The organism is Pseudomonas sp. M5A4_2d, assembly GCF_053345295.1.
Window position 1 is genome coordinate 343919 of sequence record NZ_JBKEZW010000001.1, and the last position, 55858, is coordinate 399776.

At 60.1% G+C, this 55858-nt stretch carries 54 protein-coding genes and 1 riboswitch (1 of these 55 only partly in view); of the genes, 35 read left to right on the forward strand and 19 right to left on the reverse strand.

The genetic code is table 11. The features are described from left to right. Positions 1-134 precede the first annotated feature (134 nt). Positions 135-1001, forward strand: coding sequence for a carboxylate/amino acid/amine transporter (locus ACLBW8_RS01560; protein WP_447804408.1), 867 nt, complete (start codon positions 135-137; stop codon positions 999-1001). A gap of 47 nt (positions 1002-1048) precedes the next feature. On the opposite strand, the gene ACLBW8_RS01565 is transcribed toward ACLBW8_RS01560, so the two are convergent. Continuing rightward, positions 1049-2347 (reverse strand): mechanosensitive ion channel family protein, encoded by a 1299-nt coding sequence (locus tag ACLBW8_RS01565; protein ID WP_064453536.1) that lies wholly within the window; start codon positions 2345-2347, stop codon positions 1049-1051. A gap of 193 nt (positions 2348-2540) precedes the next feature. Between ACLBW8_RS01565 and ACLBW8_RS01570 the strand changes: the two genes are divergently transcribed. After that, entirely contained in the window at positions 2541-3887 is a 1347-nt protein-coding gene (locus tag ACLBW8_RS01570) for a DEAD/DEAH box helicase (protein ID WP_128590772.1), read from the forward strand. Between the two features lie 49 nt (positions 3888-3936). Here the strand turns inward: ACLBW8_RS01570 and ACLBW8_RS01575 are convergent, their stop codons facing one another. After that, positions 3937-4212 carry a hypothetical protein gene (locus tag ACLBW8_RS01575; RefSeq protein WP_447804409.1) on the reverse strand — a complete coding sequence of 92 codons (276 nt, stop codon included), beginning with the start codon at positions 4210-4212 and terminating at the stop codon, positions 3937-3939. Between the two features lie 155 nt (positions 4213-4367). Between ACLBW8_RS01575 and ACLBW8_RS01580 the strand changes: the two genes are divergently transcribed. After that, positions 4368-4757, forward strand: coding sequence for a transcriptional regulator (locus tag ACLBW8_RS01580; RefSeq protein WP_447804410.1), 390 nt, complete (start codon positions 4368-4370; stop codon positions 4755-4757). 104 nt (positions 4758-4861) lie between these two features. Here the strand turns inward: ACLBW8_RS01580 and ACLBW8_RS01585 are convergent, their stop codons facing one another. The 3 genes from ACLBW8_RS01585 to ACLBW8_RS01595 all read right to left on the reverse strand — a co-directional run bounded on the left by ACLBW8_RS01585 (position 4862) and on the right by ACLBW8_RS01595 (position 6905). Next, positions 4862-5728: a DUF6279 family lipoprotein gene (locus tag ACLBW8_RS01585; RefSeq protein ID WP_064453532.1), complete on the reverse strand. Its 867-nt coding sequence runs from the start codon at positions 5726-5728 to the stop codon at positions 4862-4864. Between the two features lie 66 nt (positions 5729-5794). Further along, a complete protein-coding gene (locus ACLBW8_RS01590; protein ID WP_447804411.1) occupies positions 5795-6517 on the reverse strand; it encodes a TorF family putative porin in 723 nt (240 codons plus the stop codon). A 208-nt stretch (positions 6518-6725) separates the two neighbouring features. Next, on the reverse strand, positions 6726-6905 hold the full coding sequence (locus tag ACLBW8_RS01595) for a hypothetical protein (RefSeq protein ID WP_003193095.1): 180 nt from the start codon (positions 6903-6905) through the stop codon (positions 6726-6728). Between the two features lie 322 nt (positions 6906-7227). Between ACLBW8_RS01595 and ACLBW8_RS01600 the strand changes: the two genes are divergently transcribed. The 3 genes from ACLBW8_RS01600 to ACLBW8_RS01610 all read left to right on the forward strand — a co-directional run bounded on the left by ACLBW8_RS01600 (position 7228) and on the right by ACLBW8_RS01610 (position 10156). Then, entirely contained in the window at positions 7228-8064 is an 837-nt protein-coding gene (locus tag ACLBW8_RS01600) for a CvfB family protein (protein WP_017134857.1), read from the forward strand. Between the two features lie 52 nt (positions 8065-8116). Next, positions 8117-8515 carry a DUF2177 family protein gene (locus ACLBW8_RS01605; RefSeq protein WP_447804412.1) on the forward strand — a complete coding sequence of 133 codons (399 nt, stop codon included), beginning with the start codon at positions 8117-8119 and terminating at the stop codon, positions 8513-8515. Positions 8516-8713: 198 nt separating this feature from the next. Next, positions 8714-10156 (forward strand): NCS1 family nucleobase:cation symporter-1, encoded by a 1443-nt coding sequence (locus tag ACLBW8_RS01610; protein ID WP_447804413.1) that lies wholly within the window; start codon positions 8714-8716, stop codon positions 10154-10156. Here ACLBW8_RS01610 and ACLBW8_RS01615 read toward each other — a convergent pair. Beyond that, complete coding sequence (locus ACLBW8_RS01615; RefSeq protein ID WP_447804414.1) at positions 10068-11285, reverse strand: MFS transporter; 1218 nt, start codon at positions 11283-11285, stop codon at positions 10068-10070. The two genes, ACLBW8_RS01610 and ACLBW8_RS01615, sit on opposite strands and share 89 nt — an antisense overlap. Before the next feature lie 103 nt (positions 11286-11388). Here ACLBW8_RS01615 and ptrR point away from each other — a divergent pair, with 103 nt between their 5' ends. The 3 genes from ptrR to ACLBW8_RS01630 all read left to right on the forward strand — a co-directional run bounded on the left by ptrR (position 11389) and on the right by ACLBW8_RS01630 (position 15164). Further along, on the forward strand, positions 11389-12282 hold the full coding sequence (gene ptrR / locus ACLBW8_RS01620) for a putrescine utilization regulator PtrR (RefSeq protein ID WP_447804415.1): 894 nt from the start codon (positions 11389-11391) through the stop codon (positions 12280-12282). 142 nt (positions 12283-12424) lie between these two features. After that, the gene (locus tag ACLBW8_RS01625; protein ID WP_256347311.1) at positions 12425-12547 is read left to right on the forward strand and encodes a PA1414 family protein; all 123 of its coding nucleotides are present in this window, start codon (positions 12425-12427) and stop codon (positions 12545-12547) included. 535 nt (positions 12548-13082) lie between these two features. Further along, positions 13083-15164, forward strand: coding sequence for an FAD-dependent oxidoreductase (locus ACLBW8_RS01630; RefSeq protein WP_447804416.1), 2082 nt, complete (start codon positions 13083-13085; stop codon positions 15162-15164). A 97-nt stretch (positions 15165-15261) separates the two neighbouring features. On the opposite strand, the gene ACLBW8_RS01635 is transcribed toward ACLBW8_RS01630, so the two are convergent. The 4 genes from ACLBW8_RS01635 to speB are packed head-to-tail and all read right to left on the reverse strand — an operon-like array spanning position 15262 to position 19585. Continuing rightward, positions 15262-16644 carry a sodium:solute symporter gene (locus ACLBW8_RS01635; RefSeq protein ID WP_064453525.1) on the reverse strand — a complete coding sequence of 461 codons (1383 nt, stop codon included), beginning with the start codon at positions 16642-16644 and terminating at the stop codon, positions 15262-15264. A gap of 35 nt (positions 16645-16679) precedes the next feature. Beyond that, complete coding sequence (locus ACLBW8_RS01640) at positions 16680-18191, reverse strand: purine-cytosine permease family protein (protein ID WP_447804417.1); 1512 nt, start codon at positions 18189-18191, stop codon at positions 16680-16682. 21 nt (positions 18192-18212) lie between these two features. Continuing rightward, positions 18213-18635, reverse strand: a complete 423-nt coding sequence (locus tag ACLBW8_RS01645; RefSeq protein ID WP_447804418.1) for a nuclear transport factor 2 family protein — start codon at positions 18633-18635, stop codon at positions 18213-18215. After that, positions 18635-19585, reverse strand: a complete 951-nt coding sequence (speB, locus tag ACLBW8_RS01650; protein ID WP_064453522.1) for an agmatinase — start codon at positions 19583-19585, stop codon at positions 18635-18637. The genes ACLBW8_RS01645 and speB overlap by 1 nt, the downstream gene beginning before the upstream one ends. A 211-nt stretch (positions 19586-19796) precedes the next feature. On the opposite strand from speB, the gene ACLBW8_RS01655 reads away from it, so the two are divergent. The 7 genes from ACLBW8_RS01655 to ACLBW8_RS01685 all read left to right on the forward strand — a co-directional run bounded on the left by ACLBW8_RS01655 (position 19797) and on the right by ACLBW8_RS01685 (position 27726). Continuing rightward, the gene (locus ACLBW8_RS01655; protein WP_017134867.1) at positions 19797-20690 is read left to right on the forward strand and encodes a LysR family transcriptional regulator; all 894 of its coding nucleotides are present in this window, start codon (positions 19797-19799) and stop codon (positions 20688-20690) included. Positions 20691-20695: 5 nt separating this feature from the next. Next, complete coding sequence (locus ACLBW8_RS01660) at positions 20696-21301, forward strand: tRNA-uridine aminocarboxypropyltransferase (protein ID WP_221295359.1); 606 nt, start codon at positions 20696-20698, stop codon at positions 21299-21301. A gap of 217 nt (positions 21302-21518) precedes the next feature. Further along, entirely contained in the window at positions 21519-22421 is a 903-nt protein-coding gene (gene cysM / locus ACLBW8_RS01665) for a cysteine synthase CysM (RefSeq protein ID WP_064453519.1), read from the forward strand. Next, positions 22421-23773 carry a 23S rRNA (uracil(1939)-C(5))-methyltransferase RlmD gene (gene rlmD / locus ACLBW8_RS01670; protein WP_447804419.1) on the forward strand — a complete coding sequence of 451 codons (1353 nt, stop codon included), beginning with the start codon at positions 22421-22423 and terminating at the stop codon, positions 23771-23773. Before cysM ends, rlmD begins: the two co-directional genes overlap by 1 nt. 151 nt (positions 23774-23924) lie before the next feature. After that, positions 23925-26168, forward strand: coding sequence for a GTP diphosphokinase (gene relA, locus ACLBW8_RS01675; protein WP_221295357.1), 2244 nt, complete (start codon positions 23925-23927; stop codon positions 26166-26168). Positions 26169-26321: 153 nt separating this feature from the next. Further along, positions 26322-27155: a nucleoside triphosphate pyrophosphohydrolase gene (gene mazG, locus ACLBW8_RS01680; protein ID WP_447804420.1), complete on the forward strand. Its 834-nt coding sequence runs from the start codon at positions 26322-26324 to the stop codon at positions 27153-27155. A gap of 25 nt (positions 27156-27180) precedes the next feature. Beyond that, the gene (locus ACLBW8_RS01685) at positions 27181-27726 is read left to right on the forward strand and encodes a DUF2058 domain-containing protein (RefSeq protein ID WP_064453515.1); all 546 of its coding nucleotides are present in this window, start codon (positions 27181-27183) and stop codon (positions 27724-27726) included. Between the two features lie 102 nt (positions 27727-27828). On the opposite strand, the gene ACLBW8_RS01690 is transcribed toward ACLBW8_RS01685, so the two are convergent. From ACLBW8_RS01690 to purM, 7 genes are all read right to left on the reverse strand, one after another. Beyond that, positions 27829-29949: a TonB-dependent receptor gene (locus ACLBW8_RS01690; protein WP_447804421.1), complete on the reverse strand. Its 2121-nt coding sequence runs from the start codon at positions 29947-29949 to the stop codon at positions 27829-27831. An 11-nt stretch (positions 29950-29960) separates the two neighbouring features. Then, a complete protein-coding gene (locus ACLBW8_RS01695; protein WP_447804422.1) occupies positions 29961-31172 on the reverse strand; it encodes an MFS transporter in 1212 nt (403 codons plus the stop codon). Next, positions 31162-33087, reverse strand: coding sequence for an IucA/IucC family protein (locus ACLBW8_RS01700; protein ID WP_447804423.1), 1926 nt, complete (start codon positions 33085-33087; stop codon positions 31162-31164). The genes ACLBW8_RS01695 and ACLBW8_RS01700 overlap by 11 nt, the downstream gene beginning before the upstream one ends. Before the next feature lie 382 nt (positions 33088-33469). Continuing rightward, entirely contained in the window at positions 33470-33658 is a 189-nt protein-coding gene (locus tag ACLBW8_RS01705; RefSeq protein ID WP_064453511.1) for a hypothetical protein, read from the reverse strand. Positions 33659-34034: 376 nt separating this feature from the next. Then, positions 34035-34748: a DUF3108 domain-containing protein gene (locus ACLBW8_RS01710; RefSeq protein WP_064453510.1), complete on the reverse strand. Its 714-nt coding sequence runs from the start codon at positions 34746-34748 to the stop codon at positions 34035-34037. An 8-nt stretch (positions 34749-34756) separates the two neighbouring features. Next, positions 34757-35407, reverse strand: coding sequence for a phosphoribosylglycinamide formyltransferase (purN, locus tag ACLBW8_RS01715; RefSeq protein ID WP_447804424.1), 651 nt, complete (start codon positions 35405-35407; stop codon positions 34757-34759). Continuing rightward, entirely contained in the window at positions 35407-36465 is a 1059-nt protein-coding gene (gene purM / locus ACLBW8_RS01720; RefSeq protein WP_128590741.1) for a phosphoribosylformylglycinamidine cyclo-ligase, read from the reverse strand. Before purM ends, purN begins: the two co-directional genes overlap by 1 nt. 343 nt (positions 36466-36808) lie before the next feature. Between purM and ACLBW8_RS01725 the strand changes: the two genes are divergently transcribed. The 5 genes from ACLBW8_RS01725 (at position 36809) to ACLBW8_RS01745 (ending at position 41418) form a co-directional block, all read left to right on the forward strand. Next, entirely contained in the window at positions 36809-37849 is a 1041-nt protein-coding gene (locus ACLBW8_RS01725; RefSeq protein ID WP_447804425.1) for a DUF2066 domain-containing protein, read from the forward strand. 56 nt (positions 37850-37905) lie between these two features. Continuing rightward, positions 37906-38979, forward strand: coding sequence for an AI-2E family transporter (locus ACLBW8_RS01730; protein ID WP_064453506.1), 1074 nt, complete (start codon positions 37906-37908; stop codon positions 38977-38979). 204 nt (positions 38980-39183) lie between these two features. Next, the gene (hda, locus tag ACLBW8_RS01735) at positions 39184-39888 is read left to right on the forward strand and encodes a DnaA regulatory inactivator Hda (protein ID WP_017134884.1); all 705 of its coding nucleotides are present in this window, start codon (positions 39184-39186) and stop codon (positions 39886-39888) included. A 213-nt stretch (positions 39889-40101) separates the two neighbouring features. Further along, complete coding sequence (locus ACLBW8_RS01740) at positions 40102-40731, forward strand: C40 family peptidase (RefSeq protein ID WP_128590734.1); 630 nt, start codon at positions 40102-40104, stop codon at positions 40729-40731. A 144-nt stretch (positions 40732-40875) separates the two neighbouring features. Continuing rightward, on the forward strand, positions 40876-41418 hold the full coding sequence (locus ACLBW8_RS01745; protein WP_053257356.1) for a C40 family peptidase: 543 nt from the start codon (positions 40876-40878) through the stop codon (positions 41416-41418). Between the two features lie 74 nt (positions 41419-41492). On the opposite strand, the gene ACLBW8_RS01750 is transcribed toward ACLBW8_RS01745, so the two are convergent. Beyond that, on the reverse strand, positions 41493-42806 hold the full coding sequence (locus ACLBW8_RS01750) for a PQQ-dependent sugar dehydrogenase (protein WP_407016003.1): 1314 nt from the start codon (positions 42804-42806) through the stop codon (positions 41493-41495). A 99-nt stretch (positions 42807-42905) separates the two neighbouring features. After that, positions 42906-43157, forward strand: a riboswitch (cobalamin riboswitch). A gap of 79 nt (positions 43158-43236) precedes the next feature. On the opposite strand from ACLBW8_RS01750, the gene cobO reads away from it, so the two are divergent. The 14 genes from cobO to ACLBW8_RS01820 all read left to right on the forward strand — a co-directional run bounded on the left by cobO (position 43237) and on the right by ACLBW8_RS01820 (position 54591). Further along, positions 43237-43848 (forward strand): cob(I)yrinic acid a,c-diamide adenosyltransferase, encoded by a 612-nt coding sequence (gene cobO / locus ACLBW8_RS01755; protein WP_064453503.1) that lies wholly within the window; start codon positions 43237-43239, stop codon positions 43846-43848. Beyond that, the gene (locus ACLBW8_RS01760) at positions 43845-45248 is read left to right on the forward strand and encodes a cobyrinate a,c-diamide synthase (protein WP_447804426.1); all 1404 of its coding nucleotides are present in this window, start codon (positions 43845-43847) and stop codon (positions 45246-45248) included. The genes cobO and ACLBW8_RS01760 overlap by 4 nt, the downstream gene beginning before the upstream one ends. Then, the gene (gene bluB, locus ACLBW8_RS01765) at positions 45245-45895 is read left to right on the forward strand and encodes a 5,6-dimethylbenzimidazole synthase (protein WP_447804427.1); all 651 of its coding nucleotides are present in this window, start codon (positions 45245-45247) and stop codon (positions 45893-45895) included. The genes ACLBW8_RS01760 and bluB overlap by 4 nt, the downstream gene beginning before the upstream one ends. Continuing rightward, the gene (gene cbiB / locus ACLBW8_RS01770) at positions 45892-46800 is read left to right on the forward strand and encodes an adenosylcobinamide-phosphate synthase CbiB (RefSeq protein WP_447804428.1); all 909 of its coding nucleotides are present in this window, start codon (positions 45892-45894) and stop codon (positions 46798-46800) included. The genes bluB and cbiB overlap by 4 nt, the downstream gene beginning before the upstream one ends. Then, the gene (gene cobD / locus ACLBW8_RS01775) at positions 46793-47782 is read left to right on the forward strand and encodes a threonine-phosphate decarboxylase CobD (protein WP_447804429.1); all 990 of its coding nucleotides are present in this window, start codon (positions 46793-46795) and stop codon (positions 47780-47782) included. Before cbiB ends, cobD begins: the two co-directional genes overlap by 8 nt. Then, positions 47779-49230 (forward strand): cobyric acid synthase, encoded by a 1452-nt coding sequence (locus ACLBW8_RS01780; protein WP_447804430.1) that lies wholly within the window; start codon positions 47779-47781, stop codon positions 49228-49230. Before cobD ends, ACLBW8_RS01780 begins: the two co-directional genes overlap by 4 nt. 73 nt (positions 49231-49303) lie before the next feature. Further along, positions 49304-49825 carry a bifunctional adenosylcobinamide kinase/adenosylcobinamide-phosphate guanylyltransferase gene (gene cobU / locus ACLBW8_RS01785; protein ID WP_447804431.1) on the forward strand — a complete coding sequence of 174 codons (522 nt, stop codon included), beginning with the start codon at positions 49304-49306 and terminating at the stop codon, positions 49823-49825. After that, positions 49822-50877, forward strand: coding sequence for a nicotinate-nucleotide--dimethylbenzimidazole phosphoribosyltransferase (gene cobT / locus ACLBW8_RS01790; RefSeq protein ID WP_447804432.1), 1056 nt, complete (start codon positions 49822-49824; stop codon positions 50875-50877). Before cobU ends, cobT begins: the two co-directional genes overlap by 4 nt. Then, a complete protein-coding gene (gene cobC / locus ACLBW8_RS01795) occupies positions 50874-51449 on the forward strand; it encodes an alpha-ribazole phosphatase family protein (RefSeq protein ID WP_064453495.1) in 576 nt (191 codons plus the stop codon). The genes cobT and cobC overlap by 4 nt, the downstream gene beginning before the upstream one ends. A gap of 2 nt (positions 51450-51451) precedes the next feature. Beyond that, complete coding sequence (locus ACLBW8_RS01800; protein ID WP_447804433.1) at positions 51452-52180, forward strand: adenosylcobinamide-GDP ribazoletransferase; 729 nt, start codon at positions 51452-51454, stop codon at positions 52178-52180. A 42-nt stretch (positions 52181-52222) separates the two neighbouring features. Next, a complete protein-coding gene (locus ACLBW8_RS01805) occupies positions 52223-52627 on the forward strand; it encodes a MarR family winged helix-turn-helix transcriptional regulator (RefSeq protein WP_447804434.1) in 405 nt (134 codons plus the stop codon). A gap of 54 nt (positions 52628-52681) precedes the next feature. Continuing rightward, positions 52682-53890: an MFS transporter gene (locus ACLBW8_RS01810; RefSeq protein WP_053257343.1), complete on the forward strand. Its 1209-nt coding sequence runs from the start codon at positions 52682-52684 to the stop codon at positions 53888-53890. Next, entirely contained in the window at positions 53887-54009 is a 123-nt protein-coding gene (locus ACLBW8_RS01815; RefSeq protein WP_257784281.1) for a hypothetical protein, read from the forward strand. Before ACLBW8_RS01810 ends, ACLBW8_RS01815 begins: the two co-directional genes overlap by 4 nt. Before the next feature lie 33 nt (positions 54010-54042). Continuing rightward, positions 54043-54591 carry a glutathione peroxidase gene (locus ACLBW8_RS01820; protein ID WP_447804435.1) on the forward strand — a complete coding sequence of 183 codons (549 nt, stop codon included), beginning with the start codon at positions 54043-54045 and terminating at the stop codon, positions 54589-54591. 63 nt (positions 54592-54654) lie between these two features. Here the strand turns inward: ACLBW8_RS01820 and ACLBW8_RS01825 are convergent, their stop codons facing one another. After that, positions 54655-55858, reverse strand: the 3' portion of a protein-coding gene (locus ACLBW8_RS01825) for an OmpP1/FadL family transporter (protein WP_447804436.1). 98 nt of this gene lie beyond the right edge of the window; 1204 of the gene's 1302 nt are visible here — the last part of the coding sequence; its start codon lies off the right edge, out of view; it ends in the stop codon at positions 54655-54657.

Below are 55858 nucleotides of genomic sequence, written 5' to 3' on the forward strand. Positions count from 1 at the left end.
AACCTCCCTTTGCACTTGTTGCTCCTGAGTGCTCCTACCCGACTGCCGCTATAGCGAGGTCGGGTTTTTTTTGCCCCGAGTTCCGTCAAACACCGAAAACCCTTAAAGTCGCGCCCATTCGAAACGAGGCGCGCATGGGCTATCTACTGGTTGTCACCCTGATTCAGGCATTTTCCTTCAGCTTGATCGGCGAATACCTCGCCGGTCATGTCGACAGCTACTTCGCCGTGCTGGTGCGCGTGGTGCTGGCCGGGTTGGTGTTTATCCCGCTGACCCGCTGGCGTTCGGTAGAACCCAGGTTCATGCGCGGCATGCTGGTGATTGGCGCGCTGCAGTTCGGCGTGACCTATGTGTGCCTGTACCTGAGCTTTCGCGTGCTCACGGTGCCGGAGGTGTTGCTGTTCACCATCCTCACGCCATTGCACGTGACGCTGATCGAAGATGCCCTCAATCGACGCTTCAATCCTTGGGCGCTGGTCGCTGCACTGGTGGCGGTGGGCGGCGCGGCCGTGATCCGTTTCGACCAGATCACCCCGCACTTCCTTGGCGGCTTCTTGCTGCTGCAACTGGCCAACTTCACCTACGCGGCCGGGCAGGTGATGTACAAGCATCTGGTGGCGCGTTATCCGAGTGATTTGCCGCATTACCGACGGTTTGGCTACTTCTACCTGGGCGCATTGATCGTGGTGTTGCCGGCATTCCTGCTGTTCGGCAAAGCCGACTTCCTGCCGCAAGCGCCACTGCAATGGGGCGTGCTGGTGTTTCTCGGGTTGGTCAGCACCGCGCTGGGTATGTACTGGTGGAACAAGGGCGCTTGCATGGTCAATGGTGGCACCCTGGCGGTCATGAACAACCTGCATGTGCCGGTGGGGCTGTTGCTGAACCTGCTGATCTGGAACCAGCACGAGCCGCTGGGTCGCTTGGCGCTGGGTGGCTTGGTGATTCTGGGGGCGGTGTGGATCAGTCGGTTGGGTGTACGCAAGCAAGCGATCCAGCGCTGACCGCCTGTGGGAGCGGGCAATCCCGCTCCCACAGGAGAAGGGTGGCGTTATACAGCGCTGCGTTCGAGTGCGGGCAAATGACTGGCCCCCAACACCGCGGGCAAAACACCTGCGCGTAAATCATTGCCGCTCGGCTGCTGATACACGCTCAAGCCGAACTCCGGCAACACCGCCAGCAGATAATCAAAAATATCCCCCTGGATACGCTCGTAATCCGCCCACGCTGTGGTGCGGGTGAAGCAGTAGATTTCCAGCGGCACGCCCTGGGCGGTGGTTTGCATCTGGCGCACCATGCAGGTCATGTTCGGCTGGATGTCCGGGTGGCTTTTCAGATACGCCAGTGCATACGCGCGGAAAGTGCCGAGGTTAGTCATACGGCGGCGGTTGGCCGACAGTTGCGCGCTGTTGCCTTGGGCTTCATTCCAGGCCTTGAGTTCGGCCTGCTTGCGGCTGATGTAGTCAGTGAGCAGGTGCACCTGGGTCATGCGGGCTTCTTCATCGTCGCGCAGGAACCGCACGCCGCTGGCGTCGATATACAGGCTGCGCTTGATGCGGCGCCCGCCGGACGCTTGCATTCCGCGCCAGTTCTTGAACGACTCGGACATCAGGCGCCAGGTCGGGATGGAGACGATGGTCTTGTCGAAGTTCTGCACCTTCACCGTGTGCAGGGTGATGTCCACCACGTCACCGTCGGCGCCGACCTGAGGCATTTCGATCCAGTCGCCGACCCGCAGCATGTCGTTGCTGGTCAGTTGCACGCTGGCGACGAATGACAGCAGGGTGTCTTTGTAGACCAACAATATCACCGCCGACATCGCACCCAAACCGGACAGCAGCAACAACGGCGAGCGGTCGATCAGGGTGGCGACGATGATGATCGCGGCAAACACGAACAGCACCATTTTCGTCAGTTGCACATAGCCCTTGATCGAGCGGGTGCGGGCATGCTCGGTGCGTGCGTAGATATCCAGCAAGGCGTTGAGCAGGGCGCTTACCGCCAGCGTCATGAACAGGATGGTGAACGCCAGCGCCACATTGCCGATAAACAACGTGGCGGTTTTGCTCAGGCCTGGCACCAGGTAAAGGCCGAACTGAATCACCAGGGACGGCGTCATCTGCGCCAGGCGATGAAAGACTTTGTTGTGCCGCAGGTCATTGAGCCAATGCAGCGCCGGTTGTCGGCCAAGCAATTTGACGGTGTGGAGAATGAGGTAACGCGCTACCCGTCCGAGCAGCAGGGCCACCACCAGCAACACCAGCAGGCCCAGGCCGGAATGCAGCAACGGGTGTTGGTCGAGGGCGCCCCAAAGGTCTTGGAGGTTGAGCCAGAACTGTTTGATATCCATGGGTGAAACCGATTCTTCTATAAGACAACACGGGCCGATTAGAGCATTTAAGTGCAACAAAGTTGGTTTTACGGACAAATGTCTTAACAAAAAAGCAGCTGATTCGCGCTGTTCGCGTAAAGAAACTCGGTTTGGACGCCCGAAACCGTTACCCTATGCAGCTGATATTTTGTATTTCTTCGAGGTAGCACCCGTGTTTTCCCAATTCGCCCTGCACGAACGCCTGCTCAAAGCCGTGGCCGAGCTTAAATTTGTCGAGCCTACGCCTGTGCAAGCTGCGGCCATCCCGCTCGCGCTCGAAGGGCGTGACCTGCGGGTGACGGCTCAAACCGGGAGTGGCAAGACTGCCGCTTTCGTCCTGCCGATTCTGAACCGCCTGATTGGCCCGGCCAAAGTCCGTGTCAGCATCAAGACCCTGATCCTGCTGCCGACCCGTGAGCTGGCCCAACAGACCTTGAAGGAAGTGGAGCGCTTCTCGCAGTTCACCTTCATCAAGTCCGGCCTGATCACCGGCGGCGAAGACTTCAAGGTCCAGGCCGCGATGCTGCGCAAAGTGCCAGATATTCTGATCGGCACCCCAGGCCGCATGATCGAGCAACTCAATGCCGGCAACCTCGACCTCAAGGAAGTCGAAGTACTGGTACTCGACGAAGCCGACCGCATGCTCGACATGGGCTTTGCCGACGATGTGCAACGCCTGGTGGCCGAGTGTGTCAATCGCCAGCAGACCATGCTCTTTTCCGCCACCACCGGCGGTTCGACCCTGCGCGACATGGTTGCCAAGGTCCTGAACAATCCTGAGCACTTGCAGGTCAACAACGTCAGCGATCTGAACGCGACCACGCGCCAGCAGATCGTCATGGCCGACCACAATGTGCACAAAGAACAGATCCTCAACTGGCTGCTGGCCAACGAGACCTATCAGAAAGCCATCGTATTCACCAATACCCGCGCCGCTGCCGACCGTATCTACGGTCGCTTGGTCGCGCAGGACTACAAGGCATTCGTGCTGCACGGTGAGAAAGACCAGAAGGATCGCAAGCTGGCCATCGACCGTCTCAAGGCTGGCGGCGTGAAAATCCTGGTGGCCACCGACGTTGCTGCCCGCGGCCTGGACGTGGATGGCCTGGACATGGTCATCAACTTCGATATGCCACGCAGCGGCGACGAATACGTGCACCGTATCGGCCGTACCGGACGTGCCGGCAACGATGGCCTGGCGATCTCGCTGATCTGTCACGGCGACTGGAACCTGATGTCGAGCATCGAACGCTACCTGAAACAGTCGTTCGAGCGCCGCACCATCAAGGAAGTCAAAGGCACTTACACCGGGCCGAAGAAGGTCAAGGCGTCGGGCAAAGCCGTCGGCGTGAAGAAGAAAAAAGTCGATGCCAAGGGCGACAAGAAAAAGGCCGGCGCCAAGTCGCCGACCAAGCGCAAGATCGCCAATCGGCCGAAGACCGACAACCTGTCGCTCGTCAGCAAGGACGGCATGGCGCCGCTCAAGCGTCGCAAGCCAGAAGCGCCTGCTGCCGAGTAAGGTTGCGTTGATATGAAAAAACCGGACGATGTCCGGTTTTTTTATGCCTTCAGTTTTTCGCCTTGGCGGCGGCTTCGTCGAGGTCTTTCAGGCGTTGATCGATCAATTGGCATTTGTCGGGTAAATCGGCAGCGGTCGTGTCCATATCCATTTTCTGCAGCTCTGCATTTATTTCTTTGGCCTTGGTGGGGTTTTGCTTCGTGAGCTTGGTCACTTCCTGTGCCAGTTGCTCGCGTTTCGCCGTAGCTTCTTCCGGTGTGCACGCCCAAACGGGCAGGGCGGTCATCAACGTGGCGGCGATGGCCAGGTTCTTCAGGGTTTTCATGGTTGGACGTCCTTGGCAGTGGAGTTCAGTTGATGGCGCGAACGTCTGGAAAGTTCAGAGAAATGACGCCCGTCCATTCGGCTGAACGGCCAGTCACGGGGCATGTCACACCTTTAGACGGGCTACTTTTCCAACGGCCTGCAGGAGGAATCAGGATGACGACTTACAACTGGGATTTGATCGAACGTCTGCTGCATGAAGTGCAGAATGGCGAGGGCAGCTTTGCACCGCGCAAATATGCCGAGCAGGAGGCTGCCGAGAAGGCGACTGCAGGCGAGTCCACCGGCAATCTGGACACGCTTAAAAAGACCGCTGCCGACTATGAGGCGTTGTTGTTCAAGCGTGAGTTCATTGAATCGCGCCCCGAGGAAGAGGGCGGCAACGGTGAGAACTTCATTTTGACTGCGCGAGGTGCGCAACTGCTGGCGCTGATCGACAGTTCGATTCCGGGCAATGACCACCCGCGTCAGGTGCTGGATGAGCAAGCGGATGCGCTGGAGCCGGCGACGTTTGATGAAGTAGCTTCGAAGGCGCAGATTGCTTAAAGGCACTACGCAGGCCCATGTGGGAGCGGGCTTGCTCGCGAATGCGGTGAATCAGTCACACGATAGATCGACTGAACAACGGCATTCACGAGCAAGCCCACATTTTAAATGGCGGTAGCCTTGAGGCATTTGAGTGCCTTGAAATCGTTGCGTACGCTATCGATCTTCTGTGTCAGCTTAAGCCGTTGCTGCACGGTGCTTTCAGCCATCAAATCCACAATCAGGCTGCGTGCCGCTGCTTCAGTCTGGGCATAGGCAACCCGGTATTCCGGGGGCCACAGGCTCTCTCGATCCACCAGCAATTGCTCAATTTTCTGTGGGAAGTCGGCGCTCTGGCGTTGCTGCACCGCGGCGATAAATTGCGCCTGCCAGCGGGCGCGGTTGCCGATCCACTGCTCATTTTGCTCACCCAGCGCAATCGACCAGGCGGTGACGCGGTTTTGCTGGCTGGCGCTGAGCGGGCCCATCCACGCGTCCAGGCGTTTGCTCATGCGCTGGGCGCGTTCCTTGATCTGCTGTTCCAGCGGTGGCTTGAGGTATTCGTCCTGGCGCTTGCGCAGGTCCTTGGCCAGGGCGTCGTTCATGTCCTTGACCTGTTGATCATCCAGGCCTTTGAGCAATTCGATGGCTGACGGCGTGATTTGCCGCGCCACTTCGGCAATCGCTTCTTTGGCTTCGACGGTACGGGCCTGTAGCGCGGCATCGGTGACCTGGTTGTTGTCGACCATCTGTTGCAAGCGATCAAGCCAGTCCAGGTAGCCTGGTAATTGCGTGGTGCAGTGCCAGGCCAGGTGTTGCTTGAGTGTGTCGTTGAACCAGCTCTTCTGCCCGGCATGCATGTCCAGGTAGTCGCTGAGGGTCCAGGGGATAATCACGTCCAGGTTGCGGTAGGCGAGGCCTACACGATTGCAGCCGGCGAGTACCAGGCTCAAGGTCAGCAGTACCACCAGAAGTTTGAGCCGACGCAGCATGGGCAGGTCCTTGCGCAGATGGGGTTAATGCATGTGAACCTGCGCGGTGCGCGACAGTTCAGCCCATCAATAAAACGACCGCACAGCCTTCAAGGTCAACAGACCATCGCATTGCGAATTGTGTCCCGAGTAGGCTGAGCAGCTTCCGCCGCTGAGGCTGGAGTCGCTGTAGATCAAGTCCAGGTCAACACCCTTCCAGGCGCGGGAGAATTGTACCGACCAGTCGCTGAAGCTGCTGATGGAGCCACCCTCCACCGAGGCCGGGGTGCCCAGTTGATGAGTGGTGTACTTCATGCTGACGCCGATGCCGAAGGGTTGTGTACCGCCGAGGTCGGCAAAGAGCGTGCTGTCCTGGCGGTCGGGGTCGTTGCTGAAGGAGGCGCCGAAGCGATTGCCCAGCAGGTTCAGGCCGCCATAGAACTCCTGGCTGTCCAGAGGGCTGAGCTTGGGGTAGCTGTAGTGGATCATGCCCACTTCGAAGCCCAGGGTTTGGTCGAAGGGGTGTTTGAAGCCCATGTAGGAATCGACTTCGAGGTTGTTGGCTGATGACAGCCCCATGTTCGGTGAGAATTGGCCGAAATACACGCCGCTGTCGTGACTCAGGTCCAACCCGCCGTGGAACGAATCGCTACCGGGCGAGGTGGGTTTGACCAGACCCTGGGCCATGCTGCGGCTTGGTGTGGTGCCCAATTTCAGGTCGAAATCGCCTAACTCGCGCTGAAAAATCTGCGCTTGCGCAAGGGGGCTGGCCGTAAGGGCAGCGATCAGAAAAAAGCAGGGCTTGAGCATGCTTCACTCCATGAAAAGCGAGGAGCAGTGACAGGGGAAATCGGGCAGATGCCCGTACTAGACGTGTGCAAGCATACCGGCGAAAGCTGGGCGGTGAGCCCCGTTCGTCGATTAGCGCAATACGGTGTGATGCAGAAAGGGTGTCTCGGGCTCTAGTCCTAGCGCCTTGAAGACAAGACGCTTAGGGACCAGGTGTAATGCGCGGGTGTTACTTCTTGCCCAGGCTGATCTGCTTGGACGGGCCGAAAGTCTGGCCGCTCACGCCCTTGGCAATTTGCTGGATTTCACCGCCGGACTTGAGGAACGCAGCAATCTGGCTGTTGATCGATTCGCTGGTTTCAACGGCTGGAGCTGGCTTTGCTTTGCTGTTGGATGCTTTTACGCGCATGGCGGCCACTAACCTGTAGAAAATTAACTTGGCCAGGCATCGTACAGGAAATACTTGACAATTGCTTGGTAAATATCCCCCGGGAATAATGGGTGCGCTCATATTCAGCCAAAGTTTGGCGTTGAAATAACCCCCTAACTTGCTGTTTTAACTGGAAACGATAGGGCGGATGGCCGCTCGTCCCCGATGAAATTGAAATGATTGATCAGACGAGCGGGGCGCTGCCATTAAAACGCCACGCCAGCCCTCGATTTTTCAGGGGAACGCGCGTGCCGAGCGCAACTCGGGTAGAATGCTGCCCACGTAACGAGGGTATTTGGAAATGGCTTTAGTCGGGCGCTACAACAGCTTGCAAGTGGTTAAACACACTAACTTTGGTTTGTACCTGGACGGTGCGCAAGATGGCGAAATCCTCTTGCCCAACCGGTATATCCCAAAAGATATTCCCAGTGAAGATGAAGACTGGCTTAACGTTTTCATTTATCTGGACAGCGATGACAAACTTATCGCGACGACTGAGAAGCCGAAAGTTCAAGTTGGCGAATTTGCCAGTTTGAAAGTAGTGGAAGTCAACAGCATTGGCGTATTCCTCGACTGGGGTTTGCCCAAGGATCTGTTGCTGCCGTATTCGGAAGAAAAACGTCAGCTGACTGCCGGGGAATATTGCGTCGTGCATGTCTACCTCGACAAGCACACCAAGCGCATCACCGCCACTGCACGGCTGGACCGCTACCTGGACAAGACGCCTGCCAACTACCAGGTAGGCCAGGAAGTCGATCTGCTGGTGGCTGAAGCCACGGACATGGGCTTCAAGGCGATCATCAACAACAAGCACTGGGGCCTGATCCACAAGAACGAAGTGTTCAAGTTCCTGCGCCCGGGCAAGGAAGAGAAAGGCTTTATCAAAGAGATTCGTGCCGATGGCAACATCAGCCTGAGTCTGCAGCCAGTCGGCCAGGAAGCGGCCTCCAGCCTGAACTCGAAAATCCTCGCCAAATTGCGTGAAAACAACGGCACCTTGCCGGTCAGCGATAAAAGCGACCCGGCAGTGATCAGCAACTTGTTCGGCGTCAGCAAAGGCAACTTCAAGAAGGCCATTGGTGCGCTCTACAAGCAGGGTCAGATTGTGATTCATGCCGACCGCATTGAACTAAGCTGAGTGGGGTTTGCTCTTCTGTAGGAGCAAATGTGCTCCTGCAGAGGTGGTGCGAATGTCCAAAAAATCGTTGTTCGCCTATCTCGGCACCTTGCTGGCTTTCCTGGTGCTTGACGGCCTCTGGCTCGGCGTCCTCATGGGCCCGACCTACAAGTCCCTGCTGGGTTCGCTGATGCTTGATCAGCCGCGCCTGTTGCCCGCCGTGTTGTTCTATCTGCTCTATGTCATCGGTTGCGTGGTGTTTGTAGTCCTGCCAAGCGGCAGTTGGCAGCGTGCTGCGCGCCTCGGTGCCTTGCTCGGGTTGGTCGCCTATGGCACCTACGATTTGAGCAATTGGGCCACGTTGCAAGGCTGGTCCGCGGGCCTGGCGATCATGGACATGGCCTGGGGCATGTTTCTGACGGCCGCATGCTGCACTGTCGGCTACCTGTGTGCACATCAGGTGCACCACTGATTGTGTACAGGATTTAGGTGCACCGTTGCTGAGCGTAGTCCCCGTCTTTAATCCACGCTGAACCCCTTTGGGACGCAGTTTCAGAGGGATTGTGTGCCATTGGCACGCATTCTGCTGAATGCCTCGTATACAAACCATGCCGCCTCCCGTATGCACCGTGTTACGGAAGCGCAAGCCGGTATTTCGAGGAGCCCAGCGATGACCGAACAATTGCCCAACGGCTACAGCCCGCGCCTGTACAACCAGGATTTGGGCCCACTGCCGCAAAAGTGGACCTGGTACAACATTTTCGCCTTTTGGATGAGCGACGTGCACAGCGTCGGCGGCTATGTATTCGCCGCCAGCCTGTTTGCCCTTGGGCTGGCCAGCTGGCAGGTGTTGATCGCCTTGCTTGCGGGTATTTGCATCGTGCAATTGATCGCCAACCTGGTTGCCAGGCCGAGCCAGCAAGCTGCAGTGCCGTATCCGGTCATCTGCCGGCTGGCCTTTGGGGTGTTCGGTGCGAACATTCCGGCGGTGATTCGCGGCTTGATCGCAGTGGCGTGGTACGGGATTCAAACGTACTTGGCGTCGAGTGCCTTGATCATCGTGGTGCTGCGCTTCTTCCCACAAATGGCGGTGTATGCAGAACCGCATTTCGCAGGTCTGTCCTATTTGGGCTGGTTTGGTTTCCTCAGCTTATGGGTGTTGCAGGCCGCTGTGTTCTGGGCCGGCATGGAATCCATCCGCCGCTTTATCGACTGGGCGGGGCCGGTGGTCTATGCGGTGATGTTTGCCCTGGCTGGCTGGATTGTGTGGAAGGCGGGCTGGGCGAATATCAGCTTTACCCTTGCGGAAAAATCCCTGTCGGGCTGGCAGGCTTTTGGCCAAGTCATTGTGGCGACGGCGCTGGTGGTGTCTTACTTCTCGGGGCCTACGCTGAATTTCGGTGATTTCAGCCGCTACTGCCGCAGCATGCAGGACGTGCGACGCGGCAATTTTTGGGGGCTGCCGGTGAATTTCCTGGCATTCTCGCTGGTGACGGTTGTAATCGTTTCGGGCACCTTGCCGGTGTTTGGCGAAATGTTGCACGACCCGATTGCCACCGTTTCGCGCATCGACAACAGCATGGCTGTGCTGCTCGGTGCCTTTGCCTTCGTGACGGCGACCATCGGCATCAATATCGTCGCCAACTTCGTGTCTCCGGCGTTTGACTTCGCCAACGTTGCGCCGAGCAAAATCAGCTGGCGTGCCGGTGGCATGATCGCGGCGGTGGCCTCGATCTTTATCACGCCGTGGAACCTGTTCAATAACCCGCTGATGATCCACTACACCCTGGATATCCTCGCCGCCTTTATCGGGCCGCTGTTTGGAATCCTGTTGGTGGATTTCTATTGGGTCAAAAAACAGAAAATCGATGTGGATGCCCTGTTTGATGACAGCCCGAGCGGGCGCTATTACTTCGATGGCGGTGTGAACTGGACGGCGGTCAAAGCGCTGCTAGCGGCGACGCTGGTGGGCGTTGCGATCACATTCACGCCGGCGTTGCAGGGCATGGCCAACTTTGCCTGGTTTACCGGTTGTTTCCTGGGTGGGCTGTTTTTCCTGATCCTGGCGCGGCGAGAGCAGGTTCGCCTGCCCGCGCCAATGGTTGCTGGCTGACAGCAGCGGCAGGGCGCAGTAACACCGCGCCCGCCACCAACAGGCCTGCACCTGCAATCACCAGCGCCGGTTGCAGGCCGCCGCTCAGATGACTGCTCACCGAGGCCAGCAACGGCCCACTCAATTGACCGATGGCGAAGCTCGCCGTCAGCAAGCCGGTGCTGCGCTGGTAACCGTGGGGCGCGACGTCCCGCAAGCGTTGCATCACCAGCATCATGCACGCCAGGAACGGCGTACCGCACAGCAACACTCCCAGCGCCAGGCCCCAGCCATTGCCCAGCAAGCAGGCGAACACGCCAGCTGCTTGCAGCCACAGGGTGGTCATCAGCCATCGACGGGTGGTGTGTGGGTGATGCCGGCGTAAGCTCACCACCACGACCCCGATTGCGGCAGCGAGGCCGAAGCATGGCCAGAACAGATCGGCTTGCCACGCACCCCGGAATTGCGCGCTGGCCATTTGCGACAGAAAGGTCGCCGGGATGATGTAGCCCAGGCCGTACAGGAAATAAATCCAGCACAAATGCGCGATGCTTTCGTTGCTGCCCGTGCTGGAGGTGGGAGCAACCGTGGTAGTTGTCTGCGGCAAGAACGGCAGAATTGCCAGCAGCATAACCAGTGCCACCACGCCATAGACGAGCCACAGCGTGGCAGAGCTTTGCCCCAGCAAGTTCGAGCCCAGGGCCAGCAAACCAGTCAGTAAAATCCCCAGCCCCGGCCCGGCAAATACCAAGGCACCCAGGCGTGGGCGCCCGGCGGCAATCGCCAGCGGCTGACTCAAACTGGTGATCATCACCAGCGCCCAGGCACTCGCGACCCCCGTCCCGAAGCGCAGCAGCAGATGGGGCCAGAACCCATGCGCCCAATACGACGCCAGCGTCAGCAGTACGCACAACCACAGCCCGCCATAGAGACGCCCGCGGACATGATGATGGCTGCGGGCAAAAATCGAATCCACCGCACCGACGAAGTAGCCCAGGTAGTTGGCAGCGGCAATCAGCCCGGCGCCGGTCAGGTCGATCTGCCCCTCGCTGAGCAAATGCGGCATCTGCGGCGTAAGGGCGAAACGGCCAATGCCCATGGCCATCATCAGGGCGATAAAGCTGGCGAGTAAGCGAATCAGCGGTGACATGTTCAGGTTTCCTGCAAGGAAGCGAAGACCTTCAGGCTAAAGCGGATTGACTTTCTGTAAAAATGAATAATAGTGAGTAACTTGTTCAGTTTTGGAGAAAGGTATGGAGTTCAGTCAATTGCGCATTTTCCAGGCCGTGGCGGAAGAGGGCTCCATCACCCGTGCGGCCGAGCGCCTGCACCGTGTGCCGTCGAACCTGTCGACACGGCTCAAGCAAATGGAAGAGCAGCTCGGCGTGGACCTGTTTGTGCGCGAGCGCCAGCGGTTGCAGCTTTCTCCTGCCGGCAAAGTGTTGTTGGACTACAGCACCCGTCTGATCGCGCTGCATGATGAGGCCCATGGCGCCGTTCAAGGCGGTCAGCCGGCCGGCGATTTTGTGTTGGGCAGCATGTACAGCACCGCCGCGATTCATTTGCCAAAGTTGCTGGCGCGCTATCACAAGGCTTATCCGATGGTGAACCTGCAAGTGCAGTCGGCGCCCAGTGGTGACCTGCTGGAGGGCTTGATTACCGGGCGCTTGGACGCGGCGTTGGTGGATGGCCCGCTGACCATCGCCACGCTGGACGGGGTGCCGCTGTGCGAAGAGCGCCTGGTGATCATTTGCGAAGCCGATCACCCACCCGTGCGCGGGCCGCAGGATGTTGCCGGCCGCTCGGTGTTCACTTTCCGACGCAGTTGCGCCTACCGCACGCGCCTGGAAACCTGGTTTTCCCACGAGCGCGTGGCCATGGGGCGGGCCATCGAGATTGAGTCCTACCAAGGTATGCTCGCCTGTGTGATCGCGGGCTCCGGCGTGGCATTGATGTCCGAATCCATGCTCGACAGCTTGCCGGGCAAGGACAGCGTGTCCGTTCATCCGCTGACAGGGCCTTTTGCTACTGCGACGACCTGGCTGATGTGGCGAAAGGGTATGCTCGGCGCTAACCTCAATGCGTGGATTGACCTGCAACAGGAAGGTAAAGCCGGGTTTTTGCAGGACGCGCGCGCGATTGCTTGAACGATCCGGGATGATTTGGATCAATTCAGTAATAGTTCGTTGTGGTTTCGTTCAAGCATTACGTAGGACTTAGGGCTACTATCACTGTAGGAAAAGGCGACAGAATTCCCGCCGACCCGCATTACCCGCAAAGGGGGCAACCATGAAAGAGAAAATCCAGAACTGGCTCCATGACGTTGGCGTCGCGCTCGGCTTGATAGAGCCTCCGCTGCAACCGGTGCCAATTCGCACGGATGACGAGCAGCGCCGTCCGCGTCGCCGCTAAGCATTCGGCCGACTCAGCTTAAGTGTGGGAGCGGGCTTGCTCGCGAATCCGCTGTATCAGTCGATAAAAAGTTGATTGGTGCGCCGCATTCGCGATTGAGACCGCTCCCACAGTATTTTTGCGCAATGCAAAGAAAACGGCTGCGACATCACGCGTCGCGCCCGCTGTAGAAATCGCTCTAAATCCCGTATCCCCCAAGTCGCCTGCGCCACCGACACTGCTGGCCGGCGCGACAACAAACTCGCCAACTCAATCGCCAGGGTGATCTACACGGTCGTCCAATACTCGCACGTCAGTCAGGCATTGCGTTTGTGTGTGGGAATTGGACTGCGTGGCTATCAGAATCGGCTGGCTTATTTAGTTCTAAACATACGCGTAGGTTGAGCTCCGACAGGGGAATGTTTGTATCGTTTGCGTTTCTACCCTCTCCTGAAAAGTACCCAAGTATGAATAGCAAACTTCAGGGTTTTTGCGATTTTTTACCTGTGAAAATCTAGATGCCCGAGGCGCTAAGTCAGAATTGTTGGAGACAAGCATGGTGCTCTCTTCCGTTGCGCCAGTTACCACGTCGCTCATCGCCACCACCGAGATTATTTTACATATCGCACCGGTGTCGAAAGGTTGGAAGGCTGACGCCCCGCGCAACGTAGTGTTCTTCCCTCCGACATTAACCCGGCAAGCTCTGCTCTTACAGATCGGGCTCCTGCGGCCATCCATGCTCATCGTCGCAGACCAGACTATCGATGCAGAGGTTATTGACCAATGGCGTACATCCCATCCCTTTGGGGAGCTCTATCTGGTCCGCAGAGGGACGAGTTTGGATAAGGTGCGGTTGGATCTATGCCACGCCAATAACATTCGGGTAGTTAATACGCCAGGGGTCAATGCACCGCATGTTGCTGCCTATATCGCACACTGGCTGACAATGTCTGATTGCTCCATACCCCATGAAGTCTGTGTGCTGGGGTACGGCAATGTGGGAAAGGCGCTCGTCAAGTTGTTACTTGATCGAGACCCGAATGTTCGGATTAAGGTGTTGGGGCGATTCGGTCGAACGCCGGACACTGTCGGGAACGCCAGTTCAGAATCCAGAGTGTCGTTTTTCGTAGACTGGCTTGAGGCGCTGCAAGGGGCTTGTGCTGTCGCCGTATGCGTATCCCTGAATGACGAATCCGCTCATCGTATTGATCGGGCGCTGATCCAGTGCATGCACAGACAAGCTCGCCTGGTCTGTGTCGCCAAGCCGGGTGTCTTTAGCGATGATGCTTTGCAGGCGCTGGCAACGGCGCAAGACATCCAGCTCGTATTGGACTACGGGCCTGCAACATTGGATGCGTTTCGGATTCGCACACAAACACTCGGTTGTAGTGTCTCCACGTGGTGCAAGCCGGCGACACTGACTACACAGGCAGCAACCACGCAAGCCTGCAATCGCGACCTTGACTATGCGGTCGCGGTTCAGCTGAGCCAGATCGCCCTGCGTGGCCTGGTCAGCCGCAAGCTTGCACAGTCTCTGATGATCCCCCCTCAGCAGGTGTATGCCGGTGCGCCACGCGTGTCGATCATCGGCAGAGGTATCAACGGCCTTCTCCAAGCCGTGATGCTTCGCCTGGCCAATTATCAGGTCACGGTATTCGGAGGGAATCAGCAGAGCGATGGCGCCAGTCATAAGCAGGTGAACATGCGCCATCTGTCAGCAACGGAGACCACTGCAAAGCCGCTGAATAACGATTATCTAACGCCCGGTAATCAGTATTTGGCCGTCGAGTGCAATCGCGCAGGCATTGAATTGTTTGAAAAGCTCCTGGCCGACAACCCGTCCCTGGCACGATTCGCGCGGTCGCGGATTGTACGAGCCTATAGGGACGACGCCATGGGTATAGAGCCCGCTATCCGCGAGCAACGCGATATTGAAAACAGACCCTGGCCGAGTGGCAAGCCGGGAGGTGAACTTGCAGAGATTAATCAACTGCAATTTCAGGCACGTTACGCAATGCCTGGCATCGGTCGAGCGATTGAGGTATCGGGTTACGATCTGGAATTTGTCCCGCTAAAAGATGAAATAGAGGCGCTTTTGCAGCGCTCGGGGGTTCAGTTCCTGCCCCAGCGCCTGAACCCGATTCAAATTGCTGATCTGAGCCGAGAACACTTCGTCGTCACTGCCATGGGCGTCGAGGAGCCGGAGGCGGTCGCGATCATTGGCTGGTTTTTCAAGCTGCGCGCTGTGGGTGATGAAGGTGCCGGCATGCGCGGGCTCAAGCTGCAGTACGATCTGCCAATCGGCGTCATGAATTGCCGCTTGGACGGGGGTTTCATTCTGGTCTCAGGCGGGCAGGTGCCGGCCGATTCTTCACCGGAGAATAAGGCGTCAATACTGGCGGCCTGCCTGGCCGCTGTTGCTCGGCACTTTCCAAACGCCTACCGCAGGGCAATCGAAAGGGGCGACCTGCAAGTTATCGAATGTGCCAGGCCCGGCACTGTAGATGGGCTCTCAATCGTTTATGGGTCCGCTTACAATCGAATTGTGGCCGGGGCAACGTATGCCGCAGGCACAACACAGGGATTGGTATGGGCCTCTTTGGTCCAGGAACTCATCTGCGCAAGAGCGCCGGCTTAAAGGGTGGGATAGCTAAAAGTCGAGCGTTGAATAAAAAAACGGGTGCGACATCCGACGTCGCACCCGCTGAAGAAACCGCTCTAAATTATTTTATAGCTCAAACCGCCCGAGCCACCGATGCGTCCGGCCGTGGCGACAACATACTCACCACCACAAAACTCACCAGCCCGGCCGCCAGGCTGTAATAGATGGGCGTGTTCGCATCCAGCCCATCCTTGAACATGAACACCAGCGCGGTCACGAAGCCCAAGGTCATGGACGCAATAGCCCCCGACGTTGTTGCACGCTTCCAGAAAATTGCCCCCATCAGCGGGACCAACATACCGCCCACCAGCAGGTTGTAGGCCAGGGTCAGGGCGCTGATTACATCATTGACCACCAGTGCGATACCCAGCACGGCAATACCCGTCAACATCGTGAACAGACGGTTGATATTCAGGCTGGACTGCTTGCCACCCCGCAAACGCGGCAGCAGGTCTTCGGTCAGTACAGTCGATGCTGCAAGCAAGCCGGCGCTGGCAGTGGACATCATCGCGGCCAGTGCGGCAGCAATCACCAGGCCGCGAATGCCATCCGGCAACGAGGCTTTGACGATGGCGGCGAAGGCATTGTTGACGTTGTCCAGGTTCGGCAGCAGTACATGCGCCGCCATCCCGATCAACGCGCACGCCAGCCCGTAAAGAATGCAGTAGAAGCCGGCGAACGTGCCTGCGTACTGGGCGACCTTTTCGTCACGGGCAGTGAATACCCGCTGCCAGATGTCCTGGCCGATCAGGATGCCGAAAAAGTAGATCATGAAGTAGGTGATGATCGTGTCCCAGCCGATTTCGGTGAAGCTGAAATTCGACGCGGGCAACTTGGCCACCAGTTGGTCCCAGCCGCCGACGCGGTACAGGCAGATCGGCAGCAGGATAAACATCAGCCCGACGGTCTTGATCACGAACTGCACAATGTCGGTCAGGGTCAGCGACCACATGCCGCCGATGGTCGAATACACCACCACCACGCCACCGCCCAACAGCACCGACACCCAGAACGGCAGGCCGAACAGCACTTGCAGCACGGTGCCGATGGCCAGGATCGAGGTCACGCCTATCATCAGCGCGTAGGCCAGCATGATCACCGCACTCGCTTGGCGGGCCATGGGGTTATAGCGTTTTTCCAGGACCTGGGTAACGGTGAAGATCTTCAGCTTCAGCAACGGTTTGGCCAGGAACAGGTTCAGCGCAATGATCCCGGCGCCCAGCGCGGCGCAGAGCCAGAACCCGGAAATGCCGTGCACATAACCCAGGCGCACAGTGCCGACGGTGGATGCACCGCCCAGCACGGTGGCGGCCATGGTGCCCATGTACAGCGACGGGCCCAGGTTGCGACCGGCTACCAGGTAGTCTTCGTGGGTCTTGGCGCGGCGCATGCCGTAATAGCCGAGCACGAGCATGCCGGCGGCGTAGATGAGTACGACGAATAAATCCAAAGCCATGACGGCGGGTCTCCGATTATCGTTTTTATGGGCGATCAGGCGGCTTGTTGCAGCGCCGGTTTAACGCGCGCATCCATGCGCTTGCTGCGAGGGTCGGCTGGGCCGTAGACGGCAGCCGGTTCCGGGAACATGCGAAGCAGGGTCAGGTACACCACCGAGGCCAGCCCCAGCGTCACCGGTAAGCTGATGTCGATGCCATCGGCGAGGTTGCCCAATGGCCCGACAAACTGCCCCGGCAGGTTGACGAAGCACAGGCCCACCAGTGCGCTCGGGATCCAGGCCCCTAGCCCGCGCCAGTTCCAGCCATGGCTGAACCAGTAGCGGCCGCCGGTTTCACCGCGAGTAAACACCTGCAGGTCATCCGGGCAGTAAAAGCCTCGGCGTACGATCAAGCCGATGATCATCATCACCATCCACGGTGTGGTGCAGGTGATGATCAGCACGGCAAAGGTCGATACGCTTTGCACTAGGTTGGCGGCGAAACGTCCGATGAAGATGAAGGCAATCGACATCACTCCGATCAGCAACGTGGCCTTGACCCGCGACAGCAGGCGCGGGAACACGCTGGACATGTCCAGCCCCGTGCCATACAGCGACGTGGTGCCGGTGGACATGCCGCCGATTACCGCAATCAGGCACACCGGCAGGAAGAACCAGTTGGGCGCGACGGCCAGCAGCCCGCCGACGTAGTTGTTGGCCGCGATGTAGTCCGGCGCCTTGATGGCCACGATGGTCGCAGTGGCGAGGCCGAACAGGAACGGGATCAAGGTGGCGATCTGGGCGGCAACCACGGCCAACATGATGCGCATTTTCGGTGTTTCACGCGGGATATAGCGCGACCAATCACCGAGGAACGCACCGAAGGAAATCGGATTGCTCATGGCCACCAGTGCTGAGCCGATGAACGCGGCCCAGAAACCGGTCTGGCCCATGGCGACCGTGCCGGCGAAGTGGCTGTCGAACGCCGGTGCAAAGGCGAAGATCCCCAACAGGAACAGCAGGCTCGCCGCCCATACCGCAATGCGGTTAACCCACAGCATGAAGCGAAAGCCGTAGATGCACACGGTGAGTACGAGCATGGCGAACACGCCGTAAGCCAGGCCCAGGGTCAGGTCGGTTTCCGGCAGGCCGATCAGACGTTTCGCACCACCGACCAGCGCATCGCCCGAACTCCACACCGACAGTGAGAAGAAGGCAATCGCCGTCAGCAGCGACAGAAACGAGCCTACAATTCGCCCGTGCACACCAAAGTGCGCACCGGAAGACACCGCGTTATTGGTGCCGTTGATCGGCCCGAACAGGCCCATGGGCGCCAGGATCAGTGCGCCCACCAGCACGCCCAGCACGATCGCCCAGACGCCGGCCTGGAACGACAGGCCAAACAGCACTGGGAACGCGCCCAGCACGGCGGTGGCAAAAGTGTTGGCACCGCCGAAGATCAGTCGGAACAGATCCTTGGGGCTGGCGGTGCGCTCATGGTCCGGGATCTGTTCGACCCCGTTGGTTTCTATTTTGCGAATACTGTTTTCGTTGTTTTTATTATTCATGATCAGCTCCGATCACATTGGCTAAGGGGGCGGCAGCCCTTCCGGCATAGCGGACAAATGTTCGTGACAGGCCAGCCACAGGCCTTCTTGTTGTTCTGTGCGTCGCCCTTGCCGTGTGAAGACAATGGTCTCGCGCTCCTGGCTAAAAAATTGCTCCCCGTTCATGCGCAGTTCGGTGGCCACGTCATGAATAAATACCGCCACGTCACCCTGCAGGCTGACAAAGGCGTTGCTTGAGGTGCAGGACAGCACCTCAAACCCCTCGTCCCGACGCCAGCTGTCCCACAACACCTGATAGGCGTCGCGGCTGAGCAGCGGCAGGGGGAGGGTGTAGAACACAAAACTGGCATCGACAGTGAACGCGCCGAAATAGGCGGCGCGGTCATTGCGCGCGAAGGCTGACACCAGGGCGGCTGCGGCTTGCAGCACGGCTTGCGTGCTCATCAACGATGCGCCACGCCGGGCAGTACGCAGAGCATTTCGTACAGCAGGTTGGCACCGAGCAGCGAGGTGTTACCGGTGGTGTCGTAGGGCGGCGAAACTTCTACCAGATCGCAACCAATCAGGTCGAGGCCCTGGCAGCCACGGATGATTTCGATCGCCTGGATGGTGGTCAGCCCGCCGATTTCCGGGGTGCCGGTGCCGGGCGCCCAGGCCGGGTCGATGCCGTCGATGTCGAAGCTCAGGTACACCGGGCCGCCGCCGACTTTTTCACGCACTTCGGCCATCAGCGGCGCGAGAGAGTGGTGCCAGCATTCTTCAGCCTGGACCACGCGAAAGCCCTGTTTGCGGCTCCAGTTGAAGTCTTCGGCGGTGTAGCCCTGGGCACGCAGGCCGATCTGCACCACACGGTCGCAATCGAGCAAGCCTTCTTCCACCGCGCGGCGGAAGGTGGTGCCGTGGGCGATTTTCTCGCCGAACATATGGTCGTTGACGTCGGCGTGGGCATCGATGTGCACCAGCCCGACCTTGCCGTGTTTCTTGTGGATCGCCCGCAGGATCGGCAGGGTAATGGTGTGGTCGCCGCCCAGGGTCATCGGGATCACGTTGTGCTCAAGAATCTCATCGTAGGCTTCCTCGATGATGCGCACGGCGTCGAGCAGGTTAAAGGTATTGATCGCCACGTCGCCAATGTCCGCAACCGACAACGAGTCGAACGGCGCGGCGCCGGTGGCCATGTTGTAGGGGCGGATCATCACCGATTCGGCACGGATCTCACGCGGCCCGAAGCGGGTGCCGGCGCGCAGCGAGGTGCCGATGTCCAGCGGCACGCCGACAAAGGCGGCGTCCAGGCCTTTGGCCGTTTGCAGGTGGGGAAGTCGCATCATGGTGGCGATGCCGGCGAAGCGCGGCATTTCGTTGCCGCCCAGTGGTTGGTGGAAAATCTTGTCCACGGGATTGCCTCATCATTGTTTTGTTTATTAGGGGCCGATTCTGCGAAAAGCCCGGGACGGGAAGAATCGGCAGGCGCAAATACTTAGTTCAGATTTTTCTAAACTAATGCCTGAGGTAAACTCCCCAGTCTGTGCTGGGATTGACCGATCCTTCCTGACGAACGCCGTCCAAATGTGGGATCGCGGCGCATTAGCTGAATCTGGAGAACCCATGGCCAACGCCTTGCCCGACCTGAAACTCCTGCGCATTTTCGTCAGCGTTGTGCGGCACCAGGGGTTCGCCAACGCCCAGCACGAACTCAACCTGTCGACGTCGGCCATCAGCACTTATATGAGTCAGCTGGAGTCAGCGTTAGGGCTGGTGTTGTGCCATCGCGGTCGCGGCGGGTTCAGCCTGACCAGCAAGGGCGAGCTGTTCCATCAGGAAACCTTGCGTCTGCTCGGCGAGCTCGAAGGCTTTGAGCAATATGCTGCCGCGCTCAAAGGCGAGTTGCGCGGCACACTCAAGCTCGGCGTGCTCGACTCCACGGTCAGCGACAAGGCCCTGCCGTTCGCCGAAGTCATTGGCGCCTACAGCCTGGAACACCCGGCCGTGCACCTGCATTTGTCGGTGATGAGCCCATACGAATTGCAGCTGGGCGTGCAGGACAACCGCCTGGACTTGGCCATCGGCGCCTTTTCCAACCGCATGAGTGGGTTGATCTACATGCCGCTGTACCGCGAGCAGCATTGGCTGTATTGCAGCACGCGACACCCGTTATTCAACGAACGGCGTATCCCCGAACAAGTGATTACCCAGCAACGCATGGTCGGTCGTGGCTACTGGAGCCAGGCCGAACTGGCGCGTCACGGCTTCAAACACAGCGCGGCGACGGTGGAAAGTATGGAGGCGCAGTTGATTCTGGTGCTGTCCGGCGCCTATATCGGCTACCTGCCCGAACACTACGCCCAGGCCTGGGCCGACAAGGGCGACCTGCGTGTACTGCTGCCGGCGACCTTCGGCTACCAGGCGCCATTCTCGATGATCATGCGCCGGGGGCGTAGCCGCGAACCGCTGATCCAGACCTTCCGCGACCTACTCAAAGCCCAGCTCAACCAGGCCTGAAAATCATGTCCAGACCCCAGTGTTCCCGGTGCCTCAGGCCCATCACCCATTGCCTGTGCCCGCTGATCCCCAGCCTCGACAGCCGCACCCGCGTGTTGCTGTTGCAGCACCCAAGCGAGGTCAACCACGCGCTCAATACCGCGCGGTTGGCGGCGTTGGGGCTGAACAATGCGCAATTGGTGGTTGGCGAGGTATTCGAGGACTTGGCCACGTTGTTGAACCCGCCCGGTTATCAGGCGCGCCTGCTGTTTCCCGCTGATGACGCTCAGCCTTTGCAAGTGTATGCACCTGAGGACCCGCCACTGTTGTTGGTGGTGCCCGACGGCACCTGGCGCAAGGCGCGCAAATTGTTGCACCTCAATCCATTGTTGGCTGCATTGCCCCGGGTAACCTTGGCCGAGGGTGGCGTTTCGCGCTATCGGCTGCGCAAGGCACCGGGGCCAGGGGCGTTGTCGACGGTAGAGGCCATTGTGCAGGCATTGCAGGTGTTGGAAGCGCCGACATCCTTTGAGCCTTTGCTCAAGCCATTCGACGCGTTGATCGAGGGGCAAATCGCGGCAATGGGGGATGAGGTGTTTCAGCGAAATCACGGCGATGGACCGTTGGGTTAGCAGGTTCACCGAGGTGCTGCTGTCGCTGGCAAGCCAGCGCCCACACGGGACCACTGAAGGCCAAATGTGAGAGCGGGCTTGCCCGCGAGAGCGTCCTCCCGATCAACACATCACTCGCTTATTCCTATAAGCCATAAGCACCGCACTTTGCGTGATATGGCCCGCCGGCCTTTCCCGGTATGATGTTCGCCCCCGCAGTCTGGATTGCGAATACGCCATGACCTTGCAGTACCCTACAATCGCCGATTGCGTCGGCAACACGCCCCTGGTCCGCTTGCAACGCATGGCGGGTGAAACCAGCAATACCCTGTTGCTCAAGCTCGAAGGGAACAACCCGGCCGGTTCCGTCAAGGACCGCCCGGCGCTGTCGATGATCGCCCGCGCCGAGCTGCGCGGGCAGATCAAGCCCGGTGACACCCTGATCGAAGCCACCTCGGGTAACACCGGGATCGCCCTGGCCATGGCCGCGGCGATCAAGGGTTACAAGATGGTGCTGATCATGCCCGACAACGGCAGCGCCGAACGCAAGGCGGCGATGACCGCCTATGGTGCGCAGCTGATTCTCGTCACTCAGGAAGAAGGCATGGAAGGCGCGCGCGATCTTGCCGAGCGCATGGCCGCCGAAGGCCGTGGCGTGGTGCTGGACCAGTTTGCCAACGGCGATAACCCCGAGGCGCACTACACCACCACCGGCCCGGAAATCTGGCGCCAGACCCAGGGCACCATCACCCATTTCGTCAGCTCCATGGGCACTACCGGCACCATCATGGGCAACTCGCGCTACCTCAAGGAGCAGAACCCGGCGATCCAGATCGTCGGCCTGCAACCGATGGAAGGCGCATCCATCCCAGGCATCCGCCGTTGGCCCGAAGAGTACCTGCCGAAGATCTACAACGCGACGCGCGTGGACCGCATCATCGACATGGCCCAGCGTGAAGCCGAAGACACTACCCGCCGTCTGGCGCGCGAAGAAGGCATCTTCTGCGGCGTGTCTTCCGGTGGCGCCGTGGCCGGTATGTTGCGCTTGTCCAAAGAAGTGGAAAACGCGGTGATCGTCGCGATCATCTGTGACCGAGGCGACCGTTACCTGTCGACCGGCATCTTCGACGAACCCAACTGATGGCCAAGCACGAGAGAGGCCTGCGCTTCCAACCGACGGGCGGCAGCCGGGCCCCGCAGATTCCGGTGGGCAAGAAGCAACGCCTGACCATCGAGCGCCTGGCCAACGATGGCCGGGGCATTGTGTTCTTTGAAGGCCGTACCTGGTTCGTGAATGGCGCGCTGGCTGGCGAAGAAGTCGAAGCGCGAGTATTGGGCACCCACGGTAAAGTGGTCGAGGCCCGTACCGAACGCGTTTTCACCGCCAGTCAACTGCGCCGGCCTGCGCCGTGTGCACACGTTGGCCGCTGCGGTGGTTGCAGCGTGCAGCACTTGCCCCACGACGAACAACTCGCCCTGAAACAGCGCATGCTCGCCGAGCAACTGTCCCGCGTGGCCGGTGTCGAACCGCAAGAGTGGGCTGCCCCTTTGAGTGGGCCGGAATTCGGCTACCGCCGCCGCGCCCGCGTCGCGGTGCGTTGGGATGCCAAGGCGAAAAAACTCGAAGTGGGTTTTCGCGCCGTGGCCAGCCAGGACATCGTCGCCATCGACGATTGCCCGGTGCTGGTACAGGCCTTGCAACCGATCATGCAGCGTTTGCCGAATATGTTGCGCCGCCTGAGCAAACCACAGGCGTTGGGGCATGTGGAGTTGTTCAGTGGCTCCTCCATTGCTGTGCTGCTGCGGCACATGGCGCCGCTGTCCGAGGCGGACCTGCTGGTGTTGAAAGAGTTTTGCGCTTTCCATGAAGCCCAATTATGGCTGCATGGCGAGGGTCAGCCGGAACCGGTCGAGGCGGATACGGCCCTCGGTTATCGGTTGGAGCAGTGGGGTTTGGAGCTGGCCTATCGGCCCGGCGACTTTGTGCAGGTCAATGCCGGCGTCAACGAAGCGATGGTCGCGCAAGCCCTGGAATGGCTGGCGCCACAGCTCGACGATCGGGTGCTGGACCTGTTTTGTGGCCTGGGCAATTTCGCCTTGCCACTGGCGCGCCAGGTGCGCGAAGTGGTCGCGGTAGAAGGCGTGCAGACCATGGTGGACCGGGCGGCGCAGAATGCCGTCAGCAACAATTTGCATAATGTGCAGTTTTTTCAGGCCGATTTGTCCCAGCCTTTGACTGACGCGGAGTGGGCCAAGCAGGGCTTTTCTGCGGTACTCTTGGACCCACCCCGTGATGGTGCCCTGGAGGTTGTGCGCAAGCTCGCCACGCTGGGGGCCAAACGCTTGGTGTATGTGTCCTGCAACCCAGCCACGCTGGCGCGGGACACGGTTGAGTTGGTCAAGCAAGGCTACCGGCTAAAACGTGCCGGGATCCTCGACATGTTTCCACAGACAGCTCATGTCGAGGCCATGGCGTTATTTGAAGCGGGCTAGGATGCCCGTTTAATCCGACTGGCCTGTAGTCTCCTGGGCCGTGACCTGTCAGGGAGTTGTACGTAGCCTAGGGTTGCACAACTAGGGTTACGCAGCAGGTCAGCGATGATTTTTGGCGCATTAAAGGTGCGTCGTAGGGAAGGTAAGCAAGATGGTACAGGTGAGAGCACACCAGCCGATCAACACCGACGGCAGTATCAATCTCGAGGCATGGCTGGATCATGCCGTCAGTGTCGACCCGGCACTGGACCGTGAAGCCTTGAAAGCGGCCTGCGAGTTCGCTCGTGAGTCTGAACAGCAAGACAATGCCGCCAAGAACCTGTGGGCGGAGGGCACGTCAAGCTTTCGCACCGGGTTGGAAATCGCCGAAATCCTCGCCGATCTCAAGCTGGACCAGGATTCGCTGATCGCCGCCGTGCTTTATCGCGGCGTACGTGAAGGGCATATTGCGTTGCCGCTGGTCAGCCAGCGTTTCGGCACCGTGGTCGCCAAATTGATCGACGGCGTGCTGCGCATGGCTGCGATCAGCGCCAGCCTCAGCCCGCGTCAGTCCCTGGTGCTGGGCACCCAGGGCCAGGTCGAGAACCTGCGCAAAATGCTGGTGGCGATGGTCGACGACGTGCGCGTCGCGCTGATCAAGCTGGCCGAACGCACCTGCGCGATCCGTGCGGTGAAGACTGCCGATGACGAAAAGCGCAACCGTGTGGCCCGCGAGGTGTTCGACATCTACGCGCCGCTGGCGCACCGCCTGGGTATCGGCCATATCAAGTGGGAGCTGGAGGACTTGTCCTTCCGCTACCTCGAACCCGATCAATACAAACAGATTGCCACGCTGCTGCACGAGCGACGGCTCGACCGTGAGCGCTTCATTACCGACGTAATGGGCCAGCTGCGTTCCGAGTTGCAGGCCACCGGCGTCGACGCCGACATCAGCGGCCGTGCCAAACACATCTACTCCATCTGGCGCAAAATGCAGCGCAAGGGCCTGGCGTTCAGCCAGATCTATGACGTGCGCGCGGTACGCGTACTGGTGCCGGAAATGCGCGATTGCTACACCGCGCTGGGTATCGTCCACACGTTGTGGCGGCACATTCCCAAGGAGTTTGACGACTACATCGCCAACCCCAAGGAAAACGGCTATCGCTCGTTGCACACCGCAGTGATCGGTCCCGAGGGCAAGGTGCTGGAGGTGCAGATCCGCACCCACGCCATGCACGAGGAGGCCGAGCTGGGGGTATGCGCGCACTGGCGTTACAAGGGCACTGACGTCAAGGCCGGGTCCAACCAGTACGAAGAGAAAATTTCCTGGCTGCGCCAAGTGCTGGAGTGGCACGAAGAACTCGGCGACATCGGCGGCCTGGCCGAACAGCTGCGGGTGGATATCGAGCCGGACCGGGTCTATATCTTCACCCCCGACGGCCACGCCATCGACTTGCCCAAGGGCGCTACGCCGCTGGACTTCGCCTACCGCGTACACACCGAAATCGGCCACAACTGCCGGGGCGCCAAGATCAATGGGCGCATCGTGCCGCTCAACTACAGCCTGCAGACCGGTGAACAGGTCGAGATCATCACCAGCAAGCACGGCACACCGAGCCGCGACTGGCTGAACCCGAACCTGGGTTACATCACCACGTCGCGGGCCCGGGCAAAAATCGTGCACTGGTTCAAATTGCAGGCGCGCGACCAGAACGTCGCGGCCGGTAAAACCTTGCTCGAACGGGAACTGGCGCGTCTGGGCCTGCCGCAGGTGGACTTCGACAAGTTGGCCGAAAAGGCCAACATGAAGATCGCCGAGGACATGTTCGCGGCACTTGGTGCCGGCGACCTGCGTCTGGCGCAGTTGGTCAACCTGGCCCAGCAGTTGGTCGAGCCGGAGCGCGGCAGCGAGCAACTGGAACTGATTCCCCGCAAAGCCACCGGCTACAAACCGGGCAAGCGCGGCGACATCCAGATCCAGGGCGTGGGCAACCTGATGACACAAATGGCCGGTTGCTGCCAGCCGTTGCCGGGCGACGCCATCGTCGGTTACATCACCCAGGGCCGTGGCGTGAGCATTCACCGCCAGGATTGCGCCTCGGTGCTGCAACTGGGCGGGCGCGAGCCGGAGCGGATCATCCAGGTCAGCTGGGGCCCGGTGCCGGTGCTCACCTACCCGGTGGACATCATCATTCGCGCCTACGACCGTTCCGGATTGCTGCGTGATGTATCGCAAGTGCTGCTCAACGAGCGGATCAACGTGCTGGCGGTCAACACCCGCTCGAACAAAGAGGACAACACGGCGTTGATGTCCCTGACGATCGAGATCCCGGGGCTGGATGCGTTGGGGCGGTTGCTGGGGCGGATTTCCCAGTTGCCGAACATCATCGAGACGCGGCGTAATCGCACACCATGAGTAGCTGGATGAGCGCGGACTGAAAATGTGGGAGCGGCCTTGCTCGCGAAATCGGTGTGTCAGTGCAAGATGCTTTGACTGACCCACCGCCTTCGCGAGCAAGCCCGCTCCCACATTTGATCTTCAGCGTTCCCACTTCAGCGGAAGAGACTGATGTATTCACTTGAAGACCTGCTGCACCTGATGAGCCGTCTGCGCGACCCCAAATACGGGTGCCCGTGGGACATCAAGCAAACCTACGCGACCATCGTTCCGCACACCCTGGAAGAAGCCTATGAAGTCGCCGACGCCATCGAGCGTGGCGACTTTGATCACCTGCAAGGCGAGTTGGGTGACCTGTTGTTTCAGGTGGTGTATTACAGCCAACTGGCGCGGGAAGAGGGGCGCTTTGAATTTGCCGGGGTGATCGACAACATTACCCGCAAGCTCATCCGCCGCCACCCTCATGTGTTCCCCACGGGGGATCTGTATGCGCCGCTGGATATCCCGCAGTTGAGCGAAGAGCAGGTCAAGGCGCGCTGGGAGCAGATCAAGGCCGAGGAGCGTGCGGAGAAATCCGACGCGCCGGAGCAACTTTCCCTGCTGGACGATGTGCCTGCGGCCTTACCTGCATTGTCCCGTGCTGCCAAATTGCAAAAGCGCGCCAGCCAGGTCGGTTTCGACTGGCCTGCCGCGTTGCCGGTGGTGGACAACGTGCGCGAAGAGCTGGATGAAGTGCTCGAAGCCATGGCTGATAACGATTCGGTGGCGATTGCCGATGAGGTCGGTGACCTGCTTTTTGCTGCAGTCAACCTGGCACGTCACCTCAAGGTTGACCCGGAAACTGCGCTGCGTGGCGCCAATGCCAAGTTCGAACGACGTTTCCGATTTATCGAACAGGCATTGCGCGACACGCACCAATCCATAGAAGATTGCACCCTCGAAGCGTTGGACGCCCTGTGGGGCGAAGCCAAACGTCAGGAAAAGAATCTGTCCAGCTGCGGTTGAGCAGTGGCCTAAGTGAGTAAGCACCATGAGCATTTCCCTTCGCGACCAGTTGCTTAAAGCAGGTCTGGTCAACCAAAAGCAGGCCAAGCAGGTCGGCAAAGAGAAACAGAAGCAGCAGCGCCTGGTCCACAAAGGCCAGGCCGAGGTGGATGACACCCAGGCACGCCTGGCCGCTGAGGCACAGGCCGAGAAGGTCAAGCGTGACCAGGAACTGAACCGTCAGCAGCAGGAAAAAGCCGAGGCCAAGGCCCGCACGGCCCAGGTCAAGCAACTGATCGAGACCTCGCGCCTGCCCAAGTTGACCACCGAGGACTACTACAACTTCGTGGACGACAAGAAGGTCAAGCGCCTGTCGGTCAACACGCTGATGCGCAACAAGCTCAGCAACGGCTCCCTGGCGATCGTGCACCACGGCGGCGGTTATGAGGTCATCCCGCGCGAGGCGGCGTTGAAGATCCAGGAGCGTGCACCCGAGCGCATCGTGCAGCTCAACATCCTCACCGAAAGCCAGGTGCCGGATGAGGATGATCCGTACGCTGCCTACCAGATCCCGGATGATCTGATGTGGTAAGGCTGTAAAAAACATTCCTGTGGTGAAGGGCTTGCCCCTGCCAGAAAACACAAACCCCGCTCAAAAGGCGGGGTTTGTGTTTTAACCAGTAGCGTCAGCCGCTCACCAGTCCACTGCGTAACTCAGGGTGAAGGTACGACCTTCGGCATTCGGGTACGGTGCACGCGCGTTGGCCTGGGCGAACATGTTCTGGTAGTTGCGGTTAGTGAGGTTGTACACCGCACCTTCGAGGCGACCTACCGGCAACCTCACCGAACCCAATAGGTCGGCCAGCGTGTAGCCTTTGATGTCGCGGCCGTTGTTGTCTTTGAACGCGGCGTCATAGTCGGCCAGGCGCATACCTTGCAGGCGCAGGCTGTAGTCACCACGGTCGTAGCCGATAAAGGCGGTGGTCTTTGAGGGAGAGATGCGTGTGGCAGGCAGGTCGATCCATTTACCGTTCTGCTGGGTCTCGCCTTTGGCGTAAGCGTAAGTACCCCCTACCGACCATTGATCGGTGAAGTTGTACGTCAGGCTGGTTTCAACGCCGCGCACACGCTCTTTCTGATTGATCAGGCGCAGTACACGGTCATTGGCGTCATAGAACTGGGTGACATCCGAGGTGTTTTCATACGCCGTGACGCTGGCCAGCCACTTGTCCCAATTGCCGCGCCAACCCAGCTCGTAGCTGTCGACCTTCAGCGCTTGGGCATTCAGGTTTTGAATGTCGTACTTGCTGTTCACGTCACGCAGGAAACGCTGGATATCCGGCAGGGAAAAGCCCTGGCTGAAGTTGACGAACACGTCCTGGTTTTCGCTCAGGTGATACACCGCACCGAGGTTATAGAGAGTGTCGTCGTATTTGAGCGTGCCACCCGGCAGTATCGCGCGATTGCCGGTCTGGACGATTTCGCCGTAAGCGATGCTGTCGGAAACCTCGCTTTCGATCCACTCGCGGCGTACGCCACCACGCAAGGTCCAGTCATCGATGTCGTAGGACAGTTGCCCAAAGATGGCTTTGGTGGTGGTCGCGATGTCCGGGCCCAATTCGAACGTGGTGCCGGTCTTGGTGTAGTTCAGGCCGTTGACGCGGTATTGGTCGCCGCGCTGGCGTGAGGTTTCATGGTCATAGTCCGCCCCCCAGACCAGATTGCCGGTGGCCGGGCCGATGTCCGGCATTTGCGTATCAATCGCCGCGCGCAGGCCGTAGACATCCTGCACGCTGTTGTTGTCGGATACCCCGGCGCGGCCACGCGACAGGTCCGGGAAGAACAGCGCGTCGGCACGCCGCCAGTAACTTTCGACCTGCAAGCCCTGGCCGTAGAAATCTTTGTCGGCATAGTTAAGGTTGACCGCCTGGTTGTGGGTGAAAGGTTGGTCATCCAGGTCCAGGCCTTTCACCGCGACGGCGCTATTGGTGTTGCGTGGGTCCTTGGTGTAACGGGTGTCTTGTTCGTCTTTGTAGTCTTGCAGTGACAGGCTGATCTTCTTGTCGTCATCCAGCTCGTAGCCGAAGCGACCTTGCAGGTCGTAGGTGTCGGTGTCCATGTTGCTGCCCTGGGACGTGTCCTGGGGAATGCGTTTTCCGTTGCCGTCGAACTGATCGTTGCGTTGTACGTAGTTGCCGGAAAGATACCAGTCCACAGGGCCCTGACGGCCCGTCGCGCTCTGGAATGTTTCGTAGGAGAAGCCTTTGTGGCTGAGGTTGTTGCCGGCGGTCATGCCGATTTTGCTGCTGAAGGCCAGGTCTTCACCTTTATTGCGCTTGGTGATGATGTTGATGATCCCGCCTGACGCACCTGCGCCGTAGACACTGCTGGCGCCGGAAATCACTTCAATGCGTTCGATGCTTTCCGGTGCCACGCTGTTGAGCTGGCGGAAGTTATCGCGTGTGGCGTTCTGGGACACGCCATCGATCAGGATCAGCGTATTGCGCCCGCGAAGCGTCTGGCCGAAGTTGCTCATGCCACCACTGGAGGGCGCAATGCCCGGCACCAATTGCCCGAGGATATCCGCAACCCGGCGTCCTGCACCTGTCTGCTGGCGGATCTGGTCTTCGCTGATGACCTGCACAGAGCCTGGAATCGCCGCGATACTCGTTTCATTGCGTGTGGCCGAAACCACCGTTGCCTGTAATTGCAGGTTGGTAGGCGCTGCTTGGGTTTCTTCAACTTGATCGGCCCAGGCTGGGCCGCTCATAGATCCGAGCAGGGGCAGCAGGGCTGCCAGTTGCAATTTGTTCATGACCTTGCCTTTCAGTTATTAGAAGTATTGACAGAAAAACCGGATGAATCGGGTGTTCGGGTGAACGAACGGATGGCGCGGATACCCAGGGCAGCCAAGGCATAAGTGAGCGCGACCAGCCAAAAGCTGTGCGCCAGGCCCACCATTCCCATGCTGATGCCGCCCATCAAGGCGCCGCACAGCGCGCCGGCCTTGGCGGCGCTATTGCCCATGCCCAAGGCAAAACCCTGCTGGCTGGGCGCAACGGTATTGGCGATCAACGTGTAGGCGACGGGCAGCAGGGCTCCTTGCCACACGCCCCACAGCAACCGGCTGGCGAGGAAGCCCAGCCATTCGTTGGCCATCGCTGTGAAGGCAAGCGTCAAGGCGCAGGACCACGTGACCCATTCGATAATGCGCAGTGTGTGTGCGGGTTGATGTCGGTCAAACAGCCGCCCCCAAAGCGGGGCGGACAGTGCCAGCGTGAGTGCGCTGGCGGCATAGCTGGCGCCGATCAACCAGGCGGGCGCCTGTAAAACATCGGCGACGTACAGGGCGTAAAACGGCTGAGGCATCATCTTGGCAGCCTGAATCAATACGATGATCCCCAGCATTGCGCCGAGCCAGCCTTTGGGCAGTGCGGCGGGTGTGGACGTGCGCGCTGGCCGCGAGCGCGGTGCATCACTGGGCAGGAACACGCTGATCACGGCACAGCCCAGGCAGACGGCGGTGGCGCTGTAGCACAGCAGTGCGAAGCCCGAGACATCCATCAGCCAGCCGCCCAACACCGGCCCAGCCAGTGACCCCACCGCGGTTGCCGATTGCAGTCGCGCCAGAATGTGCCCGCGCCCACTATCACCGCAGCAGGCCAGTGCGTAGGCTTGGGCCGCTGCGATAAAGCCGGCCAGCGCGCCTTGCGCCACTCTGATCGCCACCAGCAGCCACGGATCGAAGGTGATAGCGGCCAACGCCTGGCACACCGCCAACGCCAGCAGCGCCCGAATGATCATCGGCTTGTGGCCGGTACGGTCACCCAGGCGCCCCCACATTGGCGTCAGGATCATTGCTGCCATCATCGGCCCGGCATACACCAGCGAAGACAGCAGGCCGGTGTATTGGGCATTGGCCACGCCGAGCAGCTTCTGGATCTGCAAGGGCCAGAAGGGGCCGCTCATTTCCATGGCCCCCATCGACACCAGCTGAATCACCACCAGCAGCCGCAGGGCGGTGTGGTTAGCTGCCATTGGCGGCGGCACTCAACGGGTTGGGCAGCCGCCCGACGATATCGGCATGGCTCTCCAGCAGGCGCATGCGCATGAACGACTTGGCCGGCCAGTCCTGTTCCAGCAGGGCTTCGCGCTCGGTTGCCCAACGCTGTGGTTCGACCTGGCTGCGCAAGTCGTCGAAACACTGGCTGACGTGGGCCGACAGTTCATTCCACAGCAACGCCTGGGGGATATCGAAGTGGCGGGCACTGAGCAATACCAGTTCGCCCAAGTGGCACATGAATACGGTGTGCAGCAGCTTGTCACGTACAAAGCCCGCGTCGTCGTACAGCGTCATCTTGGGGTCGTGCAGTTCGATATCCAAACCATGGGCGTGCAAGGTCTTGCGGTCGATTCGAATATCACCGAAGTCACGCAACAACAGGCGGCTCAATTGGCCGTCTGCGGCCATGACCATGAACGAGTTCTGCTGGTGGGCCTCGAAGGCAACGCCATAGCGCAGGTACATACCCAACAGTGCCGGTACGGCGATCGCGGCATAGTCGCGAAAGAACGCAAGCATGGCATCGGCGTCGTCCAGGCCTTTACTCAGGCGTACCCATTGCCTCAGCAGCGGCTGGCCGTGCTGGTCGATGGCAAACAGGCTGCCTACCGGCACGGCCATTTCGCCCGGTTGGAGCAGGCTCTGCGGGTTGTCGCGGTAGAGAACGGCCAGGTGGCGGGAGTGCTCATCATTGGCCGGTTGGGGTTTGAAATGCACGCCTATCCGCTCGGGGACGATGCTGAGGATTCGCTGAATTGCGGGCTCGCGCTCAAGGATCGTCAGCAGCAAATGGCTGATCCGCGGGCCCATGCGCGCCGAGCGTGGTGAAACAGTTCGTTGCACACTGGTCAGGCGCAGTGAGACCGGGAGTTTGACCATCGGCGCGTCGCAGCTGCCTTCAGGCAGCACGGTCCTGAACGACATGGTCGGGTGGGCGGTAAACGCGACGATATCGGTCAGCACCAGCAGCTTGTCACCGATTTCGTTGGCGAACAGTTGCGGTAGCTCCTGGCGTGCCTGCCAAGGGTGAGCAGGCAGCGGCAGATAGTCAGCCGCCTCAAGCCCCTGCGCTGCAAGCGCTACGGTCAATTGCCGGGCAGCCTGTGGAAAATGCTGCTGCCACCACTGCCAGTAATCTGCGCTATCGGCCAATACTTCGACATGCGCGTATTGGCGGTGGAGCGCGCAAAGGAATACCGGGAAGCGTGCTTCGAACTCCGGTGAGAAATCGATGACCTGGTCGGTAGCCAAGCCCAACTTGGTCTTGTAGTTGGGGTGCCATGGGTGGCCCAGCGTGCCCCATTGTTCAAGCACGGACGTAGCGTTGGTGACGCTCGCATCGTTCTTGAGGTGGCTCAGCAGATTATTCTGATGTGCCGGGTCCATTGCTGCGTGCAACTTGAGCGTCCACTGCTCGTGAAAGGCGAGGCACAGCGTGTCGTTGACAAAGCTGTCATCGATTTCGCTGTTGAGACGGCTCAAGACGTTCAGATCGGCCGATGATTCGAGGCTGTTGTTAAGCAGCGTCAGTAATTGCGACGGGAATTGAATTTTCTGCTCGGTCTGGTCGTTACGTAGCAGTGTGACCTGGCCACGCAGGTCCCAGCTGCCCATTCGGCCGGGCCGCAGGTGATCGAAGCGCAGGCGGGTTTGGTCAGGCAGTGCCAGCCAGCAGTGGCCGAGTTCGTCATAGCTGCGAGTGTTCGGGGCCAGCAGGCCTTCACGAAACAGTGCCTGGATCAGGCGTTGGAAACTGCGTTCGGCGGCGGGCGCCAGCGTGTTGATCAGGGAATCAAGGGTGAGGTGATTGGCCAGGAATTGCGGCGTGGCCAGTGCTTCACTCCAGCGCTCAAGCAGTGATTTTTCCGGCGTGCTGTTGTGTCCATGCATCAAGTCGAATTCCTTATCCGCGGTCCTGGGTGAAAGGCGCGCGAATGGTATCGAGAACTATTACCAAATGTCTATTTGTTGTTACGCTTTTTGCACAAACGTTTATTCAAGCAAGGTGGAAGGCGGGGTTTGCGCGTGAGTAAGGTGATCAGTCAGGCGCGGTGAGATGGCCTGGAGGCGTCTAGAACAGGCGAGTTCTGGGGGTTTGGAATGGCCTGTAGTAAACGCGCTGGTGCTTTGTAGGATGTGTCTGCTTTTGTACGAGCGCTGAGGCGCAGGGGAAGTCGCTGCTTATGAAACGCAAAAAACCCGCCATGTGGGCGGGTTTTCTGTGTAGGCGGCCCGGCTGCGTGGGGCCGGGCGTCTACGCGATATCAGAGTTTCAGGAGCTTTGTGCCTGGCGTTTCATCTCAAGAGTTTCGAGCTCGTTTTTATAATTGTGGGCTTCGCTCTCGTCGTGGAACATGCCGACCAGTTGGTCTTGTTGATGTACATCCCAGATGTGAATCCCATGGCCCAGTGCTTCATGAGACATGTGTGCATCGTCGCGTTCAGTTACTTTTACAGTCATCTGCTTGCTCCAATCTCTGGTTGATCTGCGGCAAGTCGTCGCAGGCCTCTTTTATATGTTTTGTTAGCTTGCTAAGTAAACTGATTTTGCGCGCAACAATTCTTTGCAGGAAACGCAATATTCCCGCAGGCCGCGTAAACCGCGGCATTGCGTCGCAGGGTGCTGAGTTTTATGACAAAAGTTTCATGTTTCAGAGGGCTTTCAAGCTTAGGTCAGCCGTGCTGATGTCATCGCAGGCAAGCCAGTTCCCACCGTTGAAAATCATTCCAATGTGGGCGCTGGCTTGCCTGCGATAGCGGTAGAGCGTCCAGCACAAAACCTGCAGACGAAAAAAAGCCCCGCATTCAGCGAGGCTCTTTTCCAGCTCATCAGCCTATCAGCTACCTTTGACAGCCTTGCCGTCAACGGTGCCGTCCAGCAGCATGATGTTGTATTCCTTACCGTCGGTTTCTACCTGACGCAGGGCAACCAGGATGCCGCCCCAGTCCTTGGCAAACCACATCTGGGTGATGCGCTTGCTCTGCGACGGGTCGCGCACGCGCTCAACCTTGATCGCGTCAATGGCGCCGGCTTTGGTCTGTACCTTTTCAGGGCCGATTACGCGGAAGTCGTAGGTGTCGACGTCGGTGCCCTCGACTACGCGGTAGCTCATGCTTTTCTTGCCGGCGGCGACGTCACGCTGCAGGGCAAGCTGGTAGGTCGACTTGTCGAGCATGCCACTTTCGAGGGTGACGTTGACCGGGTCCTTGTTTTCGAAGCCGGTGACCTTGTTGGTCGCGTGGTCGAAATCCAGGTTGATTTTTTTCGCCTTGCCCAGACCGCCACGCTCGAAGGTGTAGCTCTTCGGTTGCAGGGTGTCCTTGTCCAAACTGATCACGCTGGTCTCGGTAAGGCTGGCAATCATCATGGACGCCTTGAAATTCAAGGTCCACGAGCCGTTGTCATTCTTGGTCAGGCTGCGTTCGGCCGAACCACTCATGGGCAACTGTTTCCAGTCGGCGGTGTAGCTGGCGGAGAACGGGTGAAGGTCTGCTGCTTGCACGGCGGGCAAGGCGAACAGCGCAAAAGCGAAGAGCAAGGCGCGACGCATAAAATCTCCTAGGTTCGAATCAAGTGGCCGCTGGCCGCGAGTAACTGACCGTCCAATAATGCACCCTGTTCGCCGAGAATCAATCGTCCCTCGGCAAACCAGCGAACAGCCAGCGGGTAAATCCTGTGTTCCTGGGTGTGAACCCGTTGCGCAAGTGTCTGCGCTGAGTCTGCAGACTCTACCGGAACCACTGCCTGTACGACCAGAGGCCCGCCATCGAGTTCCTCGGTCACAAAGTGCACGCTGCAGCCGTGCTCGCTGTCGCCAGCGTCAAGCGCGCGCTGATGCGTGTGCATGCCTTTGTACTTGGGTAGCAGGGAAGGGTGGATATTGAGGAGGCGCCCTTCGTAGTGCCGCACGAAGTCAGCGCTGAGGATGCGCATGAAACCGGCGAGGACCACGAGCTTGGGGTTGAAGGCGTCGATCAGTTCGATCAAGGCGCTGTCGAAGGCCTCACGGCCTTCGAAAGCCTTGTGATCCAGAGAGCGGGTGTCGATACCAGCGTCCCGGGCGCGTTGCAGGCCGTATGCGTCGCTGCGGTTGGAAATCACCGCAGCGATGCGCACCGGGCTGTCGCCGGTGCGCGTGCTGTCGATCAAGGCCTGCAAGTTACTGCCGGTGCCGGAAAGCAGCACCACGACATCACAGGTTGCAGGCATCAGTGCGCCTTAAGGTTCTTCAGTTCAACCTGGGCCGCGCCTTCCGGAGCGGTGGCGATCTGGCCGATGACCCAAGGCTGCTCGCCCGCTTCACGCAGAACGTTCAGCGCCGTTTCAACGTGCTCTTGGGCCACGCAAATGACCATGCCCACGCCGCAGTTCAGCACGCGGTGCATTTCGGTTTCGTTGACGTTGCCTTTCTCTTGCAGCCAGTCGAATACCGCAGGACGCTGCCAGCTGGCCACGTCGACAATCGCCTGGGCGCCTTTTGGCAGTACGCGCGGGATGTTGTCCAGCAGGCCGCCACCGGTGATGTGGGCCATGGCTTTAACGGCACCGGTTTCCTTGATCAGCTTGAGCAGCGGCTTCACGTAGATACGGGTTGGGGCCATCAGCAGGTCGGTCAGCGGTTTGCCGTCGAGCTGGGTGTTCTCGATGTCGGCACCTGACACTTCGATGATCTTGCGGATCAGCGAGTAGCCATTGGAGTGCGGGCCGGAGGACGGCAGAGCCAGCAGGGCGTCGCCGGCAGCGACTTTGGAGCCGTCGATGATCTCGGCTTTTTCGACAACACCAACGCAGAAGCCGGCCAGGTCGTAGTCTTCGCCTTCGTACATGCCTGGCATTTCAGCGGTTTCGCCGCCCACCAGCGAGCAACCCGACAGTTCGCAGCCAGCGCCGATACCCGTCACCACTTGTGCCGCGGTGTCCACGTTCAGCTTGCCGGTGGCGTAGTAGTCGAGGAAGAACAGCGGCTCTGCGCCACACACCACCAGGTCGTTGACGCACATGGCAACCAGGTCGATGCCGATGGTGTCGTGCTTGTTCAGGTTCAGTGCCAGGCGCAGCTTGGTGCCCACACCGTCAGTGCCGGAGACCAATACGGGCTGCTTGTAGCCGGCCGGGATTTCGCAGAGGGCGCCAAAACCGCCCAGGCCGCCCATGACTTCGGGGCGCGCAGTGCGCTTGGCGACGCTCTTGATGCGTTCGACCAATGCTTCACCGGCGTCGATGTCTACACCGGCGTCCTTGTAGCTCAGGGAGGGTTGCTTGCTCATGATCCAGGCCTTTAGGGGGGATTCAGGGGTAACGACCGAGCGGGCAGGGGCTTTGGATAAAAGGCCTTGCCGTTGACGGTCTGCGAAGGCGCGCGATTTTATCAGGCTTGAGGGGCAGCGGCCATCCTCGGGCCGACGGGCAGGGGCATATGGTGTTAAAAAAATGCTAATCGGGCCTGTTATGGGGTGTATTAAGGTATAGCCTTTAACCCGCTATCGTTATGACAGTACAAAAACTGCCAAGGCCCTGTGAATGTTTTACCGGTCGCTGTGGTCACAGCCTTGCCAAGCCGAGTTCACGCGGTCTGTTCCAGCCGCTAAATTTGTCGTTCGGGAATCTTTCATGCGTCTGTGTAAATTCTTCTTTGTAGGCTGCTTGTCGTTGGTCAGCCTGGCGAGTCATGCCGAAACCCTCAATGGCCTTTATCAAGTGCTTGAACCGGTCAGCAGCCAATCGCCTCAAGAGCGCGACGCTGCCACCCAACGCGCCGTGCAAACCCTGGTGATCCGCCTGACCGGCGACGCCAAGGCCGCCGACGGCCCGGGCCTGGCGGCAATTCGCAAAGACCCGCAACAAATCATCAGCCAGTACGGCTATGACGCCGGCCCACCGGAAAGCCTGCAAGTCGACTTCGACCCGGTGAGCACCGACCGCGCCCTGCGTGGAGCGGGTCTGTCGATCTGGGGCAGCAACCGGCCGTCAATTCTTGGCTGGTGGCTGAACGACTCCACCGAAGGCAGCAGCCTGGTCGGTGATGGTCAAGCGGTCGCCGGCGCGCTGCGTCGGGCGGCGCAACACCGAGGCTTGCCGCTGCGTCTGCCGCTGGGCGATCTGGATGAACAGGTGGTTGCGACTGCGCCTAATCTCGAAAGCGCCGACGCCACGCCATTGCGTGCAGCCTCCGAGCGCTATGGCGCCGACGCTTTGCTCGCTGTGCACGCCCGCCAGGAAGGCAACCAATGGCAGGCCAAATGGCGCCTGTGGCTGGGCGACAAAAGTGAGCAGGGCACCGCCCAGGGCGCAGACACCGCAGCGGTAGCCGATGCCGTATTGCTCGCGGTCAGCCAAAAGCTGGCGCCACGCTTTGCCGTCAAGCCCGGTGTGAGCAGCGAGCAATTGCTCGAAGTGCAGGGCATGAACCTGGAGCGCTACGCTGCCCTTGGTCATCTGCTTGAACCTTTTGGTGGCCAACCGCAGCGGGTTGATGGCAATCGCATTGTGTATCGCGTCAACGGCAGTGCCGAGCAATTGCGTACGCAGTTGAGTCTGGCCAAGTTGCAGGAAGTGCCTGCTGGTGAAACGCAGGTGTTGCCGCCGGTGGAGGGTGGTACACAACCAGCCGCTGCTCCTGAGCCCCAGGCGCAGTTGCGTTTTCGTTGGTAAATATTCTTTCTTCTTCTATATAGAAGGAAGGTAGCAAATAACAGATGGAGTGGTTTATGGCGGATACGCGTCGTTGGGTGTGGCTTGGCGGGATTGTCCTGCTGTGCGTGTTTGTATTCTTGCTGCATTCGATCCTGACGCCGTTTCTGGTGGCGTTGCTCCTGGCCTATTTATTCGATCCCGTGGTGGATCGCCTGGAGAAAGCCGGCCTGTCGCGCACCTTGGGCGTAGTGACGGTGTTTGCCTTGTTCACGTTGATCATCACCGCGTTGGTACTGGTGCTGGTGCCGATGTTGGCCAAGCAACTGTTTCGCCTGTATGAACTGGCGCCGCAGATGCTCGACTGGTTGCAGCACACGGCGATGCCGTGGGCTCAGGCCAAGCTGGGGCTGGCGGATGGTTTCTGGAAGTTCGACAAGGTCAAGGCGGCGATCAGTGAGCATATGGGCCAGACCACCGATATCGTCGGTGTTGTCCTGAGCCAGGCCACGGCGTCCAGCCTGGCGCTGATCGGCTGGTTGACCAACCTGGTGCTGATTCCGGTGGTAGCGTTCTATCTGCTGCGTGACTGGGACATCATGATGGCCAAGATCCGCAGCCTGCTGCCACGCAACAGCGAAGAGCGCATCGTGTCTCTGGCGGAGGAGTGCCATGAGGTGCTCGGCGCATTCGTGCGAGGCCAGTTGCTGGTGATGCTGGCCCTGGGGATTATCTATGCCGCCGGCCTGATGGCGATTGGCTTGGAGCTGGGCCTGTTGATCGGCTTGATCGCCGGTCTGGCTGCGATCGTGCCGTATATGGGCTTCGTGATTGGTATCGGCGCGGCACTCGTGGCCGGTCTGTTCCAGTTTGGCGGCGATCTGTATCCGATGCTGGGTATTGTTGCGGTGTTCATGGTCGGCCAGGCCCTGGAAGGCATGGTGTTGACGCCGCTGCTGGTGGGTGACCGGATCGGTCTGCACCCGGTCGCGGTGATCTTTGCGATCCTGGCGGGCGGAGAGCTGTTTGGCTTTACTGGCATCCTGCTGGCACTGCCGGTGGCGGCAGTGATCATGGTACTGGTGCGCCATGTTCACGATCTTTATAAGGATTCGGATGTGTACACCGGGGTTGAAGACCCCGATCTGTAACCGCTTCGTCACAAACCCGGCTCAGGCCGGGTTTGTTGTTTATGCAGCCGTGGTGTCAAACAATTTTCGAAAATTGACCCAAGCTAACGCAAACCTTTGATTTTGCTTGTGGTCTGCTGCATTGTGCGCCCGGCGTCACGGGTATAAACTTTGCAAACTTTACACAGAGGCCACTAACGGTTCGTTTGGAGCCGTTCAGTCAGCATGAAACCGATTCAGCTGCCCTTGGGTGTGCGTCTGCGTGACGACGCCACCTTTATCAATTACTACCCAGGCGCCAATGCCGCTGCACTCGGCTATGTCGAGCGGCTCTGCGAAGCCGACGCCGGGTGGACTGAAAGCCTGATCTATCTGTGGGGCAAGCACGGCGTGGGGCGTACCCACCTGTTGCAGGCCGCGTGCCTGCGCTTCGAGCAAATGGGCGAGCCGGCGGTTTACCTGCCATTGGCTGAGTTGATGGACCGTGGCATCGGCATCTTCGACCACCTTGAGCAGTACGAGCTGGTCTGCCTGGACGATCTGCAGGCGATCGCCGGCAAGGCGGATTGGGAAGAAGCCTTGTTTCACCTGTTCAACCGTCTGCGCGACAGCGGGCGACGGCTGTTGATCGCCGCATCCACGTCGCCGCGAGAGCTGCCGGTGAAGCTGGCCGACCTCAAGTCACGCCTGACCCTTGCGCTGATCTTCCAGATGCGCCCGTTGTCTGACGAAGACAAGTTACGCGCCCTGCAATTACGTGCATCCCGTCGCGGCCTGCACCTGACCGATGAAGTCGGGCACTTTATTCTCACGCGCGGCACCCGCAGCATGAGCGCGTTGTTCGATTTGCTTGAACAGCTCGATCAGGCCTCTTTGCAGGCTCAGCGCAAGCTGACCATTCCTTTCCTCAAGGAAACTCTCGGCTGGTAGCCAGCCCTTGTATTTCGCGGCTCTCGGCAAATTTCAGGCGCCAGAAAACCTGCGTTTGGGCTGGTTTGGCCACGCAAAAGGCATGTAGGGGGTGTTAAGGGCTTAGATGTCATCGTCGAAACAAGAAGTCACATCGATCACGATTGAATTTGCAAATCGATGTGATAGAGGGCATAGTCTCGACTTCTTTACACATCAGCCACGGTCGTGCCCATGCTAAATCGCTTCGCACCCCTCGTGCCTCTCGCACTCGTTACCCTGTTGTTTGGTTGCGCCACCCACACTCAAAACGTGGCTGAGCAGCAAAAGACTCAACAACAGTCCCAGGCAAAGTTCGTTGCATCGCAGTCTTCCACTGTTTACCAGGAAGAGCTCGCAACTGAAAAAGAACTGGCCGACTTCTCCGGCAGCAAGCCTTACCAGCTTCCAGTTCTGGCCGACAGCATCCTTGAACGCGGCATGTCCCTGATTGGTACCCGTTACCGTTTCGGCGGTACCTCTGAAGCCGGTTTCGACTGCAGTGGCTTCATCGGCTACCTGTTTCGCGAAGAAGCCGGCATGAACCTGCCTCGCTCGACACGCGAAATGATCAACGTGGATGCACCGTTGGTCGCACGCAATAACCTCAAGCCCGGCGATCTGCTTTTCTTTAGTACTGCAGGTCGTGGTCGCGTAAGTCACGCCGGTATCTACTTGGGCGATAACCAGTTTATTCACTCCAGCAGTCGTCGCAGTGGCGGTGTTCGAGTCGACAACCTGGGTGACAGCTACTGGAGCAAAACCTTCATCGAAGCCAAGCGTGCACTCGCCATGGCCCCGACTACCGTTACCGCTAGCAAGTAAAGTTAAAGTGATACTTGAAGTTTGACGTGTAAGCGCTAGAATCTCTGGACATTGTTGTAATCCGTTCGCGCGAGCTTTGCTTGCGCGTTCTGGTTTTCAGCGTTCGGCAGCGAAAGCCGCATCCAGATCAGGATTGTTCTGCCCATGTCGACCTCAGCCCGCCTCATTCTTCTTGTTTGTGCCGCGCTCCTCAGCGCCTGCGCAAGCCGTCCACCGCCGCCTGCCCCGGTAGCGGTCAAGCCGAAACCGGTGTTCAACTATTCCAGCCAAAGTTTCTCGCCTGCTGCCGAAGACGTACTCTTCCGAGCGCTGGGCCTGGTCGGCACGCCTTATCGCTGGGGCGGCAATACGCCGGACTCCGGGTTTGATTGCAGTGGCCTGATCGGCTTTGTATACCGCGACGCCGCGGGCATCTCCTTGCCGCGTACCACGCGTGAACTGATCGTGATGCGTGCGCAGGATGTCAGCGAGCAGAACCTGCAAACCGGTGACTTGCTGTTCTTTGCGACCGGTGGCGGTTCGCGGGTCAGCCACGCCGGGATCTACGTCGGCGAAGGGCGATTCGTACATGCCCCGCAAACCGGTGGTACGGTGAAACTGGATACGCTGTCCAAAGCCTATTGGCAGAACGCCTACCTGAGCGCCAAGCGCGTGTTGCCGGCTGAGCATCTGGCGCGCAATCCTTAAGGCTGAACAGAGAATAAGATGTGGGAGAGGGCAAGCCCCTCCCACATTTGGTTTTGCGCTGTTTTTGAGGCCGGCTACTTAGCCGCCGATACCCGCCACACCTTATTTCCCACGTCATCCGCGACCAGCAAGTCGCCCTGCTGATCAATCACCACGCCCACCGGCCGGCCCATGGCTTTCTCGTCACTGTTGAGGAATCCGGTCAGCACATCCACGGGTTGCCCTTTGGGTTGCCCGCCCTCGAACGGTACGAAAATCACCTTGTAGCCACTGTGCGGCTTGCGGTTCCACGAGCCATGCTGGCCGATGAATGCGCCGTTGCTGAATTGCGCAGGGAGTTTGCTGCCTTCTGCGAACGTCAGCCCCAAGGACGCGGTGTGAGGCCCTACGGCATAGTCCGGTGCAATCGCCTTGGCAACCAGGTCGGGGTTTTGCGGTGAGACGCGTACGTCCACATGCTGGCCATAGTAGCTGAAGGGCCAGCCGTAAAATGCGCCATCCTTGACCGAGGTAATGTAGTCGGGCACCAGGTCGCTGCCGATCTCGTCGCGCTCGTTAACCGCCGTCCACAGCTTGCCACTCTGCGGTTCCCAGGCCATGCCGTTGGGGTTGCGCAGCCCGGAGGCAAAAATGCGGTGCTGGCCTGTGGCGCGGTCGACTTCCCAGATCGCCGCGCGACCTTCTTCTGCCTTCAGGCCGTTCTCGCCCACGTTGCTGTTGGAGCCGACACTCACGTACAGCTTGCGACCGTCCTTGCTGGCCACCACGTTTTTCGTCCAGTGGTGGTTGATACTGCCGCCCGGCAGGTCGACCACTGTGGTACCCGCTTGCTTGATCGAGGTTTCGCCTGGCTGATAGGGGAAGCGCAGCAGCTTGTCCGAATCGGCCACGTAAAGGTCGTTACCCACCAGCGTCATGCCGAACGGTGAGTTGAGATTCTCCAGGAACACCGTGCGGGTCTCGGCGACGCCGTCGTGGTCGGCATCGCGCAGCAGCGTGATGCGATTCGGGCTCGGCACGCCTGCGCCTGCGCGGCCCATGACCTTCTCCATCACCCAGCCGCGAATACCCTTGGCATCATCCGGCTTGGGCGGGGCGTTGGTTTCCGCCACCAGCACATCGCCATTCGGCAAAACATACAGCCAGCGCGGGTGGTCCAGGCCTTCGGCAAACGCCGACACCTGAGTGCCGGCGGCGGCGGTTGGCTTCGCGCCGTCGGGCCAGCCGATGGCCGGGGCAATGTTTACGGTGGGGATCAGGGTTTTGTTCGGCTCCGGCAGTTTGGGCGAAGGCCCGGTGCCATCGGAGACCTTCAACGTGGAGCTTTCGCCGCAGGCGGCGAGGGTGCCTGCCAGCATGATCAGTAAGGCGAGTCTGGTTTTATGCATGGTTTTCTCCTTAATACCTGTAAGGGTAGAGGAGTGAGATAGTCCGATGGTTCAAGTGCAAGGCCAGCTTTAATTGACGCTCCACCCCCAACCCACTAACCTTCGCAGCTTGTTCCAGGTGCTCTGTGGCGGATACGCCGACAGAGTGAAACAGGGAAGCCGGTGAGTGAGCGCACTTGTACACAGTGCTGCCGCGATCCCGGCGCTGCCCCCGCAACGGTAAATGAGTCAAAACGGTGCCTTTTGCCACTGTATCCGTGTGATATGGGAAGGCGCGCCGTTGGCCTGCTCGCTCGATGAGCAACAGCGCCACTTATGAGTCCGGAGACCGGCCTGGATCATCCAACAGCATCACGGTGGGCGATGCTTGGCTGTCTGTTTTTTCTTTTTCCTGCCCGCCGTTTTTGTCCAGCCCCAACGGAGAGCTGCCATGACTGATTCCCCCGACCGCGACGAACGCCACCTGGCGCGCATGCTGCGCAAAAAAGCCGTGATCGACGAGCGCATCGCCAATTCCCCGAACGAGTGCGGATTGCTGCTGGTACTGACCGGCAACGGTAAAGGCAAGAGCAGTTCGGCATTTGGCATGCTGGCCCGTGCCATGGGCCACGGCATGCAGTGCGGCGTGGTGCAGTTCATCAAGGGGCGCCACAGCACGGGCGAAGAATTGTTCTTCCGCCGTTTCCCAGAGCAAGTGCGCTTCCACGTGATGGGCGAAGGCTTTACCTGGGAAACCCAGGACCGCCAGCGCGACATCGCCGCCGCTGAAGCGGCCTGGGCGGTTTCCCGCGAATTGTTGCAAGACCCGTCCATTGGCCTGGTGGTGCTGGACGAACTGAACATCGCCCTCAAGCACGGTTACCTCGACCTGGATCAAGTGCTCAGCGACCTGCAAGCCCGCCCACCGAAGCAGCACGTAGTGGTCACCGGCCGTGGCGCCAAGCCTGAAATGGTCGAAATGGGCGACACCGTCACCGAAATGGGCATGCTCAAGCATGCGTTCCAGGCCGGTATCAAGGCACAGAAGGGCGTCGAACTTTGAATCAGCCCCGTCATTGCCCGGCCGTACTGATCGCCGCACCGGCGTCCGGCCAGGGCAAAACCACCGTGACCGCTGCGTTGGCGCGTTTGCACCGCAACCTGGGGCGCAAGGTGCGCGTGTTCAAATGTGGGCCGGACTTTCTCGACCCCATGATTCATGAGCGTGCCAGCGGTGCGCCTGTGTATCAGTTGGACATGTGGATGGTCGGCGAGCAGGAAAGTCGCCGCTTGCTGTGGGAAGCGTCGGGCGAGGCTGACCTGATCCTGATCGAAGGCGTGATGGGCCTGTTCGACGGCACGCCCTCCAGTGCCGACCTGGCGCGGCACTTCGGTGTGCCGGTGCTCGGTGTGATCGACGGCACCGCCATGGCCCAGACCTTCGGCGCCCTGGCCTTGGGGCTGGCGCGCTATCAGCCGGACTTGCCGTTCGCTGGCGTGTTGGCCAACCGCGTCGGCACCCTGCGCCATGCACAGTTACTGGAAGGCAGCCTCACCGAAGGCCTGCGCTGGTATGGCGCGTTGTCTCGCGAAACCGGAATTGAATTACCCAGCCGCCACTTGGGCCTGGTGCAAGCCAGCGAACTGAATGACCTCGATGTGCGCCTGGACGCCGCTGCCGAAGCCCTGGGCAGCAGTTGCGAAGTCGCGTTGCCGCCGCCGGTGACCTTCGCCGCCCCGCAAGAGATCGAGGCCGAACCGTTGCTCGCCGGCGTGCGCATTGCGGTGGCCCGCGACGAGGCCTTTGCCTTCACTTACGGCGCCAGCCTTGACCTGCTGCGGGCGATGGGCGCCGAATTGCGCTTCTTCTCGCCGATCCATGATCGCCAATTGCCCGAAGCCGATAGCTTGTACCTGCCGGGCGGCTACCCGGAACTGCACCACCGGGCATTGTCTGAAAACACTTCGATGCTCGACGCTATTCGCGCTCATCACGCGGCGGGTAAACCGTTGCTCGCCGAATGTGGCGGCATGCTGTACCTGCTGGACTCGCTCACCGATGTCGACGGTACCCGTGCCGAACTGGTTGGCTTGCTGCAGGGGGACGCGGTGATGCAGAAGAAGCTCGCGGCCCTGGCCCTGCAAAGCGTCGAGTTGCCGGAAGGCGTACTGCGCGGTCACACCTATCACCACTCCCTGACCAGCACCGAGTGGCAGCCGATTGCCCGTGGCCTTAGCCCCAACGGTGGGCGCGGTGCCGAAGCGGTGTACCGCCAGGGGCGGATGACGGCTTCCTACGTGCACTTCTATTTCCCGTCCAACCCGACGGCAGTGGCCGCATTGTTTGCGCCGAGCCATCAGACTGCTATCGCAGGCAGGCCAGCGCCCTCATCGACCGGGTTCACCGATCACAATGTGGAAGCGGCGGCGCGACGATTCGACTTGCTCGCGAAGAAGCCATGACTGACAACGCCTTTCCTGATGCCGACCGCCAGGCCGTCTATCGCGCCATCGCCGAACGCCGCGACATGCGCCACTTTATCGGCGGCACGGTCGCCCCAGAACTGCTGCACCGCCTGCTCCAGGCTGCGCACCAGGCGCCCAGTGTCGGCTTGATGCAGCCCTGGCGGTTTATCCGTATCAGTGACCGCCGGTTGCGTGGGCAGATTCAACACCTGGTGGAAGAAGAGCGCGTGCGTACCGCCGAGGCGTTGGGCGAGCGTTCCGATGAGTTCATGAAACTCAAGGTCGAAGGCATCCATGACTGCGCCGAAGTGTTGGTGGCAGCGCTGATGGATGATCGCGAGCGCCACATTTTTGGCCGTCGCACCTTGCCGGAAATGGACATGGCATCGTTGTCCTGTGCGATCCAGAATCTATGGCTGGCAGCCCGCGTCGAAGGCCTTGGCATGGGCTGGGTCTCGCTGTTCGAGCCGCAGGCCCTGGCCGACCTGCTGGGTTTGCCGGCCGGTGCGAAACCCTTGGCGGTGCTATGCCTGGGGCCGGTAGCCGGGTTCTATCCGGCACCGATGTTGCAGCTCGAAGGCTGGGCCGAACCACGGCCGCTGAGTGACATGTTGTATGAGAATGTGTGGGGAGTGAGTCAATGAGTGTGGCCTTGCTGTGTGTCGCTGCGGTGGCGCTGGATGCGCTGCTGGGCGAGCCCAGGCGCTGGCATCCGCTGGTGGCATTCGGCAATTTCGCCGGGCGCATCGAGCAACGTTTCAATACCGGAGGCCGTGGCTGGCGCAGCCACGGCGTGACCGCGTGGGTTATCGCGGTGGTGCCGCTGACCCTGATGGCCACTGCGTTGTCGTGGGCGCCTTATATCGGTTGGGTGCTGGAGATTTTAGCGCTGTACTGCGCGCTGGGTATGCGCAGCCTCGGTGAGCACGTGATCCCGGTGGCCCAGGCGTTGCGCAGTGATGACCTGGATGAAGCGCGCAAACGCGTGAGTTATCTGGTCAGCCGCCAGACCAGCGAGCTGGACCGCACCGAAGTCGCCCGCGCCGCCACGGAGTCGGTGCTGGAAAACGGCAGCGACGCGGTGTTTGCCGCGCTGTTCTGGTTTGTGGTCGCCGGTGTGCCGGGCGTGGTGCTGTATCGCTTGAGTAACACCCTCGACGCCATGTGGGGCTATCGCAACGAACGCTTTGAGCGTTTCGGCTGGGCGGCTGCCAAGATCGACGATGTACTCAACTACATTCCTGCGCGGCTGGTGGCTTTGACCTACGCCGTGCTGGGCAAAACCCGCCTGGCGCTTAAATGCTGGCGCACCCAGGGCCCGACCTGGGACAGCCCCAATGCCGGCCCGGTGATGGCGGCTGGCGCGGGCGCATTGGGTGTCGAGTTGGGTGGCGCGGCGATTTATCACAGCGAGTTACATCAGCGCCCGCCATTGGGCGAAGGCCCGCCAGCCGATGCCGATTCTATTGATCGAGGCTGGCAACTGGTGCAGCGCGGCGTATGGTTATGGCTGCTGATCCTCTGCGCGGGGGCGCAATTTTATGCTTGAACACGGTGGTCGCCTGCGAAAGGCAGTGATTCAGTACGGAATCGCCGAGGCGGATTGGCTCGACCTGTCCAGCGGCCTGGCGCCCTGGCCCTGGCCGATCCCCGAGATCCCGTTGCGGGCCTGGGCGCGTTTGCCGGAAACCGATGACGGCTTGGAAAAGGCTGCCAGCGAGTATTACGGCGCCGCCCATGTGTTGCCGGTCGCGGGTTCCCAGGCAGCAATCCAATTGCTGCCGCGCTTGCGTCGCTCCGGCAAGGTCGGGGTGTTGTCGCCGTGTTATGCCGAGCACGCCGAAGCCTGGCGTCGCGCAGGTTACGTGGTGCGCGAAGTGCAGGAGCAGGAAGTCGACTTCTTTCTCGATGGCCTCGACGTGTTGGTGGTGGTCAATCCGAACAATCCCACCGGCCTTAGCCTGACCCCGCAACGCCTCCTGGACTGGCATGCGCGGCTGGCCCAGCGCGGCGGTTGGCTGGTAGTGGATGAAGCCTTTATGGACGTCACCCCGCAATTAAGCCTGGCCAGCCACGCCCATCAAGTCGGCCTGATTGTGTTGCGCTCGTTCGGTAAATTCTTTGGTTTGGCCGGTGTTCGCTTGGGCTTTGTGTTGGCCGAACGCAAGTTGCTCAAGCTATTCGCCGAACAGCTCGGCCCATGGTCGGTCAGCGGGCCGACACGGGTGCTCGGCCAAGTATGCCTGCGCGATATAGCCGGGCACGCCCGCCAGCGTGAGCGCTGTATCGAAGCGGGCCAACGCTTGTTTGACCTGCTTGAGCGCCATGGCTTTCAACCCCACGGTGGCTGCGCCTTGTTCCAGTGGCTGATTACACCGCACGCCGAACACATGCACGAATTCATGGCTCAGCGCGGCATCCTGCTGCGCCTGTTTGTCCACGACAGCAGCCTGCGCTTCGGTTTGCCCGACACCGAGGCGCACTGGCTGCGACTCGATGAAGCCCTGGCCGCCTACAAGGAAGCCATATGAGTACGCTGATGGTGCAAGGCACCACCTCCGACGCGGGTAAAAGCACTCTGGTGACCGCGCTCTGCCGCTGGCTGATTCGCCAGGGCGTCGCGGTGGTGCCGTTCAAGCCACAGAACATGGCACTCAACAGTGCCGTGACTGCCGAGGGCGGTGAGATCGGCCGAGCCCAGGCGGTGCAAGCCCAGGCGGCCAATCTCGCGCCTCACACCGATATGAACCCGGTGCTGCTCAAACCCAACAGTGACACCGGCTCGCAGGTGATCATCCATGGTCGAGCCGTGACCACCATGAACGCCGTGGCCTATCACGACTATAAAGCCATCGCGATGCAAGCGGTGCTGGCCTCCCACGCGCGGTTGAGCGACGCCTACCCGGTGGTGATGGTGGAAGGCGCGGGCTCCCCGGCGGAAATCAACCTGCGCGCCAATGACATCGCCAATATGGGTTTCGCCGAAGCGGTGGATTGTCCGGTGCTGTTGATCGCCGATATCAATCGTGGAGGCGTGTTTGCCCACCTGGTCGGCACACTGGAGTTGCTTTCGCCCACGGAGCAAGCGCGGGTCAAGGGCTTCATCATCAACCGTTTTCGCGGCGATATCGCCTTGTTGCAACCCGGCCTGGATTGGCTGGAAGCCCGCACCGGCAAACCGGTAGTGGGTGTGTTGCCCTACGTGATGGACCTGCACCTGGAGGCCGAAGACGGCATCGACGCGCGTCAGATCGACAAGGCGGCGCAGGTGTTAAACGTGGTGGTGCCGGTGTTGCCGCGAATCAGCAATCACACCGATTTTGACCCGCTGCGCCTGCATCCTCAGGTAGATCTGCAATTCATCGGGCCGGGCCAGGCGATTCCGGCCGCCGACCTGATTATCCTGCCGGGTTCAAAAAGTGTGCGCAGCGATTTGGCGTACCTGCGCGCCAATGGCTGGGACACCGCTGTGGCTCGGCATTTGCGCTACGGCGGCAAGGTGCTGGGGATTTGCGGCGGGTTGCAGATGCTCGGTGAGCAGGTGCATGACCCGCTTGGGCTGGAAGGGCCGCCAGGGTCAAGCGAAGGCTTTGGGTTGCTGGCGTTCAGTACGACGCTTGCCGAAGAGAAACAGTTGCGCAATGTGCGTGGGCACTTGTTGCTGGAGGACGCTCCGGTCAGTGGCTATGAGATCCACGCGGGTGTGACCTCCGGCGAAGCGCTGTCGAAAGCCGCCGTGCTGCTGGATGACGGCCGCAGTGACGGTGCCCAGAGTGAGGACGGCCAGATCTTCGGCACGTATTTGCATGGTCTGTTCGAGACCCCGGCCGCTTGCAGTGCCTTGTTGCGCTGGGCGGGGTTGCAGGATGTGCAGGAGGTGGATTATCACGCGCTGCGCGAGCGCGATATCGAGCGCTTGGCGGACCTGGTGGAGAACCACCTGGACACCGATTTATTGCGCACGCTATGTGGGGTTTAACGGTGTGCACGTCATCCCAATGTGAGCGCGGGCCTGCATCAGAACATCCGCCGGCCGAAAAAGGTGGTTTTCCATGCATCAGTTGATCCTCGGCGGCGCCCGTTCCGGCAAAAGCCGCCTTGCCGAAAAGCTCGCTGCTGACAGCGCGTTGCCCGTCATCTATATCGCCACCAGCCAACCGCTGGACGGTGAGATGAACGCGCGCGTCGCCCTTCATCGCCAGCGCCGTCCCGATCATTGGGGCCTGATTGAAGAGCCCATCGAACTGGCGCGCGTACTGCGTGAAAACGCGTCGTCCGATCGCTGCCTGCTGGTGGATTGCCTGACCCTGTGGCTTACCAACCTGTTGATGCTCGAAGACCCGGCACGCCTGGCGCTTGAGCGTGAATACCTGCTGGAAACCCTGGCCTCGCTGCCGGGTGAAATCATTTTTGTCAGCAACGAGACCGGTTTGGGTGTCGTGCCGCTGGGCGAATTGACTCGCCGCTATGTGGATGAAGCCGGTTGGCTGCATCAAGCCTTGGCCGAGCGGTGTCAGCGTGTTGTCCTGACGGTTGCCGGCCTGCCCCTGACTTTGAAAGGTACTGCGTTATGACTGACAACTGGTGGCTCAACCCCTGCAAGGCCATGGACGCTGTGGCGTACGAACACGCCCTGGCTCGCCAGCAGCAATTGACAAAACCTGCCGGCTCGCTCGGCCAGTTGGAAGCCGTGGCGGTGCAATTGGCCGGCCTGCAAGGCCAGGTCAAACCGTCGGTGGAGCAGCTGTGGATCGCCATTTTTGCCGGCGACCATGGCGTCGTCGCTGAAGGCGTGTCGGCATTTCCCCAGGAAGTGACCGGGCAAATGCTGCATAACTTTGTGACGGGTGGCGCGGCTATCAGTGTGTTGGCGCGACAGCTGGACGCGCAGCTGGAAGTGGTCGACCTTGGCACCGTGACGCCGTCGCTGAGCTTGCCGGGTGTGCGCCACCTGAACATTGGCGCGGGCACGGCGAATTTCGTCAACGGCCCGGCGATGACTGAGGCGCAGGGGCGCCTGGCCTTGCAAGCCGGTCGAGACAGTGCACGCCGTGCACTGCAAAGCGGCGCGCAGCTGTTTATCGGCGGCGAGATGGGTATCGGCAACACCACTGCCGCCAGTGCGTTGGCGTGTGCGTTGCTCGATTGCAAGGTGAGTGACCTGACTGGCCCGGGCACCGGCTTGAATGCCCAGGGCGTCAGCCACAAAGTGGCTGTCATCGAGCGCGCGCTGGCGCTGCATGCAGGGCAACGTGGCGACGCGCTGCAAACCTTGTTCAACCTCGGCGGTTTTGAAATCGCCGCGCTGGTCGGCGGCTATCTGGCCTGTGCCCAGGAAGGCATTGTGGTGCTGGTGGATGGGTTTATCTGCACCGTCGCCGCGTTGGTCGCCACACGCTTGAACCCGGCGTGCCGCGAATGGCTGGTGTTCGGCCATCGTGGTGCTGAGCCGGGTCATCGGCATGTGCTGCAAAGCCTCGACGCCAAACCGCTGTTGGAACTGAGCCTGCGCCTGGGCGAAGGCAGTGGTGCGGCGCTGGCGGTGCCGTTACTGCGCCTGGCGTGCGCGTTGCACGGGCAGATGGCGACGTTCGCAGAAGCGGCCGTGGCAGATCGCCCGGCATGACGTTGCACCTGGACCTGCTGCGTCACGGCGAAACCGAATTGGGCGGCGGCCTGCGCGGCAGCCTGGACGATGCGTTAACCGCCAAGGGCTGGGAGCAGATGCGCGCTGCCGTGGCGGAGCAGGGGCCGTGGGATCGCTTGATCAGCTCGCCGTTGCAACGTTGCGCGCTGTTTGCACGTGAGTTGGGCGCACGCCTCAATGTGCCGGTGAGCCTGGAAAAGGCTCTGCAGGAACTGCACTTCGGCGCCTGGGAAGGGCAAAGTGCAGCGGCGTTGATGGAAACCGACGCTGAAGGGTTGGGCTTGTTCTGGGCCGATCCTTACAGCTTTACGCCGCCTGATGGCGAGCCTGTCAGCGAGTTTTCCGAACGTGTTCTAGGCGCCGTCTCACGCTTGCATCAGGCTTATGCCGGTGAGCGCGTGTTGCTGATCAGCCACGGTGGCGTGATGCGCCTGCTGCTGGCTCGGGCGCGCGGTTTGCCGCGCGAGCAACTGTTGAATGTCGAGGTCGGTCACGGTGGGCTGTTCAGCCTGCAGGTCGCTGCCGATGGTGTGTTGAAGGAAGGAATCTGACGATGCTGCCGTTCTGGATCGCCCTGCAATTTCTCAGCAGTCTGCCGATTCGTTTGCCGGGCATGCCGCAGCCTAAGGAACTGGGGCGTTCGTTGCTCTTTTATCCGCTGGTGGGCGTGTTATTCGGGGTGCTGTTGTGGGGCCTGAATGCCGTGCTGATGGGCGCGCCGCTGTTGCTGCATGCGGCACTGCTGTTGACGGCGTGGGTACTGCTCAGTGGCGGCCTGCACCTGGATGGCCTGGCGGACAGCGCCGATGCCTGGCTCGGTGGTTTTGGCGATCGCGAGCGCACGCTGAGCATCATGAAAGACCCCCGCAGCGGGCCGATTGCCGTGGTTACGTTGGGCTTGGTGTTGTTGCTCAAGTTCACGGCGCTGGTGGCCCTGATCGAGCAGCACAACGGCGCGGCGTTGATCCTCGCGCCGCTGATCGGGCGTGCTTCGATGTTGGCGCTGTTCCTCACTACGCGCTACGTGCGTGCAGGAGGTTTGGGCCAGGCATTGTCGGATCATTTACCAAGGATAGTCGGCCAACAGGTGCTGATCCTCAGCGGTCTGGCCTGCATCTTGATCGGCGGTTTCAGTGGCGGTATTGCGGTTTTGCTGGCTGCGCTTTGCTTTATCGGCCTGCGCCAGCTTATGGTCAATCGGCTCGGCGGCACCACTGGCGACACGGCGGGTGCGCTGTTGGAGCTTCTGGAAGTCGCGGTTTTGGTTGGCTTGGCGCTGTAACACTTTCTTGCATTTCCTCAATCCCGGGTATATACACGCTCTATGCTTGCCTCCCAATGTTTATGCACCAACCTGCGACGCGCCGCCCGTGGCGTCAGCAGGCATTACGACGGCGCTCTCGACGGCTTCGGGATCAACGTCGCCCAGTATTCCTTGCTGTGCAACTTGCAGCGCCTCGACCAACCGAGCATTTCCAGCCTGGCCGACGCCATGGGGCTGGATCGCAGCACATTGGGGCGTAACCTTCGGGTGCTGGAGGGAGAGGGGCTGGTGCTGTTGGTCGAGGGTGATGACCTGCGCAACCGCCTGGTGCTGTTGACGCAAGCCGGCGAAGAACGACTGGCTGCCGCCTTGCCGGCGTGGGAAGCGGCGCAGCAGAAGTTGATTGATCGGTTAGGCGCCGAAAAGCGCGAAACGTTGTTGGCCTTGCTGGATGAACTCGCCTGAGCGCGAGTTTTTTTGACTACAAGCGGGTATATACCCGCGAGCGGAGAATAAGAAATGACCTCGATGTGGCGCACCAGTGGTTGGGTTCTTTTGGGCAGTGCGCTGATCCTGGCCTTGTCTTTGGGCGTACGGCATGGCTTTGGCCTGTTCCTGGCGCCGATGAGCAACGAATTCGGCTGGGGTCGTGAGACCTTTGCCTTCGCTATCGCCCTGCAGAACCTGATCTGGGGCCTGGCACAGCCGTTTACCGGCGCCTTGGCCGACCGTTTCGGCGCTACCAAAGCGGTGTTTGTCGGTGGCGTGCTGTACGCCGTGGGGCTGGTGCTGATGGGCATGTCCGATTCGGCGTGGTCGTTGTCGCTAAGTGCTGGCTTGCTGATCGGGATTGGCCTTTCGGGCACCTCGTTCTCGGTGATTCTCGGTGTGGTCGGCCGCGCCGTGCCGCCGGAAAAACGCAGCATGGCCATGGGCATCGCAAGCGCTGCAGGTTCCTTCGGTCAGTTCGCCATGGTGCCGGGCACCTTGGGGTTGATCGGCTGGCTGGGTTGGTCCGCCGCCTTGCTGGCGTTGGGCCTGATGGTGGCATTGATCTTGCCGCTGGTGGCGATGCTCAAGGACAAGCCGCTGCCGGTGATGGCGGGTCAGCAAACCCTGCGTGAAGCATTGAAGGAGGCCTGCTCCCACTCTGGATTCTGGCTGCTGGCGTTCGGCTTTTTCGTCTGCGGTTTTCAGGTGGTGTTTATCGGTGTGCACCTGCCGGCGTATCTGGTCGACCAGCATTTGCCAGCGACGGTAGGCACTACAGTGCTGGCCTTGATCGGACTGTTTAACGTGTTCGGCACTTACACTGCCGGCTGGCTCGGCGGGCGCATGTCCAAGCCGCGCTTGCTGACCGGCCTGTACCTGTTGCGCGCGGTGGTGATCGTGTTGTTCCTGTGGGCGCCGGTCACTGAAGTCACGGCTTACCTGTTCGGCATGGCGATGGGCTTCCTCTGGCTGTCGACGGTGCCGCTGACCAACGGCACCGTCGCGACGTTGTTCGGTGTGCGAAACCTCTCGATGCTGGGCGGCATTGTGTTCCTGTTCCATCAGCTGGGCTCGTTCCTCGGCGGATGGTTGGGCGGGGTGGTCTATGATCGAACCGGCAGCTACGATTTGATCTGGCAGGTGGCGGTGCTGTTGAGCCTGCTCGCTGCGGCCCTCAACTGGCCGGTGCGCGAGCGACCAGTGGCGCGATTGCAGACGCAGATGGAGGCGGCATGAGTTTCAACAGGTACTGGCTTGGCGGGGCAGGGGCGGTGACGCTTCTGCTGCTTTTGGCGTGGTGGGGTTGGCAGCGCGGCGGGCTGGCGTTGATGCAACTGGGTATGTCGATCTGTTAAGTTCGTCGTCTGGAAACTTTCAAGGACCACGACATGCAGATGCGCTGGCTTGCAGTACCCATCCTGATGGCGATTGGCAGTGTTGCCATGGCCGCCGATTGCCCACCGCTGCTGGCGGGCCAGTTGCCCAAGCTGCGGGCCAAGGAATCCATTGATTTGTGCCAGCGCTTCGCCGGCAAGCCCCTGGTGATCGTCAATACCGCCAGCTTCTGTGGGTTCGCGCCACAGTTTAAAGGCCTCGAAGCCTTGTACCAGCGCTATAAGGGCCAAGGGCTGGAAGTGATCGGCGTGCCGTCCGATGATTTCAAACAGGAAGCCAAGACAGGTGAGGAGACCGCCAAGGTCTGTTACGTGAATTACGGCGTGACCTTCACCATGACCGAGCCGCAAAAAGTCAAAGGGCCGGACGCGGTGCACCTGTTCAAGATTCTGGCGCAGCAGACCAGCGCGCCGAAGTGGAACTTCTATAAGTACGTGGTGGACCGCCAGGGTAAGGTGATTGCCAACTTCTCCAGTTTGACCAAACCCGACAGCCCGGATTTGATCAAGGCAGTGGAAGAGGCGTTGGCCTCCAAACCTTGATCGTAGGCCATTAAAAAGCCCCGCTTCCTTTGCAGGAACGCGGGGCTTTTTTTACGGCTTAAATCAGAACTTGTACGTCACGCCCAGGCCGAAGCCGTTGGCGCTGTTTTCGTACTTGGAAGCGTAGGTCTGACCCAGCGCGTTCTGCTTGTTCACCTTGACCGGCTCTTCCTTGAGGTAGGAATAAGCCAGGTCGACGGTCATGTTATCCATCACCGCGTAGCCCAAGCCGACACTGAAGATCGTCCGGTCACCGGTAGGAATACGCGGCGAACGATCAGTGTTGTTGGTAGGCGACTGGTCGAAGGTCAGACCGGTACGCAGTACCACTTGTTTGGTGATCTGGTACGAGGTACCCAGGGCGTAGGCCCAGGTGTCGTGCCAGTTTTGCGGCTCTTGGATCTGACCGACGATCTGAGGTGCGAGTGCACCACCGGCTCGGGTCACGCCTTCGTTGTTGACGGTAATGTCTTTCAGGCGGCTCCAGCGCGTCCAGGTTGCACCGCCGTAGACCTTCCAGGCATCGCTCAGGTCTTGAGTGACCGAAGCATCCCAGGATTCAGGGGTGTCAACTTTCAGCGATGCATCGTAGCGGCCTGCACCCAGGTAGGCAGGTGGAACGCCAGTGCCCGGGGTTACGTCAGTGTGGCCTTCGAGCTTGTATTTCACTTCCGAGTGATAAGTCAGGCCAACGCGGGTGGTGTCGGTGGCTTGCACCAGGATACCGGCGTTGAAGCCAAGGGCGGTATCGTCGCCTTTGACTTTGACTTTGCTGTCACCGGTGCCTGCCAGCCCAGGAAGCGGCAGCAAACCTAGGTTTGGCTGCGACTCAAGGGTGCCCGAAATACGGTTGATGGTTGGACCAAAACCGATCGACACCTTGTCATTGAAGGCGTAGCTGACAGTCGGCTGGAAGGTAATGACCGCCACTTCACTTTTGCTGCCGAAAGCACGGCCCTGGAAGCCACGTTCGTAGTCAGTCTTCAGGCCGAACGGTGCGTAAACACCGAAGCCGATTGCCCACTGGTCGTTAAGTTTATTGGTGTAGAAGCCAAAAGGGACCGCGGTGAACGGGACCATGTCGCCTTTGTTACTGCCGCGCGAGCGACCGCTGGCGTCTTTGATGTCGGTTGTTGCATCGATCGCTGCAACACCACCAGTGATTTGCTGGCCTTCCAGGCGAGCCATACCGGCAGGGTTACCATAGACGGTGCTTGCGTTATCGGCAGAAGAAGAGCGGCCTGCGAAACCCGTACCCATGCCGGCG

Bases quoted from the DNA above. Each gene is read 5' to 3' on its own strand.
- ACLBW8_RS01810 (WP_053257343.1), top strand. From the start codon at position 52,682: ATGACCTCGATGTGGCGCACCAGTGGTTGGGTTCTTTTGGGCAGTGCG.
- bluB (WP_447804427.1), top strand. From the start codon at position 45,245: ATGACTGACAACGCCTTTCCTGATGCCGACCGCCAGGCCGTCTATCGC.
- ACLBW8_RS01730 (WP_064453506.1), top strand. From the start codon at position 37,906: ATGGCGGATACGCGTCGTTGGGTGTGGCTTGGCGGGATTGTCCTGCTG.
- ACLBW8_RS01640 (WP_447804417.1), bottom strand. From the start codon at position 18,191: ATGAATAATAAAAACAACGAAAACAGTATTCGCAAAATAGAAACCAAC.
- ACLBW8_RS01565 (WP_064453536.1), bottom strand. From the start codon at position 2,347: ATGGATATCAAACAGTTCTGGCTCAACCTCCAAGACCTTTGGGGCGCC.
- ACLBW8_RS01615 (WP_447804414.1), bottom strand. From the start codon at position 11,285: ATGTCACCGCTGATTCGCTTACTCGCCAGCTTTATCGCCCTGATGATG.
- cysM (WP_064453519.1), top strand. From the start codon at position 21,519: ATGACCTTGCAGTACCCTACAATCGCCGATTGCGTCGGCAACACGCCC.
- ACLBW8_RS01625 (WP_256347311.1), top strand. From the start codon at position 12,425: ATGAAAGAGAAAATCCAGAACTGGCTCCATGACGTTGGCGTCGCGCTC.
- ACLBW8_RS01645 (WP_447804418.1), bottom strand. From the start codon at position 18,635: ATGAGCACGCAAGCCGTGCTGCAAGCCGCAGCCGCCCTGGTGTCAGCC.
- ACLBW8_RS01605 (WP_447804412.1), top strand. From the start codon at position 8,117: ATGTCCAAAAAATCGTTGTTCGCCTATCTCGGCACCTTGCTGGCTTTC.
- cbiB (WP_447804428.1), top strand. From the start codon at position 45,892: ATGAGTGTGGCCTTGCTGTGTGTCGCTGCGGTGGCGCTGGATGCGCTG.
- ACLBW8_RS01700 (WP_447804423.1), bottom strand. From the start codon at position 33,087: ATGCATGGACACAACAGCACGCCGGAAAAATCACTGCTTGAGCGCTGG.
- ACLBW8_RS01695 (WP_447804422.1), bottom strand. From the start codon at position 31,172: ATGGCAGCTAACCACACCGCCCTGCGGCTGCTGGTGGTGATTCAGCTG.
- hda (WP_017134884.1), top strand. From the start codon at position 39,184: ATGAAACCGATTCAGCTGCCCTTGGGTGTGCGTCTGCGTGACGACGCC.
- ACLBW8_RS01560 (WP_447804408.1), top strand. From the start codon at position 135: ATGGGCTATCTACTGGTTGTCACCCTGATTCAGGCATTTTCCTTCAGC.
- ptrR (WP_447804415.1), top strand. From the start codon at position 11,389: ATGGAGTTCAGTCAATTGCGCATTTTCCAGGCCGTGGCGGAAGAGGGC.
- relA (WP_221295357.1), top strand. From the start codon at position 23,925: ATGGTACAGGTGAGAGCACACCAGCCGATCAACACCGACGGCAGTATC.
- ACLBW8_RS01660 (WP_221295359.1), top strand. From the start codon at position 20,696: ATGTCCAGACCCCAGTGTTCCCGGTGCCTCAGGCCCATCACCCATTGC.
- ACLBW8_RS01705 (WP_064453511.1), bottom strand. From the start codon at position 33,658: ATGACTGTAAAAGTAACTGAACGCGACGATGCACACATGTCTCATGAA.
- mazG (WP_447804420.1), top strand. From the start codon at position 26,322: ATGTATTCACTTGAAGACCTGCTGCACCTGATGAGCCGTCTGCGCGAC.
- ACLBW8_RS01800 (WP_447804433.1), top strand. From the start codon at position 51,452: ATGCTGCCGTTCTGGATCGCCCTGCAATTTCTCAGCAGTCTGCCGATT.
- ACLBW8_RS01590 (WP_447804411.1), bottom strand. From the start codon at position 6,517: ATGCTCAAGCCCTGCTTTTTTCTGATCGCTGCCCTTACGGCCAGCCCC.
- ACLBW8_RS01595 (WP_003193095.1), bottom strand. From the start codon at position 6,905: ATGCGCGTAAAAGCATCCAACAGCAAAGCAAAGCCAGCTCCAGCCGTT.
- purN (WP_447804424.1), bottom strand. From the start codon at position 35,407: ATGCCTGCAACCTGTGATGTCGTGGTGCTGCTTTCCGGCACCGGCAGT.
- cobT (WP_447804432.1), top strand. From the start codon at position 49,822: ATGACTGACAACTGGTGGCTCAACCCCTGCAAGGCCATGGACGCTGTG.
- ACLBW8_RS01580 (WP_447804410.1), top strand. From the start codon at position 4,368: ATGACGACTTACAACTGGGATTTGATCGAACGTCTGCTGCATGAAGTG.
- ACLBW8_RS01780 (WP_447804430.1), top strand. From the start codon at position 47,779: ATGAGTACGCTGATGGTGCAAGGCACCACCTCCGACGCGGGTAAAAGC.
- cobU (WP_447804431.1), top strand. From the start codon at position 49,304: ATGCATCAGTTGATCCTCGGCGGCGCCCGTTCCGGCAAAAGCCGCCTT.
- ACLBW8_RS01630 (WP_447804416.1), top strand. From the start codon at position 13,083: ATGGTGCTCTCTTCCGTTGCGCCAGTTACCACGTCGCTCATCGCCACC.
- ACLBW8_RS01635 (WP_064453525.1), bottom strand. From the start codon at position 16,644: ATGGCTTTGGATTTATTCGTCGTACTCATCTACGCCGCCGGCATGCTC.
- cobD (WP_447804429.1), top strand. From the start codon at position 46,793: ATGCTTGAACACGGTGGTCGCCTGCGAAAGGCAGTGATTCAGTACGGA.
- ACLBW8_RS01655 (WP_017134867.1), top strand. From the start codon at position 19,797: ATGGCCAACGCCTTGCCCGACCTGAAACTCCTGCGCATTTTCGTCAGC.
- ACLBW8_RS01585 (WP_064453532.1), bottom strand. From the start codon at position 5,728: ATGCTGCGTCGGCTCAAACTTCTGGTGGTACTGCTGACCTTGAGCCTG.
- ACLBW8_RS01600 (WP_017134857.1), top strand. From the start codon at position 7,228: ATGGCTTTAGTCGGGCGCTACAACAGCTTGCAAGTGGTTAAACACACT.
- ACLBW8_RS01745 (WP_053257356.1), top strand. From the start codon at position 40,876: ATGTCGACCTCAGCCCGCCTCATTCTTCTTGTTTGTGCCGCGCTCCTC.
- ACLBW8_RS01610 (WP_447804413.1), top strand. From the start codon at position 8,714: ATGACCGAACAATTGCCCAACGGCTACAGCCCGCGCCTGTACAACCAG.
- ACLBW8_RS01820 (WP_447804435.1), top strand. From the start codon at position 54,043: ATGCAGATGCGCTGGCTTGCAGTACCCATCCTGATGGCGATTGGCAGT.
- ACLBW8_RS01690 (WP_447804421.1), bottom strand. From the start codon at position 29,949: ATGAACAAATTGCAACTGGCAGCCCTGCTGCCCCTGCTCGGATCTATG.
- ACLBW8_RS01740 (WP_128590734.1), top strand. From the start codon at position 40,102: ATGCTAAATCGCTTCGCACCCCTCGTGCCTCTCGCACTCGTTACCCTG.
- cobC (WP_064453495.1), top strand. From the start codon at position 50,874: ATGACGTTGCACCTGGACCTGCTGCGTCACGGCGAAACCGAATTGGGC.
- ACLBW8_RS01685 (WP_064453515.1), top strand. From the start codon at position 27,181: ATGAGCATTTCCCTTCGCGACCAGTTGCTTAAAGCAGGTCTGGTCAAC.
- ACLBW8_RS01815 (WP_257784281.1), top strand. From the start codon at position 53,887: ATGAGTTTCAACAGGTACTGGCTTGGCGGGGCAGGGGCGGTGACGCTT.
- purM (WP_128590741.1), bottom strand. From the start codon at position 36,465: ATGAGCAAGCAACCCTCCCTGAGCTACAAGGACGCCGGTGTAGACATC.
- ACLBW8_RS01805 (WP_447804434.1), top strand. From the start codon at position 52,223: ATGCTTGCCTCCCAATGTTTATGCACCAACCTGCGACGCGCCGCCCGT.
- ACLBW8_RS01575 (WP_447804409.1), bottom strand. From the start codon at position 4,212: ATGAAAACCCTGAAGAACCTGGCCATCGCCGCCACGTTGATGACCGCC.
- rlmD (WP_447804419.1), top strand. From the start codon at position 22,421: ATGGCCAAGCACGAGAGAGGCCTGCGCTTCCAACCGACGGGCGGCAGC.
- ACLBW8_RS01725 (WP_447804425.1), top strand. From the start codon at position 36,809: ATGCGTCTGTGTAAATTCTTCTTTGTAGGCTGCTTGTCGTTGGTCAGC.
- ACLBW8_RS01750 (WP_407016003.1), bottom strand. From the start codon at position 42,806: ATGCATAAAACCAGACTCGCCTTACTGATCATGCTGGCAGGCACCCTC.
- cobO (WP_064453503.1), top strand. From the start codon at position 43,237: ATGACTGATTCCCCCGACCGCGACGAACGCCACCTGGCGCGCATGCTG.
- ACLBW8_RS01710 (WP_064453510.1), bottom strand. From the start codon at position 34,748: ATGCGTCGCGCCTTGCTCTTCGCTTTTGCGCTGTTCGCCTTGCCCGCC.